This window comes from Nitrosomonas ureae (assembly GCF_900108305.1).
GTDB classification, from domain to species: Bacteria; Pseudomonadota; Gammaproteobacteria; order Burkholderiales; family Nitrosomonadaceae; genus Nitrosomonas; species Nitrosomonas ureae_B.
The window spans coordinates 57,672-98,739 of sequence record NZ_FNUX01000010.1 but is presented as its reverse complement, the minus strand read 5'-3'; the positions used below and the strand labels follow the sequence as shown (position 1 = coordinate 98,739).

The following is a 41,068-nucleotide window of genomic DNA, read 5'->3' as shown; positions in this document are numbered from 1 at the left end:
ATGCCTATCTTGTAATATTTCGAGTCGTACCACAGCGACATGTCATAATTGGCGCTCGCCGCGCCGCTAGTTGTGCCATAGGTTGTTGCCATGTTTCTACCTCCTAACTGTTAATCAAAACTACTTCTCGTTCTTCTCTAATCTACTACCCTTATACTTCTCTTACTTCCTTAATACTAATTAATTAGTACTCCTAAATTCGGTAGCCAAAACCTTCATATAAAACTTATATTATTCTACCCAGCTTTTAGCTACACCTCTCAGGCTAGTCGACCTTGGGGTTCAAAGTCAAGTCATTTGTCATAAAATTACCTTCTTCTCTGAAAGGATTTTCACCGACACTCCCTTTAATTTCATTTTTATACAAATACTAATGACCATAATTCAATATGGACAATAATATTCTTAACTCTTACTACTAAACCTAGCGACGATGTATCATGCGATATAATTTCGGATTATGCGAAATAAACCGTCAGCGGTAAACGGTTTTGTCAAGTAACTATCAGACCCTGCTATTCTTCCCCGAGCTTTATCAAACAAACCATCTTTACTGGATAACATAATGACAGGAATTGACTGATAGATTGGATTCCTTTTAATCAGCATGCATGCTTGATAGCCATCCAATCGCGGCATCGTGATATCCACAAAAATAATATCCGGATGATTATCTACAATTTTTGACATTGCTTCAAAGCCATTCGCAGCCAGAATAACTTCGCATCCAAATGGCTTTAAGAAAATTTCGGCGCTCCTCCGTATCATGCTGCTGTCATCAATAATCATAACCTTAATACCTTTCAGGACACCGGCACTATTCATGAAAACTCCCCATGCCACTAGGCAAACCTCATTAATCCGGGTATGCATTGTTGGATCATTTTTTCTATTAGACTTATGCTATTCAGAAGTAAATTATCACCGTTCATAACTTTTTCAATCAGGAAAACTTTATTTCCTCCAGAAAGCAGGCACAAAGATAGCTAGTACTGTGAAAAACTCTAATCTGCCCAGCAGCATAGCAAAACTACATATCCATATTTGAAGATCCGTCAGCAGCGCATAAGTCGTTGCTGGGCCAATACCCCCAAGACCTGGACCGAGATTGTTAATACAGGCTACTGCTGCTGAAAAAGATGTAACAACATCCAACCCACTTAATGTTAGCGCCAGCGTCATTAATAAAATGCTTGCAGAGTACACGAATAAAAACACAAGCACCGAAAAAATGACCCGGTTAGCCAATACACTTCGTCCAACCTTAGCTGGAATAACTGCATTAGGATGCATGATCGTAATAATTTCGCGATACACCTGCTGATACAAAATGCGTACCCGGATCATTTTCATGCCACCGCCGGTAGAACCTGAGGAACTGCAAAAGGCAGATAAAAATAACATCCATAATGGAGCAAACATCGGCCACAAACTGTAATCGGTATTACTATAACCAGTAGTCGTTGCAACGGAAACTATATTAAAAGTAGCATAACGTAAAGCAATCAGCGGCTCGGTGTAGACGTTATTAAACCATAGATAAAATGCTAACCCAAGACAGCTGAACAAAATAATTACCACACACCAGCCCACCTCGAAATCATAGCGATAAGGAATTAAATTTTTTCCCCGCCACGCCAAAAAATGTGTCGCAAAATTTATCCCGGCAATCAACATGAAGATAATTGCGACTGACTCTATAAGAGGCGAATCCCAATAACCATAACTAGCATCATGTGAGGAAAAACCGCCTAATCCTAAAGTCGTAAAAGCATGCATAACAGCATCGAACCAATCCATACCAGCCCATCTGTAGGTGACCGCACATATCAAGGTCAAGCTTGCATAAATTGACCACAACCCTTTTGCCGTCTCTGCAATACGCGGAGTTAGTTTATTCTCTTTCATGGGTCCAGGTATTTCGGCATTCAGTAACTGCCGACCTCCCACCCCCAATAGTGGCAAAATTGCAACTGCTAAAACGATTAAGCCCATTCCTCCGAGCCAAACAATTTCACCGCGCCATATATTAATTGACGGTGGCAGCTTATCCAATCCCGATAACACTGTGCCGCCAGTAGCTGTTAATCCGGAAATCGCCTCAAAATAGGCCATACTGAGATTAAGCTCAGGCAAATAAAATAACAATGGCAGCATAGCAAAAGCCGGCAATACCGACCAAACCAACACAACCAGCAAGAAACCATCTTTTATTTGCAGCTCACGATGATAACGACGCGTCGCTAACCACATAGCCAAACCGCTACCAAAAGTAATCACTATGGATTCTTCAAAAACTGACTGCGCACCGTCGTCGCCCCACAATGCCACTCCAAGCGGAATAAACATGGTCAGCCCGAACACCAATGTCATCTTACCCAGCACATTTACAACAGTAAAAAGTCGATTCATGTGATTTTGGGCTACAAAAAGCCAACATTAACCTGAAACAGCCTTTCTATTTCCCGAATCATTTTTCTATTGATCACAAACAAAATTACATGATCCTCTGATTCTATAATCGTGTCATGATGCGCAATAATAACTTCGATCGCACTGCTTTCATGAGCTACCTTACCTTGCTTCAAACTCGAACTTTCACCGAACAGCTCTTCCGATTTGGATAACCCACGGACGATAGCACCTATTGTCGCGCCTTTGGGCAACTTAATTTCATCTATCCTGCGTCCAACTACGTTGGACGATTTAGCATCACCATGCACCACCAGTTCCAATGCTTCCGCTGCGCCGCGACGCAAGCTATGGACTGCAGCAACATCACCATGCCGAACATAAGCCAATAATGAGCCAATCGTAACTTGCGCAGGCGAAATAGCGATATCTATCCCGCTACTTTGCACCAAATCTACATAAGCGCCTCGATTAATCAGCGCAATAACTTTATGTGCCCCCATGCGTTTTGCCAATAATGCTGACATGATATTATTTTCATCATCATTCGTCAGTGCACAGAACATATCCATCTCAGCTATATTTTCATCTTCAAGCAAGGTTTCATCCGTCACATCACCGTGTAATATCAGCGCATCACTTAATTCACTCGCCAAACGCTCGCAAGCCTGATGATTACGCTCAATTATCTTGACCCGATAATCTTTTTCCAGCGTTGCACCGAGCCGTCTGCCAATTCTTCCGCCACCCGCAATCATCACATGCTTGACCGGATTATCCATTTTCCGCAATTCTCGCATTACAATCCGAATATCTTGAGTAGCGGCAATAAAAAATACTTCGTCTTCGGCTTCAATCACGGTATCCCCCTCGGGAATAATCGGCCGATCTCTACGAAAAATAGCCGCAACGCGTGAATCCACATTAGGAACATGCTTACGTAATTGCTGCAATTGTTGTCCAACCAGAGATCCACCCTTTAATGCGCGCACGGCAACCAGACTCACTTTTCCAGATGCAAAATCAAGCACTTGAAGCGCCTCAGGAAATTCAATCAGTTTTTCAATATACTCTGTCAGAATTTGTTCCGGACTAATGGCAAAATCAACGCAGAAGTTCTCAGCTGAGAAGATTTCCGGATACGCCGAATATTCAGTCGATCGAATCCGCGCAATTTTAGTGGGTGTATTAAATAAGGTAGCTGCCAGCTTACACGCAACCAGATTGGTCTCATCGTGTTCGGTTACCGCCAGCACCATATCTGCATCATGCGCACCAGCATTGACTAAAACGGAAGGATACGAGGCATTGCCAACCACAGTGCGTAAATCCAAACGATCCTGCAATAGTGTCAAACGCAGCGGATCGATGTCGACCATGGTTATGTCATTAGCTTCACTCACCAAACTCTCAGCAACCGTTGATCCAACCTGGCCGGCACCCAGAATAATAATTTTCAATAGTTTTCCCTATTCCTTCCGATTTGCGCGCACCCAATCGCGCCACTGTATAAATAACCCAGGATCCAATGCCGCTATTACAGATCGATGCCACAGCGAACCCGCCCAATAATCATCGTCCTCAAAACCGCACATACTGCCACCCGCCTCTTGGAGAATCAGTGATCCAGCCGCATAATCCCAAGGTTTCTGTCCGCCATGCAAATACAAATCAAAATAACCCGCAGCGGTATAACACCACTCCAGCGCACAAGCTCCATAGTTTCTCTGCGATGCGAACGGCGGGTAGGCTGCCACTTTGGCCGCAAATCTTCGGTCGAGTCGTTTCAAATCAATGTTTGCCATAGCGCTTGACAATGTAGGAACATATCGCTTGAGCGGTAACGCGATCCCATTCAAAAAAGCACCACCGCCTTGAGTTGCATAAAACATCTCATCGGTTGCCGGATTATAAATCACGCCCAAAACACCTTTTCCCTGCTCCATGAAAGCCACAGAAATCGCAAAATAAGGCAATCCATTGAAGAAATTGGAAGTGCCATCAATCGGATCTACGCTCCACAATCCTGTATTTCCCTTAATCCACTGTGCCTCTTGCTCCTGCTTGGTCATTTCTTCACCCATGGCAGCAGCAGGACGAATTTTTTGCAATTTATCCAGCAAAGCATTTTGTGCCGCAATATCCGCTTCGGTAAAAAAACTGCCATCCGCCTTAAGCTGCCTATCTACCCTCAGATAACGCGGCATGATGACTTGCTGGGCAACCTCCTTGACAGCCGTAATAACATCCTCTAGCACTATGGCTCCGAACGCCACTTGATCGAGCAACCAATGCTGGGAATCTGCTCTTCCGGGCCATGACCGGTTGTTGCAACCTGCACCATGGCTTGAAACAAATCGCGGCGAACATCTGCAGGTGCCGCTTCTTTGCGCGATGCATCCAGACGTCCACGATATTGCAACTCCAGCTGATTATTGAAACCGAAAAAATCGGGGGTACATACTGCCCCATATTGCTTAGCTATTTCCTGGGTTTCATCCCAGACATAAGGAAAAGGATAATTCAGCTGCTTCGCAATTAGAGCCATATTCTCAAAAGAATCCTCCGGATAGTCCGCGGGATCATTCGACATGATCGCGATAGCATTCACACCATGACGTTTCAATTCATCGACATCGCGGATAATTCGATCCTGCACCGCCTTGACATACGGACAATGGTTGCAAATAAACATCACTAGCAACCCGTTTTCACCCTTTACAGAAGCCAGGTTATAACGCTTGCCATCAACGCCCGGCAAATCAAAATCAATGGCTTTCCAGCCAAAATCGCACACCGGTGTTTCCAAACTTGCCATATACGCCTCCTACATTTAAAAATGTTGCAGAAAATTATTTTTTCAGCTTGCTGCCTTTAAAATCTATTTACGGGGCAAACAATGCCAGACTCATAACGTGCTATATTAGCATGAGTCCATTTATTGAATTTGTCACTTGCCCTGTCACTTTCCTGACGCCAGTTCATCATGCATGCACGCTTTTATCATCCTGAAGAAATCACCCCAGGAAAAATCATCGAATTATCAGCTGAAAACAAACATCATGCGACAAGGGTGCTACGGCTGAAGAATGGCAATTCAATTACGATATTTAATGGGCTTGGCGGAGAATTTTCTGCACATATTGAAGCAGTCAGCAAATCCAGCGCCACGGTATTTATCGATGCCTATCACAATATCGATCGGGAATCACCGCTGTCTATCGAGCTCGCTCAAGCCATCTGCGTCAACGAGAAAATGGACTGGATCATACAAAAATCAGTAGAGCTAGGCATAACCCGCATTCAACCGGTTTTCACTGCTCGCAGTATCGTGCATTTATCCGATGAACGCTCTTCTAAACGTCTTCAGCACTGGAAGAAAATTATTATCTCTGCCTGCGAACAATCTGGCAGAAACTATTTACCGCGAGCACTCCCATTAATTCCGCTAGCGGAATGGTTAAGCCAGAAGAAAACTCCTCATCGCGCGAATGATGTGCATCTCATGCTGTCCACCAAAGCCACAAACGATTTAAAAAGCATACCTAAACCACCTGCTGATGCCAATATAACACTTGTAATCGGACCTGAGGGCGGGTTTACAGCGGAAGAAGAAACAGCCATTTCATATTCCGGTTTCATCCCACTGCGCTTAGGGAAACGCGTACTGCGTACCGAAAGTGCGGCTTTAGCGGCAATTGCAGCCATGCAGGCACTCTGGGGAGATTATTGACGATGGCTATCAACAATAAAATGAATTCCATGACTGAATTTGTTTCCTGGTTTCGTTCGGTCGCTCCCTATATTCATGCATTTCGTGACAAAGTTTTTATCCTCGGCTTTGGGGGTGAGATAATCACCGACGCAAAATTTGTGCACTTCATTCACGATATTAACTTGCTTGCCAGTCTTGGTGTCCGACTGGTTTTAGTGCATGGCGCACGCCCGCAAATTCAATTGCGTCTGAATGAATCACAATTGGAAACCCAAACCGTTATGGGTATGCGCGTAACTGATCCTGCATCATTACAATGCGTCAAAGAAGCCGCAGGACGTGCGCATCATGAAATTGCTGCATTGCTGTCAATGGGATTACCCAATTCACCGATGGCCAATGCCTCTATTCGTGTCACCAGCGGAAATTTTGTCACTGCATGTCCGCATGGCATCATACAGGGCGTTGATTTGATGTACACGGGAAAAGTACGTAAGATCAATGCAGAAGCGATTCATTCACATTTGGAACAAGGTGAGGTAGTGCTGATTTCACCTTTGGGCTACTCACCAACTGGCGAGATATTCAATTTGACAATGGAAAATGTAGCCACTGAAATCGCAATCGCGCTGCATGCCGAGAAGCTGATTTTTTTACTGGATACCGTGGATTACGATTCATCCGATACTGACAGACCGGAATCGCTGCCGCGCGAACTTACGGTTGCGGAAAGCAAGTTATTACTGGGGAATAAAACTCCGGAAGCAACGCCGTTATTACCGGATACGATCCGCCCCTGGCTGCAATCGGCTACCAAGGCCTGTGAAATGGGTGTAACACGCACGCATTTGATCAGTCGTCATAACGATGGCGCCATCCTGCAAGAGCTTTTCACACATCATGGCATCGGCACGATGATCTCGCAAGAAACGCTGCAAACACTCAGAAAAGCGAAAATTGAAGATGTTGGCGGTATCCTGCAACTGATTGAGCCACTGGAAGCCGAAGGTATTCTGGTCAGGCGCAGCCGTGAGTTGCTGGAAATTGAAATCGACCGCTTTACAGTGCTAGAGCATGACGGCATTATGTTGGGTTGCGCGGCTCTTTATCCCTTCTCGGAAGAACGCGCTTGCGAACTTGCCTGTCTGGCAATTCATCCGAATTATCGCGACCGGGGATATGGCAACCATCTGCTCAAACACATCGAAAAAGAAACCATCTCTCAAGATATTTATACCCTATTTGTACTCACCACACATGCAGCACACTGGTTTATTGAACACGGCTTTAGCGAAGCCACAACCGCTGAATTACCGTCAGCCAAACAGAATTTATATAACTATCAGCGTCGCTCAAAGGTGTTAATCAAACATCTGTAGCTTTATCGTACAAAATATGTGCAGACGGTTTACTCGACGAAATGAACCTCTCATAATGACAGCTTTTTCTTTTTGAACATCTTTTTTGATGAATGTGGAGCATAAATGACAAGAATGGTTAAATGCATCAAACTAGGCCGGGAAGCCGAAGGTTTGGATTTTCAAACCTACCCCGGAGAATTAGGCAAGCGTATCTTTGAGAATGTTTCCAAAGAAGCATGGCGTCAATGGATCGAACACCAAACCATGCTAGTCAACGAAAACCGTTTAAATCTTTCAGATGCAAAAGCACGTAAATATTTAGCCGAACAGCTGGAAGCGCACTTCTTTGGTTCGGGCGCAGAACAACCAGTCGGCTATATTCCTTCAAAAAATTAATCATGCATTCTGACAGAATATTCTAATTTAAGTTATTCATATTATAATAAAAACCTAACCATTATCCTGAGGATTAAAAATGAATAAATTAGCAAGAGCAATAACTTATTGTTCTGCTGTATTTTTCTTCGGAAACATTCAAACATTAAATGCTGATATTGCTTTTGAAGATCAAACTAAATCAGCTGGTCTCGAAACCTCACTTCATCCAGGTTATGGTTCATCATGGGGTGATTTTAATGGGGATGGTTGGCTTGATGTCTGGATCAGCAACCATACGACGCGACCTCAATTGTATATAAATAACGGCAACGGCACTTTTACTGACAGTCTGGATGAATTTTGGGAAGAAAATTCCCTCCTCGATGCCCACGGCGGCGCTTGGGCTGATTTTGACAATGATGGCGATCAGGATTTGATTGAACTTTATGGAAATCAGGGAGGCAAATCCGCCAGCGATAAGCGGTTTTATGTTAACCATGCGGGCGAACTGACTGATGAAGCCATAGCGCGCGGACTGAATGATAGTTTTGGACGCGGACGGACACCCTTATGGTTGGACTGGAATAATGATGGCCTGCTGGATCTTTACATGATCAATGAGAAACGTCCTTTTGACGATCTCGGCCCCACCCGATTGATGTTGCAGCAAAAGAACGGGACTTTTAAGGCCGCGCCTGGAATGACGAAAAAAACTATCGGAGAATTTGCTCAACTGGCTTACTTCGATTCCGCCGTACATTTGTTGACATCCGGTTGGATATTTTATCCTCAGGAACTGTACCGGCTGGGTGACACGACGCTTTTGCCCATTATCGATAAACCCCGGCGTGAATTCAGATACTTGCAAGATACAGCGGTTGCAGACTTTGATGGAAGCCTTGAAGATAATCTATTAGTTTTACAGACCCCAACGGTAAACTCGTGGAAACTGACACCAACCAACCGTCAAGTTTCTGTCGCTGCGCGGGGACTATCGTCAATAGAAAAAGGGAGCTTGAACTTCTGGCTCCAGGGGCCAACCAGGCTGACTATCAGAATTGACGGAGCCTTTGATCCCTGGACCGCTGACATGATACACGTCGGTAAATCCGGCAGTAATTTGGCGCAACCTTTTTTCACGGTTATCGAGGGTGAGTACCAGAAACGTTATTTCATCAAATTGGAATTGGATGCCGCCAATCCTGAAATGAGCGGCATGGTGCCTTTAACGCTGCGAACGCTACCGGGCATTTATGTTGGCTGGTTGCCGCATAAAGGACTGTGGCGGGTTGAGATTCGTGGAACCGATACTTTTCGAGCAAAATTTAGAGCAATCGATGCCGAATTTGAGAAAGTAATTACCGATGAGCGCGAGTTCTGGAATAAAGATCCTGGTAGCAAGCTGGTCATGCTATCACGACAAGAAGGTAAGTTTATCGTTGATGAAAATTTTGGATATGACTTGGCAGATTCATGCCACTCGGTCGCTGTCGGCGATTTCGACAATGACATGGATCTCGATGTTTATCTTACGTGCGCTAATGGTCTACGCAATCGGCACAATGTCTTACTCGAGAATATTGGAGGATCATTTGTGCCTGTGCCCGATGCCGGTGGAGCAAGCACCATAAATATTGGCTCTGGTGGAAAGGTCAGCGTGGCCGATTATGACAATGATGGCTATCTCGACCTGCTGGTTACCGACGGAGGGGGACTTGAATATCCATTTAATTATGGACGCCAATTTCTCTTGCGCAATAGGGGCGGAAGCAACCATTGGTTAAAGGTTGATCTTATTGGCTGTCAATCCAATCGCGACGGTATTGGTGCACGGGTTGTAGTTACGGCGGGTGGAAAAAAACAGGCTCGTCTGCAGGCAGGGGGGATACGCAATGGCGTTCAAGACGATCGCCGGCTTCATTTTGGCCTGGCAAATAATTTAATTGCTGAATCGGTGATTGTTGAGTGGCCTTCAGGGACTCGCACAAATCTTACAGGTCTCGCCGCTGACAAAATTCACGTAATTCGGGAAGACCCAGGATGTGCACGTTTGTAATATACTGATTACAAACCGTGACAAGAGTGCCAAGTAATTCCTGATTACACAGGCAACTTCATCAATCAATCAATCATTCTACTTACACCATTCCGATCAATAATGTCACAATATCATGTCCCTTCTGGTCGGAATGGTGAATAAAGTGCCTTGCAGTAAGTTACGGAATAAGTCATTTACGCTCTTCAAATCCACCGGTTTTCACCAATCTCCATCCCATGAAACATGGGAATTAAACATATTGAGGTTAAATCGCCGTAACAACTTATCTGCATTAACTCCACCTTCTGAAGCTACTACCCCGATAGCAATTGACAAATATTTTTCAGGATCTATTAAATAGATACAATACGGGTAATTCGCGAAATATTCTCGCCCTATAATCATTATTCAAGCATGTCAACTCACGCTCTAGATTCATCTCAATTACGTATTACTATCAACCCGGATTCACTGAAATTCTCCGATACATCGGAATTATTGCAACGTCCGTTATCCTGGATTGGCCAGGAAAGAGCGGAAGTAGCTGCGCGCTTTGGTTTAGATATGATACAGCCGGATTATCATTTGTTTGTTCTGGGAGAAGTGGGATCAGGACGCACTACCCTACTGCACCAAGCTATGACTATTGCGGCAGCCACGAGACATCCGTCACCGGATTTGTGCTATCTGTACAATTTTATTTCACCAGAGAGACCGTTGGCCCTACACTTACCAGCCGGGCAAGGTCGAATACTGCGTCAGTCGCTGTTGCAATTTGCGAAATCGCTACCGACTGAAATAAGCCAATGTTTGAATGGGCAAGATTTCAAGCTTAACAGTAATCACATCGAAAAGAACTTTAAAATCGCAATTGATCATGCTTACGCAGAATTGGATAAGTTTGCCGAATCTCTACATTTCACCATTCATCGTGAAAATGAGCAGATTGTTTTTACCTTGTTGAATGAAAAAAATGAAATTCTTACAGCAGAAAATTTATTGAAGTTGCCCAAGGTACGCAGGGTTGAAATAGAGCAGGCCGAGCAGGCGTTGCGTGAAGCGATCGAACAGTATTTTGGCGAATTCAAACTCATAGAGAAAGAAAGGGACCATGCATTGGCTTTACTGCAACGGCGTCTTGTCCAACCTGTATTGAATCTTGCATTGGAGAATATCTGGAAAGGATTGCAGCAAGAGCTAAAGTGCAACGACCGGTTGAATACTTTTTTTGCGCAGATAGAACTGGATATTCTCGATAATTTGATATTGTTTCAGACAAATAATGTCGAGGAAGAAAAGCAACAGGCAGAATTAAATCAGATTTTCTCTCGTTATCAGATCAATCTGGCGGTAGACAATACGGATATGCAAGGAGCACCAGTTCTTATTGAGGACAACCCTTCCATATCTTCATTGTTCGGTAGCATCGATTATCAATTCGAAAATAGCAAGCTAAAGGCCGATTTTATGCGTATTCGCGCCGGTAGCTTGCTAAAAGCGCATGGCGGGTTTCTTATGCTGCACCTGGATGATTTATTGATCGATGATTCTTTATGGATAAAACTGCGGCGATTTTTGCGCAGCAAGCGGTTGCAAATCGAAGAATCCGGTTCATTATTGACTTCCAGTGCATCTATGTCTCTGGAACCCGAAGCGATCGAAGTAAATGTCAAAATTATTTTGATCGGATCGCAAAGTGCATATTATGATTTGCAGGAAGTCGATCCAGAATTCATGCGGCACTTCCGGGTTAAAGTTGATTTTGCTGCAAGCTTCACCGCCAGTGCTCAAACTTATCAAGCATCAGCGGTACTTGTGGCAAATATCTGCGCTGCGGCACAACTGCCGCATTTCACAGCAGCTGCGGTTGCGTGCTTGCTGGAAGAATCGCACCGAGAGGTGGAGGATCAAAAACGGCAGAGCGCTATCTTCGCCCGCACTGAAATGCTGTTACTGGAAAGTGCCGCATTTTGCAATTCACGTGGCGGTCACAGAGTGGAAGTGGCCGATATTTCAGCAGCACTGCAGGCACGTTTAATACGCCATAATTATCCTGATTTGCGTTTGCAGGAAACCATTCTTGAGGGTGAAATCGCTATTGCAGTGCATGGAATGGAGATGGGTCAACTTAATGCACTGACGCAGATTGATTTGGGCGATCACAGTTTTGGCACCCCTGTGCGTATCACCGCACGCACATTTGCAGGAGAGGACGGGATAGTCAATATTGCCCGGGAAGTGGATATGTCTGGACCGATACATGATAAAGGCATGTTGATATTGCAAAACTATCTGACTGGATTGTTTGCCCATGTTGCGCCACTCGCACTCAGCGCCTCGATTGTATTTGAGCAGGAATATATCAATATCGAAGGAGATTCTGCATCTTGTGCGGAATTCTACGCACTGTTGTCATCACTGTCAGGGGTGCCGTTAAAACAAGGTATTGCGGTAACAGGCGCTTTGAATCAGTACGGTGAGATCTTGCCGGTAGGAGGCATTAATGACAAGATTGAGGGTTATTTCAGGCTGTGCGAGAAAATAGGTTTAACCGGTGAGCAAGGAGTATTGATTCCTTATCAGAACCGGTCGCATTTAATGTTGGATCACTCAATTACTGAAGCCGTAAGACAGGGTTTATTTGCAATTTATACGATGCAACATGTTATCGAGGGGTTAGCATTGTTAACCGGCCTTCCGACAGGGGTCAGCACAGATAGTCCAACAAATGATTATTCTTCCGATACAGTTTTAGGTTACGCACAAAAAACACTGCTGACCTTCCGTCGTGCTTGTCAACTGTTACAGCATCCTAGAAACGAACATCGACGATTACCGACACGATTGAATAAATGACAACAAGAGCATTCTGTGGAATAAGTACGCTTTATCAATACCTTCCCATTAACTTTCAAAGCAGAGAATCTGACTATCAGAAGGTGATTAAGGTCCATTATGAACTCATAGCAGATTGCCGAGGCAGGCTAATGAGCAGAAAAATAACTCCTAAACAACCTAACACATTGAATCTATTATTATATTACTATCCAGAAGCGATATAGACATTACAAATGTACTAATAAAACAGTACTAATGTCTCATTGTAGAAGCTTATAGCGATACAATAATATCATCATTGCATCAGAAACTTATTATTTCAGGTGACTGCTTGGTTGCTTAGTAATGACTACAAATCTACTCTTTTTAAAAAGTTAAAAACAAATATCTGCTAATTACACAACTAATTTGGAACAAACTACAGTATGCTTTTTGTGTTCATTTTATGATTTCCAGAAATAGAAAAGCGGCAACAATTCTTCAAACTATTTTGTTATTACTTAACTCTCAATTCTCCGTAGTCTTGCCATGGAGTTGTTTATTCTGGAACGATTCTTTTTATGCTGGTATCCTAGACTTAAGTTTCTTTATCTGAACTTTTAAGAAATACACTGCTGTTAAATTTCTTAAAAGAATTAATTTTTACATACTTGGAAGGCAACTTTATTATGAAAAAAAATTTTTTTATCCTAAAACTCTTGCTATCTTTATTTTGTTTTTTGGTATCTTTTTCAGCAATAGCTCGGCCAAATTTTATTATTGTATTAACTGATGATATGGCAGTGGATGAATTCCGCTTTATGCCCAGAACACAAGAATATTTTGCCATTAATGGTGTCCGTTTCACCAATGCATTTGTTTCACAAGCCATGTGCTGTCCAGCACGCTCATCCATCCTGACAGGGCAATATTCCGTTAATACAGGGGTAAAATCCAATAATTTTCCTACAGGTGGTTGGCATGTATTTCACGAGCTTGGATTGGAATCTGCAACGATGGCAGCAAAACTGCAAGCTAGCGGCTACAGTACGGCATACTTCGGTAAGTTCATGAATGAATATGGGTTAGGCAATCAAATCCCGCGTAATTACGTACCCCTCGGCTGGAGCGACTGGTACGCATTTGTGGCATCGCCATCGTATTATAACTATTCTCTGAACGAAAACGGGGTAATCAAAAACTATGGTAACACTCCTGCAGACTATGCTACGGATGTACTTGCAAAACATGCTCTTAATCATCTTAATTCCGCGCTAAATAAAAATTCGCCTTTCTTCATGCTGATATCTGCCTATGCGCCACATTCTTCAACCGATGAAGCCATTAGACCCACTGTGCCGGTTTCAGCTCCTCGCCATAAAAATTTATTTAATGGCATTCAGGCCCCTAGATCAGCATCATTTAACCAGGCGGATGTCTCCAAAAAACCCTTTAATGTACAGTCACGACCTTTATTGTCACCAGAGGATATTGATTGGATTGATCTCAGTTTCCGTCTTAGAATTCAATCTTTGCGATCAGTAGACGAAATGGTAGGAAAATTGATCGATAAGTTAAAAGCTAGCCCCAAATTTAACGAAACTTACATTATATTTGTATCTGATAATGGCTTTTGGTTTGGTGACCATCGTTTCAAATTTGGAAAGGGTGGTTTATATGATCAATCACACCGTGTACCACTTGCAATTACCGGGCCCAATGTTCAACCTGGTTTAGTTCGTGACGACCTCGTTATTAACACCGATCTCTTTCCGACAGTATTGAATCTGGCAGGAGTTACGGTTGCACCTAAAAATTATGATGGCAGATCGATACAACCATTACTAGAATCAAATAAGAGACAAACTACATTTAATAGACGTTCTTTTTTGATAGAAACCGGCCAGGAAGGACGTCTGGGTATACGATTTGATAGCTATGCGTATTACGAAACACTCCAAGCAGCACGCACAATTAAAGAACTTTATGATACAAAACTTGATCCGGATCAGGTTTACAATATAGCAGATCGATTAACGGGTACTTCTGCTACAGCTATCTCTGATGCACTGGGTCAGCTTCGAAATTGTAAAGCCGGTACATGCCGGAAATTAGAGAACACGTTCACAGATGATCTTGTGCAATTAACCAACTGATGACAGGAAATTTTATTAACACTATAGAAGCTACTATCTACCGATAAGTCGACAGATAGCAGTCTATGTTTTTAAAACATAAACTGCTATCTGAATTAACGGAAAGTGTTATTAGTCAACACAAGATGAATAGGCTGTTGGGCAGACAGAACTCAATCCCCCTGCGGGATCGCTTGTTTGCCCAGCCAAGTTTAGCACCTCCAATACCTGATTATAGTACCCTGGAATCCGTGACCAGAAAATGTAGTTTGCATGCAAGGTATCACGTGCAAAAGCTAGAATTTCTGAAACAGTAGGCACAGTACCTGTTCCGTCATTTCTCGTGTTCTCATAATTTTTCCGCATAACCGTTGGTGCCATAGCCATCATGCCAGAAAAATCCGAATAGTAATTATAAATTCCCTGATTAGGATTGTATTGCGTAGCTTTAATATTCAAATCTTTTTCGTCCGGAAAAGTATCCGGACTACTTAGTGTTGCTCCCATATCCTTGAGTTGAGTTACGAGTGAATTCAGGATTGGGCGCGGATAATTGACTTCCTGAATTGTCATTGTATTGGGGAAGAATAAACGCATTTTCTGATTCACCTGAATCATATTTGCATAAAACTCATCCGCCTGAGTACTTGATATTGGCTCAATAGGCTGTCCCATAGCGCTTTCTATCATACCGATACCTTCAAAATTAGGATGCGAATTGTAGCGCGCTCCCATTGCTTCAAATAAAGCAATCAGACGATCCCGTACTTGAGAATTCCACAGCTTAATGTTATATCCTTTGATAGTGGTTTCACCATAACTAGAGAAAGCAAATTGCCCATTTTCATATGCAACTGTCTTCAAGTAATTAGGCACGAGATTCCAAGTGGGCTCAAATGATTTCGTTTGCACCTGAATAACGAGGCGTTTATTCCTCGCAGACAATTCAGCAAGACGCTTATCGATGGATGAAAAATCATATACTCCTTTTGATTTCTCAAGTTCTGACCAAAAATAACGCATCTGTATTCCACGTATTGCTGGCGTTGCTGCAATTTCACTATACACTTGGGATAAGTATGAAGAATCGTTATTACCCCATTTTATTGTCGTGTAATAATGACCTGGATGCCATTTGATTGCTGTAGGATCCGTTGTTGTAGCTAATACATTCAATGGAATTAAAACCATACTGATAATTAGCAGTAATGAAGCCATTAAAATATGCGCTGGCTTAACTTTTGTATTGGTGTTTGGTGTTATCGAATTGATAGCCAATAATTGATTATTGGTTTTCATAAGTAATTCCTCCTTAGAGTTTCAAGAAAGGAACTGCATGGATACGCTCTGAAGTTTTATTACTCGAGACTCGTTTGTTCTCATGCATGAGCAAAACGAGTTGCGGTATCTGGCAGTCCTGCCATCCTGGGGTATTTGCCCTTTAGATCAGTGACTTTGCGTCCCCCGCTTTCGCAGAGTTTGCCTTTTTCATATTGCGACTTTGGGTGCGGTTATCGCTACCGTAGGATTATGTTCATTTGATTCCTCCTTTTAGGTTAATTAAAAGGCAGGAACTGCGTGGATACGCTTCGAAGTTGTATGGCTCGATTCGTTTTATTCACATGCGTGATTAAAACGAGCTGCGGTATCTGGCGGTCCTGCCATCCTGGAGCATTTGCTCTTTAGATCAGTGACTTTGCGTCCCCTGCTTTCGCAGGGTTTGCCTTTTTCATCTCTTAATTCTCAATTGCTACTATTACTGCTACTGCTGTAGATAGATCTCCATATTTGATAAGCACTTGTTTGAAACACAAAATACATTAGTTATATTCCAGCTCTTACTTTCTATTTACCATGTAACGCTTTAACATAATAAAAACGCAAGCCTTCATCCCGTGAATCTATCTGGAGTGCCATCGCTATTTCACACAAGATGAATAAGCAGCTGGACAAGTAGGATCCAGTCCGCCTGCATTAGTCTTTTGCGCACTCTGATTTAATACTTCCAATACCTGAAGGTAATGTTCTTCCCGCGCCCAGAATATGTAGTTTGCATGTAACTTATCACGCGCAAAAGTCAGCATTTCTGTAATAGTCGGCTTATAACCTCCAACTTTTCTTGTACTATGATAATTAGTGGGCATAACGGTTGGAGCCATGGCCATCAGTCCAGAAAATTCAGAGTAGTAGTTATAAATTCCCTTGTCAGAGTTCCATTGTGTTCCAGGAAAGAATAAATCCGGCTCATCAATAAGAAGATCAGGGCTACTCAGCGCTACTCCAGCATCTTTGAGCCTTGTTACGAAAGACTTAATAATAGAACGTGGATAATTTACTTCCTGCATTGTCACCGTATTGGGGAAAAATAAGCGCATTTGTTTATGTACATGAATCCAATTATCATAGTATTTAGTCGCTTGTGCGCTCGTTAGTGGCGTACTAGGCTGCCCCATAGGGGTTTCTATTATGCTGACAGCTTCAAAGTAAGGATGAGAATTGTAACGCGTCCCCAATGCTCTCATTAAGGCTACCAAACGGCTTCGCACTTGCACATTCCATAACTTAATATTATATCCGCCCAGTGTGTGAGAAATGGCGCTATAAAAGGGAAACTGACCACCTTCATACTCCGCTGTCTTCATGTAATTTGGCACAACGTGTCTATTATTAAATGATTTGGTTTGTACCTGAATAACAAGACGTTTTCCTCTGGCGGATAGCTCAGCAAGGCGCTTATCAATGGATGAAAAATCATACACACCTTTTCCTTTTTCCAGATCATTCCAAAAGTAACGAATCATCATTCCATTCAATGCGGGAGTTGCATCAAGCTCACTGTAGACCTGTGATAAGTAATCAGCATTGTTTTTCTTCGAACCCTTGATTATGTAGTAATGACCTGGATGCCATTTGACGGCGGTGGGATCCGCTATCGCCGCTACTACGTTCAACGGCACTAAAATCATACTGACAATGAACAATAGTGCGGTTACTAAAATATGCGCCTGTCTAATACTCGTGCTGATAGTTAGTGTTTTAGAATTAATAATCAGTAATCGATTATTGGTTTTCATAAGTAATTCCTCCTTAGAGTTTCAAGAAAGGAACTGCATGGATACGCTCTGAAGTTTTATTACCCGCGACCTATCTAGTAAATGCGTGAGTGAAACAAGTAGCGTTACCTGGCAGTCCTGCTATCATTGGGAATGATCCCTTTAGATCAGTGACTTTGCGTCCCCCGCTTTCGCAGAGTTTGCCTTTTCAAGTTACAGAGTTAAATAAGCATAAACTGTGCCACAATTTATTATTTACGATGCGCATTACACGCTTAGAAGCTACAAATGCTGTACGAATATTGCTATAAAAGGAAATTGAAAGGGTAAAGCTTTATGCAGAACAGGATATTATTTACATGGATATACTATTCTTGATCAAAAAATATGACATTTTTTGTCACATCCCGACAAAATAGTTGAGGTATTTTTTTTAATTTACAAGCTGAGAGTATTAGTTGAAGTTTAATTATGCAGCCACAGATCACGTCAATTTTTAATCATAAAATCAACGTCTTCCGTCGTACCAAATCGGAAGTTTCTTTTTGTTCTGCAGTGCCTTGCGAGGACTGAATAACACACTAAAGAATTGCATGGCAATTTCTCGCCCGGTGTACAGTTGCACTTTGCGCGGTGATGTGATCAGCGGATAACGAGTCAGAATGGTGAATTTCAGGCCGTGTTTGCGTCCCCATTTTTTCAGCAATTGACTTAAATCGATTTCATCGGCAGCAAATAATTCCTGGTTAAATCCACCGACATCGCGGAATGCGTCAGTTCGACATACGACCAGTGCACCGGATGCCCAACGGAAGGTGATTGATAGCACGGTCCAAAGCTGCATAGCAGCATTGCCCCACCACGGTAAATTAGGCATGTGCATGACACTACCGCAACCGACATATTTTCTGCTTTCGATCAATTGCAAAATATCGGCAACCATATTGATATTTAGTAAGCTATCGGCATCGACAAACAACAGCCAATCTCCTGTGGCGACTGCCGCGCCGGAATTGCGCGCGCGCCCGATTTGATTGATCGGCTCAAATACCACTATCGCTCCGGCTTGTGTAGCAAGCTGTGCGGTTTTGTCGGTTGAATTGTTATCGACAACGATAATCTCGTGAGTAAAACCGGGTTTTGAGTTTGCACTGACGGATTCCTGTATGGAATTCAAACAATCCAGAATCAGTTGTTCTTCGTTAAAAGCGGGAACGATGATAGATAGGCGCATGTGCCAACAAAATTATTTTTGAGCAATAAACGAGATTAGTACTGATGGGGAGAGCGAGGACAGCGCTCTCCCTTACAGACTTAGAACTCGCCTGACTTAATATAAGGTTGTGACCACAGAATCACTTGCATCAGTACCGATTTGCGCCATGCATCTTGCATGCGATCCACATCGTCACGGGAATGGCCGCCTTTTTCCAAAAATGGACGCAGTGTAGTGGTAATCGGGATCAACAACGCAAAGATATAATGGATATGAATGATGGGTACGGATTTTACGTTATCGGTAGTATTTTTCTTTGAGCTGTGATGACGCAATCCGATCTCATATTGATAATTGAGCCAGTCTTGGTTGTACTCGGCGTTGGCGGTATCAAGAATCCATTGCCCAAAACGTTTACGCACGCCACCCAGGTAATCCGTATTAGGTTGACCATCAGCTGCATTGGTGAAATAGTGCAATAGAAAAGGGGTTGAGCCGACAAAGCCGTACCATACATCCAGGATTTGTTCGACTTGATCTTTCAGCACATCATGCGACATTTTCAGGTAACGCACATCATCGTCGCCAAACAGGCTGGCTTGTTTAAGTTTGGCAAAATCATCTATGGATACGGGAGATTTTTGCAGCGAAGTGCTGCCATAGGTATAACCAGGTATATCGGTTGTCATAAGGCTTCCTTTGGAAAGGGTAAACAATAGCAGACAACAATCACTTTAATGCTGTGCGATTGATATCATGCTTCTATAAATGGAGACAATAAATTATAAATAATCTGATCATGCACAAGAGTGCCGATCGCGATGCGGATTTTACAGGATTGATTATTCATTCGGGTAGACTTTTTAAAACTAACCATGAAAGGTGCTTAACTTAATAAAGCATCCAGCCATTCTTTCCAACGTCGATACTTCTTCATGAGTACGATGCTTCTCGTTTGCTTATTTTCTATTTCCTGCATCTCCCGATGATAGGTTGCTTTAACTCCGCAGACCAATACGGCAGTACCCTGCAGACTGGCTTCCTTCTGTTGCAAGTGATAAACCGGAAAGATAACACATTGTGCGATGCCGTATTGCAGGCAGGGTAGCTCGGATAAACCGCCGGACAAATAAACCCGGGTTAATGGCGCATGCTGGTGAAACTCTTCCAGGATACGCGCGACACGGAAAATAATCGCTTCGAGCAGCAGTAAAGCAACTTGTCGTGAAGTAAATCCGGTGACCGGTTGAGAAAAATGAATGCCCCAATCGTTGCGAAAATAAGGTGCACCCAAGCCACTAGGTTCTGCCAGGCAGAAAATATCGTTGCACGCCAGATCTTCGACGCAACATTCATTTACCGGGTAAGGCGCAAGCGCTGAGGCGATGGAATTAAGCGTGCCTTCGATAGCAAATTGTACTTGCCGGTTTCTGTTTTGATAAACCAATGTTTGTAAATATCCATTAAACGCCACTTCTCTCTTGGCAAATGAACGAATCACAAAGCCACCCGTACCCAGATTGACCAAAGCTTCGCTCTGATTATTTGCCAAACTGGCAATCAACGCCGCCGATTGATCGCCGACGCTAGCTTGTAAGATTAATCCATTGTCTAAAGTAAGACCCAATTCGGTTGAAGGTCTGATTTGCGACAAAATGGAACGTGGAACATCAAATAAGCCACACAAAACATCTGACCACTGCTGCTGATGAATATCCATTAACAGTGTGCGCGCAGCCATTGATGCATCGGTGATAAAATGCTGCTTGCCTGTCCAGCGCCAAATCAAAAATGTATCCAGTGTACCCGTCAGCCATTCACCTTGAATAAGCTTCTGCCGCCATGCCGGATTTTCCTGCAACAGCACACTCAACTTAGGTCCCAGGTAATAAGGCGTTAGACGTAAACCGGTAAGTCTATGAATGGTATTTGAGGATACCTGCAGGCGGTCGCAACAACTTGCGCCACGGTCATCTTGCCAGGAAATTAATGGCGTTACCGGTTCACCGGTGGTTTTATCCCAGAGTAAAAAAGACGAACGTTGACTGCACAATCCCAACGGTGGATTATTCTGAGTTTGGGTTTGAGCAAGGCATTCCTTGAGAACCCGTTCAGCAATGGCAGCATACTGCAATGCATTGCTTTCGTATCGCCCATCGCAGCTGTCGATAGCAGGTGCCGGGTAAGTGACAATGTGCCGGAGTATTCCCTGATGATCCATCAAAGCTGCTTTGATGGATGTCGTACCCAAATCGAGCGCGATCGCCACTATCACCGCATACTCCGGTAATTTTTGCAACGTGTAATTTCCTGCGCAATCTGCGCACTGTTCCAATTCAAACTACCGGCTATGCGCTGCGCGATTTGCAGCAATTGATCTTCAGTCAGTCTTGTCACAATGAGTATTGGCAAACGGCGACGCAGCAGATCATCCAGGTGGATCACCATTTCGGTTTCGACACAATGCATCAGGTCGGCACGAAGAAATGGCAACGCGGGAATAATACGTTGCGTCAGATCAGGCTCCGTTTCGATCCGCTGGAAAATTTCTACGACACGCACACCGTGGCGGCGCAATAACCATTGCGCACTTTCCACATCAATACCCAGTTGCGTCGCTTGTTCAGATATACGGGCAGACCAAGCCGCAAAATTTTCCTGCGGCGCCCAAGGGAATAAACGATCTTGAGTCGCACAGAGCCGCGAAATGCCCAATTGCGCACATACCGCATCGACAATATGTGCAGCATCCTGGCGTGACGAAGTGATTTTTCCGCCAATAGCGTAATGTACGCCATTGGACGCAGTTTTTAATTCCCAATCACGGCTGATGATTGAAGGTGAACTGGAGGCAGTTGCCGATGCATCTTGCTTAAAAACCCGCACACCCGAAAAGCTGCCGATGATATCGCTTCGTGTCCATGGTGTTTTCAGGTAGCGATTGGCAGCGGCGAGCAGATAATCGATGTCGCTGCCTTCAACGGTAACTTGTTCCACGTTGCCCTTGAAGTCGGTATCGGTGGTTCCCAATAGCGTTAAGCCGTACCAGGGAATCATAAAAAATACACGGCCATCCGATTCGGTTGTCAGTAACAAGGCTTCCGTACTCAACAAAGCAGGCATGATCAGATGAACACCCTTGGCGAGACGGCACCATGCGTTGCTTGGCGCTTCCTTAGTCAACCACTGGCCCGTGGTAAAAACAATTTGCCTGGCATCAATCTTTTGCTTATTCCGAGTGAGTTGATCTTGAATGATTGCGCCATCGGCTTTGCCATCCACTTCCAACACCTGAACCAACCGGCAATAGTTTACGCAACAAGCACCGGCAATCTGCGCGCCTGCAATCAATTCCAGAGTCAGCCGCGCGTCGTCAGTTTGTGCGTCAGCGTAAGTGAACCCTCCTTTCAGGCTATCTTCTTTAATCATGGGAAAATGCACGCTGAATTGGTGCGCATCATAATAACGGTGATGCATGGATGTATTGGCATCGCCAGCCAGGTAATCATACAGCGACAAACCCAGTTTTAATTGCAAGCGGTTGAGGCGCTGTTGTGCGTAAACCGGAATACCAAAGTGCAATGGCCATACACGATGGGGTGCTACGCGCAGCAGCATGGTACGTTCCTTGAGGGATTTACTAACCAGCTTGAAATCATAGGTTTCCAGGTAACGTAAACCCCCATGAATTAATTTGGTCGATGCGGAAGACGTTGCGCTGGCCCAATCGTTTTGCTCAACGATAGCCACTTTCAGGCCGCGCAGTGCTGCATCATATGCCGTCCAGGCGCCGTAGATGCCGCCACCGCAAATCAACAGATCGAAAGACTGAGCGGATAATGCTGCAAAATCCCGTTTCATTGATCGCGCAGCAGCAACGCTTTATCGGGCAAATCGCTGATCAGGATATCAACGCCCAGCTGCAAGGCTTTAGTAATCTCGGTATCACTGTTGCAGGTATATACGCCGACACACTTGCGATAATCATGCAATAAATTGACGATTGCCTGATCGGTGCTTGAAATCGGCAGGCAAAAACCATGCAGAAAAGCATGGGTAATGAGTAACCGGCGTACATCGGCGATAGTTTGATCGGGTTCAAAGTTATAAATCAATGGAACCTCCACCCGGTAGCAATGGGCATACTCCAGACTCGCAAGATTAAAGGAAGAAACCAGTATAGTCTGATCAGGGTCGTTGCCAATCAAATCCAGCGTCTGGCGCATTTTTGTTTGATGACGGGTGAATGGCTCCCAGTCGCGATTTTTAACTTCAATCAATAAATGGCAGCATTGGCGGTAAGTCATCAGAAAATCCCGCAGCGTCATAATGCCTTCATTCTCGGAATCCGGATTAATCAGCGTTTGTAGTTGCGGATAATCGAAATCATCAATCTTTTTGTCGTTCAATCCGGCTTTATTGAGAAAACGATCATGCCACAACACCGCGACTTCATCCCGGCTCAGCTGCACGTCGGTTTCAATGCCGTCAATGGCATATCGTAGTGCCTTGTCGAAAGCATTACGGGTATTTTCCATAGCTTCCCGATTTGCGCCACGATGCGCGAATACCCTGCATTTTCCGGGTGGAGCGTAGTTATGTCCGGACATCGTGGTTTAGTGGCATCACGTGATTATTGAGCAGCCTGCAGCAACTCGATAATGGCAGGGTCTTTAGCAATTTCAGCCGCGGTTTTTCCGGTTTTGCTTTTGATTTTTATGTCAGCGCCTCTATTCAGCAACACTTTTACCGCATCAATATGATCATGCAGACCTGCCCACATCAATGCCGTTATGCCGTCGTCATTTTGCTGATTAATAGCGGCGCCGCTATCCAATAAGACTTCTATCACCGGCACATGTCCATTTTGTGCCGCCAGAATCAACGGGGTAAATCCGTTATTGGCCCGATGGCTAACCGCAGCACCATGCTTGATGAGCGTTTTTACTACCTCAGCATGGCCCATTAATGACGCCAGAATCAGAGGCGTTGCGTCATTCTCGTCCTTTACGTCAACTTTAGCGCCCTTTGCCAGCAGAGCATTGACAATATCAAGATGGCCATTCTGTGCGGAAACATACAATGGTGTGGTATTGTTGATGGCTAGCAGATCAACGGGGGCGTTTTTTGCTAATAAGGTTTCGACGATCGCTGTGTGTCCATTTCTTGCAGCCATGTATAGCGCGGTGGTATTGTCGGATGCCTGCGTATCAATTTTCGCACCCTTGGCCAGAAGCTTATCGACAATGGCGCTCTTGCCTTCCATGGCGGCAATAATCAAGGCAGTAAGTTTTTCCTGGGTTTGCAGCTGAACATCCGCACCTTTCCCAAGCAGGGTATCGACGATCGCTTCATGACCTTTTTGTATTGCCAGCATCAGCGGCGTGATACCGTCGGTGGTTTGAGCATTAATATCCGCACCTTTGGCTAGCAGCCTATTAACGATGTCAGCATAGCCATTTTTTGCAGCAACGGTTAACGCAGTGACATCACCCGCGTTTTTAATAGTGACATCAGCATTCTTTTCCAGCAACTGATCGACGATATCGGTATGTCCAAATTGGGAAGCGACAATCAGTGCGGTAAATCCCATTTCGTTTTTGGAATTAACATTGACGCCTTTCTCCAGTAACCGCTGAATGGTTTCTATGCTTCCGGAAAATGCGGCTTTAAGAAGCTCGCTTTCGTCTTCGGTTGCCGCATGCGCAAAAGATGTCACTAAAAAAATAAGTACGATTGTGCGTGCGAAAAATTTGTACATGGTATTAATTGATTTTTTTATAGCATTCATTGTTACACCTATATCAGACTTGTTATTATTAACTATCGGGGTTATTAACGGGATTGAATGATCAATGCAACATGCATTGAAACAGATTGGATTTCATTGGCAATATTTTAACCCAGAAACACCTGTTCTTAGGTTTAATTCGTACGCGCGCAAGCATTCCAATGATAACAATTGAAATGGCTGTAAAATCCATAAATAGTATCTCTCGATGCTTGTCCGAATAACCAGCAATGTTCGATAACCATGCATGATTGGATCATTCCTGATTGGCCTGCGCCCAGCAATGTAAAAGCGCTGTTTACAACGCGTACAGGCGGTGTGAGTCATGGCGCAAAGGGTGTTTATTCTTCGCTGAATCTAGGTACGCACGTTAATGATAATCTGGCTGATGTGACACAAAACCGGACTTTACTGCGCCATTACTTACCTGCTGAGCCCAGGTGGTTGAAACAGGTGCATGGAACAATGCCGATCGCGATAGATCATGCGACAACGCAAATTCCGGAGGGAGATGCGGCTTTCAGCCGTAAACGAAAAACAGTTTGCGCGGTGATGGTAGCCGACTGTCTGCCGGTATTACTCTGTAATACCGCGGGTACTACCGTGGGTATCATACATGCGGGCTGGCGCGGGCTGGCCGGAGGAATTATTGAAAAATCCGTTAAAGCCATGCAAATGGATCATGGTCAGCTGATAGCATGGCTAGGGCCGGCAATCGGCCCGGATCACTTTGAAGTCGGCTCCGATGTGTACGAAACCTTTACTCACCATGACGCACAGGCGGAACAAGCATTTGTAGTCAAGAACGATCGGCATGAAAGAAAATGGCTGGCGGATATTTTTTTATTGGCACGCCAACGCCTGGAAAACAGCGGCATTACTCATATTTATGGCGGAGGGATCTGTACCTTCAGTGATCCCGGACGTTTTTTTTCGTATCGGCGGGATAGCGAAACCGGGCGCATGGCTGCCCTGATCTGGTTTGAGTAAATTCTTCCTTAAGTTTATTGCATTGCAACAGCGTATAATTCCGCCTTTCCTTTTTAATTCGTGTTATGTCAACGCTTACCTGGATTATTGCTGTCAGCTTGCTGGGCGGTATATTAAGTTTGATAATTGCTGCCATATTGGCGCTCAACGCCCGAATATCCTGGCTTTCAGTACTCATATCCTATGCCATTGGCGCATTATTAGGCGTCGCTTTTTTAAATACTTTACCGGAAGCCCTTGAACATTCAGATAATCCAACACAAGTCACCATCTTTGTATTATTCGGAATTTTAGTTTTTTTTATTCTGGAAAAGCTGGTGTTATGGCGTCATTGCCATTTGGAAGATTGTGAAGCCCATGATCCGCTGCATGGCATGGCGGCAACCCCGGACAGTCATCATGAGCATGATCATGGACGCAGCGGAATCATGGTGATCGTGGGGGATACCTTCCATAATTTTGTCGACGGCATTCTGATTGCAGCTTCATTCATGGTGGATGTGCAGCTCGGTATTGTGACGTCGATTGCGATCATTGCTCACGAAATACCGCAAGAAGCCGGAGATTTTATTATTCTGCTGAATTCCGGTTATACGCGCCGCATGGCATTTCTACTGAATGTAGTGTCCAGCTTTGCTACTCTGGTGGGAGGCGTGCTCGCTTATTTCATGCTGAATGAAATGGATTTCTTAATCCTGCCCTTGTTAGGAATTGCTTCCGCGAGCATGATTTATGTCGCAATGTCGGATCTGATCCCCAGCTTGCACAAGCGCCCTGAAATTCAAGCCACTGTTCAACAAGTTATCCTTATTTTGCTGGGAATTTCTTCCATCTGGCTGATAGGAAATATTTTTCCCCATACTTAACCGGGTTTGACTCAATGAAATGATGACAACGCACAAAAAATTTAAAGACTTTTTCATGACAAAACGATTATTCGCGATATTACTGCTATTTCTATTTACTCATGTTGCTGTTGCCGATGAGGGCGATATCCTGAAAGAGGTTGAGCGTAGTGCGCGTTCATGGCTGGAATTCGTTGATCGCGGACAATACCAGGAAAGCTGGGAAAGCTCATCGCAATTATTGAGGGCTAAAACACCCGAAGCTGCATGGATCAAATCAATGACTACGATCAGATCCTCGCGTGGCGCCATAGACACCCGATTTATCGCAACAGCGGGAGCAACAAAATCCTTATCCGGATTTCCTAATGGAGATTATGTGGTTTTACAGTTCTACACCACTCTTGCCGGAAAAGGCTTGATTCTGGAGACAGTCACGCTGGCCAAAGCACAAGATGAAACGTGGCGAGTTTGCGAGTATGCGATCAAATAAACAACTCTGTGTAAAACCACGGGGAATCGCACGTTTAAAATGTAATCCATAAACAGCCAAGTACGATTTTCCTCTTCGAATTCCTCTCATTTATTATCCAGGTCAAATTCCTGTAAAAAGCAAGCCAATGGCAAGATCACGGCACAAGTTTGCACACTAACTGAAAAACCAGTCTGATGGACAACGACAGAAACACGGAACAGCAATTGACAATACTCGGAATGACCGCAGAAAAAGGCCGGTGGTTACTCGTTTTAGTCGGATTATTGATCAATATTTGCTTAGGTTCCATTTATGCGTTCAGCGTTTTTAGAAAACCATTGGAGAGCTTCTGGAACATCACATCCAGCCAAAGCGGCTATCCGTTTATGATTTTTCTGGCGGTATTCGCAGTAGTGATGCCGCTGGCGGGCAATTGGATCGCGCGATGGGGGCCGAAAAAGACCACCATGCTGGGCGGCATGCTGGTGGCGATAGGATGGATTGCTGCTAGTTTTTCACCGGATATCTTTACCCTGACTCTTTTGTATGGCGTCATCGGCGGCGCGGGTGTCGGCATCGTTTACGGCTGCCCGATTGCGGTGATCGCGAAATGGTTCCCGCAGAAAAGTGGTTTAGCGATTGGCTTAACGGTCATGGGGTTTGGGATTTCGGCGCTAATCACCGCACCATTGATAAAAACGATGATCGGCAACCCGGATATAGGCATCATGAACACATTCCTTTATTCAGGGATAGCATTTGGCATCATCATTACACTTCTGGCGCGGTTATTGAGTTTTCCCCCAGCCGAATGGGCACCTGCGGGACCGGAAGCAACCGCTACTGCTGCATTGCCAGCCCTGAATCTCAGTCGACAAGAAATGCTGAAAACTTCCAGTTTCTACGCGTTATGGGCTACCTACACCATCGGTTGTTTGGCCGGATTAATGGCGATTGGCATCGCATCCCCGGTGGGTACGGAAGTAGCCAGGCTGGATGCAACCACGGCAGCGCTGGCTGTTTCGCTCTTTGCCATATTCAATGGCTTGGGGCGACCCATATTTGGCGTCATAACCGATAAGCTGGGCCCAAAACATACCGCGATGCTTTCATTCACCCTGATTCTTGCAGCATCCCTATTGATGTCCCTGTTTGGACAAGACAACGCAATACTGTATTTAATCACATTCTGCCTATTATGGATGTGCCTGGGCGGATGGCTTGCTCTGGCGCCCACTTCAACTGGAATCTACTTTGGAAAGCAGTACTATGCGCAGAATTACGGAATGGTCTATACGGCTTATGGCGCCGGTGCTATTCTGGGGACGCTGATATCCGGCAATATCAAAGATATTACCGGTAGCTATTTGGATGCATTTCCCATCGTGGCAGGGTTGGCGCTGCTTGGAATAATCATTGCCGCGATCGGATTGAATCCCGTCAAGCGCCAATAACCTGGCTAAAATGCGATTTGTAAAATGCTATCGTATTAAGCAACAATTAGAGCCGATCCGTACATGCCCATCCCCTTCGAATACTGGTTGCACCACGCAATTTTCTACGCATTACTATTTCTTATTCATTATGCGTGCGGATTATTAGTCATTCATCGAAATTTTAAAGTCAACTATACGCGCAAAATAAATCATTTCGCATTTTTCTTTCTGCCGACTTTACTGTCACTAGTCATTGAATATACATACAGCCCGGCAACATTTTTCATCGATTTAATCTGTGCATTCATTTTCCTGACATTTTTTATAGCGCCCTTGCGCAATAAAGTCAGGGTGCTTTCCATAATGTTCAGCTCGTTTGATCGGCCGGAAGATAGGCCATTTACATTGACTTGGCTGTATACGCAGTTTATCGCCAGTTACCTGGTACTCATCCCGTTGCTGGTTTATTTCGAAAGCCGTGAGATGCTGCCGCTCGTGATGATAATCATCATTGCCAATGGTGTCGGTGACGGCTTGGCGGAACCCATCGGGATACGATTCGGCACAAGAAAATATACCACTTATGCGCTGTTTACCCAGCAAAAGTACGTTCGCAGTTATATGGGCAGCGCATGCGTATGGATAACGACGGTTATTGCAATATTGGTATTTCACCAATATTTTAATCCCACTCAGCTAGTTGCCGCGCTATTGCTGACGCCATCCCTGATTACCTTAGCCGAGGCTTTTTCTCCACATACCTGGGACAGTCCACTCATCTATGCAACAGGAGGCGCCTCATTAATCGGTATTTTCCATTATTTGTGATTCGATCATCTTCGAGACACGCGGAATGATGGCGTATCAAACGGCAGTGTAATGCTATTGATGCCAACCCGGAGCCACCGAAGACAATTTTCTGCATGCCGCCCGAGCTGGAGTCTCATCGAGCGATGTTGGGATTCCTAACGTCATCCCAACCTACCGTGCTTATGCAGCTTAGTTATTTGTGTCAATTACATGGTCGGCCACTTGTTTGCAATGGAACTTCGAATAGATAGTCGCTCGCTTACGCATTACTCGCAGTGCGAGTAATGCGGCTGCTTCTTGTACAGTTCTATGCTGAAGGAGAATCGCGAAGGACTGCTCATCGGCCGCCCAAAGAGTAATTTGATGCTGCCCTGCGTCGCGATACTGGCGCCTGATTATTTCTACCGACGGGAAAAAATCAATGAGCGATTTGTCGGTCTTGAAGGTGTCAGATAGAACATCAGAAGCAACAGTCACGAATCCCCACAGCGCAGACGGATCATCCTTGTGAAAACCAAGAACCAATAATTCCATTACTCCTGCACTTACGCAAAGTAGCCTCGGCCACGTGCTGCGATTTGTCGCAGGCAGGCAACTGACTACCCAGAATGAATACTCGGTGCGTTTTGGAGCTGGTATGCAGTGATGTATGTATATCGTGAGTAGATCTGAAGCTGGAATGTAAAGGGGATGTTTTTTGAACTTATGAAATTGCTTTGAAAAGCGCTCGAGTTGAGTACTCGGAAGGGCAATGGGAACAGCCGCGTCACCCGTGTTAAAGCGAACAGGCGACGATAGCCACTCAGCCTGTTCCTCTTGAGAGAGTACCATATCGAGGTCGGTTTCGCCGATAACGTTGGAGGCGTGAACGGTATTGAGGATTACCAAGTTGAGCAGTTCGGCTTTCTGGATTAGATCTCGCTCCACTTGGTCGAGGGACCCACGTTGAATTGGGATGAACGAGAACCCGGCAATGTCTTCGTAGTTCTTTCTATGCTGTCCAAATCTGCGAGCCACATCAATAGCCTGACCGATGTAGAACCTCTCTCCTGGAAATTCGAGCAGGTATATCCCGCAGCGGTTCTTGCTTGAGCCGAATAGATGCGCCACCGATCGCAGCGTCGAGATAGACTCTGCCGGCGGAAAACCCAGCGGGGCATAGCGCCTAGGGGAGGAAAGCGGCGACATAACAATGGCTAGCTACAATTAGACATCTGAAATGACGTAAAAGATTACATCAAGAGTCATATTTAATCTTGCAGAATTGATTCTATCCCCTTATTTTTTATAGGACTATTACTATCTTAAGCTTCATTGCATAATATCATCTGAAAGTATGAGGGAAACTTTAAATAACTCATGGTGCCATTCCGAACGCAGTGAGGAATCCTTAACGATCAGCTCAATAGATTTCTCGCTTTGCTCAAAATGACACTGGTTCTGAGTTTCCTTAGATCCCTACCCTAAAACTCTATATTTGCAAAGCATACCCCCCAGCCCCCGTTTCGTGCAATTGATCGTCGAATTTGTGGATCAACATTCCTCATAACACAGCAGACCCGATGAAAAACGTTTAGAATATGCGCCCCTTTCTTGCAACCATCATCCGCAGGTATCCACTTTGATTACAACCGCTAATATCACCATGCAATTCGGCGCTAAGCCACTATTTGAAAATGTTTCCGTAAAATTCGGCGGGGGTAACCGTTATGGATTGATCGGCGCGAACGGTTGCGGCAAGTCGACGTTTATGAAGATTCTCGGGCGGGATCTGGAGCCGACGTCCGGTAATGTCGCGGTTGATAGCGGCGAGCGGGTGGGCAAGCTGCGGCAGGATCAATTCGCGTTTGAAGATTGTCTGGTGATCGATACGGTGATGATGGGACACGCGGAATTATGGCGCATCAAGCAGGAACGCGATACCATTTACGCCAATCCGGATGCCAGCGAAGATGACTATATGCACGCCGCCGGACTGGAATCCGAGTTTGCCGAGCTGGATGGGTATTCTGCCGAAGCGCGCGCCGGGGAGCTGTTGCTTGGCGTCGGCATTCCCTCTGACCAGCATCAGGGATTGATGAGCGCGATTGCGCCGGGATTCAAGTTACGCGTGTTATTGGCGCAGGCGTTGTTTTCCAATCCGGATATCTTATTGCTGGATGAGCCGACCAATAACCTCGATATCAATACCATCCGCTGGCTTGAAGATATCATCAACGCCAGCAAGAACACCATTATCATCATCTCCCACGATCGGCATTTTCTGAACAGCGTGTGCACGCATATGGCTGACCTGGATTACGGTGAACTGCGGATTTATCCCGGCAACTACGACGACTATATGACCGCCTCGACCCAGGTGCGCGAGCGCATGTTGGCCAATAATGCCAAGAAGAAAACACAGATTGCCGATTTGCAGTCTTTTGTCAGCCGTTTCTCCGCCAACGCATCGAAAGCCCGGCAAGCAACCAGTCGTGCGCGGCAGATCGAGAAAATCAAACTGGAGGACGTCAAGCCATCCAGCCGCCAGTATCCTTTTATCCGCTTTGAAGTGGATGACAGGGATAAGCTGCATCGTCTGGCTGTTTCCATCAAAGCAATCGGTAAGGGTTTTCCTGGGTTGGATAAACCTTTGTTTGATCATCTAAGCATCGACATCGAAGCCGGCGAGAAAGTCGCCATCATTGGCCCTAACGGCATCGGAAAAACCACGCTGCTGCGATGCCTTGCCGGTGATCTGATGCCGGATTCCGGTGAGATCAAATGGCCCGATAAGGCGCGCCGTGGTTATTATGCACAAGATCATGCGGCTGATTTTGAGGAAGAGCTGTCATTGACCGAATGGATGGATCAGTGGCGGCAAGGCAGTGATGACGATCAAACGATACGCGGCACCTTGGGCCGGTTACTGTTCTCCGGCGATGACATCAAAAAATCCACCCGCGTGATTTCCGGTGGAGAAAAGGGTCGCATGCTCTTTGGCAAGCTGATCCTCCGGAAACCGAATATTCTGCTGATGGATGAACCGACCAATCATCTGGATATGGAATCCATCGAATCACTGAATAGCGCACTGGAGAAATTTACCGGCACGTTGATTTTCATTTCGCATGACCGGGAGTTTGTTTCTTCACTGGCCACGCGGATTCTTGAAATGAAACCGGATGGGATTAATGACTTCAAAGGTAATTATGAAGACTATCTTAGATCGCAGGGGATTGATTGATTTATAGTGCTCTGCAATTTCCCGTTGGTTTTATATATTTGTCTTGCAGGCCGCTTCTCAACCTTTCGCTTGTGCGCGAAGATCTCAGACAAAAGCTTTGCAATTGACCGCTTTTGTTGCTTTTGGGTATATTGAGTCGTCTTTTCCTTTTCAATTTTTTCCACTATTCCGGCTACGGAAACCTGATCTCTTAATAGAAAGACCGAAAATAGATTCGCTCACCAGTCATTTTGAATGCTAAGGCGCTAATTACGAAAAAAATTTAATCAAATGACTATGAAGTGAAAATTTAAGTACTGAAGTGACACCTAGCGCAAGAAACATAAAAAGAAGAATTAAAATAAACAACATATCACCAGCCCCATGAAATCCAGGAGTGACATTTCTATGAACTTCCCTCCATTGCGGCGGAAAATCATCATCAATTAGGTATTTCCTGAGAATGTTGATGCGGGATGAATACAGCAGTAAGTAATATAGAAAAAAAATAAAAACAAAAAATGCAAAAATCAACAACGGGAAAATGTATAGGGATGCGCTCTGTGGCTCATCTTTCGTTGCCATGACCCCGGCAATAAAGAAACCCATAATAGTGATATACCAAGATACACACTTGTGGTGAAATTCTTTGTAATACTTTTCCATATCCTCCACAGATTTACGATCGGCATTTTTTTTATGGTTTTCGAACATAGGCTATTAATTATTTAATTATGATTAATAATATTTCTCATAATCAGTCGAAAGGAATTCTAATTTCTGATAAAACCGTAAGCGCCTTGATCGGCATGCAGATCTCTCAAACACAGTGGCAAATAGCGGCTGCGCGCTCTAATGATCAATTGCCTAATCACTTCGGCGCTATGCCTTCAAGAACAAACCCGATTCCTCATTATTACTTCGAATCGAGATCTTCAGAAAACAGGAGAAATTCCATTGATGAAATACATTACCCGGCGTATGGATGCCAAATTTTTTGAAGCCGCTTATTCTTACTGAAAAAAGGCGGTCAGTGTCTTCTGGGAGTTTTACTGACCTGATAAAATTTCTGAGGTTGCAAGAGCCTGCTCTCAGTGTAGTGTAACCACCACGCTGTTACTACCTGCGCTGTTTCTTGTCGCTCTCAATCAACGCATACGCGGAATGGTTATGAATAGATTCAAAATTCTCCGACTCCACGACATACGCATCAATCCGTCCATCATGATTCAGAACTTCCGCAATATCTCTTACGATATCCTCAACAAACTTCGGATTATCATATGCCTTCTCGGTTACATATTTTTCATCCGGTCTTTTCAGCAAACCGTAAAGCTCGCACGATGCATTATTCTCAGCAATCTGGATAATATCTTCAATCCACACAAAACTGTTTGTGCGTACAGAGATGGTGACATGCGAACGTTGATTATGCGCGCCATAATTGGATATCTTCTTGGAGCAAGGGCATAGACTGGTGACAGGAACGACAACTTTCATGGTGAATAGATATTCACCATTTTTAATCTCTCCAATGAATGTCACTTCATAGTCCAGTAAGCTTTTTACTTGTGAGACAGGCGCCGACTTATTGACAAAATAAGGAAAAGTCATTTCGATATGACCCGAATCCGTCTCCAGTTTCGCAATCATTTCCTGCAGAATGATTTGAAATGACTCTACCGAGATTTCCCGCTCGTGACTATTCAGGATCTCAACAAAGCGGGACATGTGTGTCCCTTTGAAATTATGCGGCAGATTAACATACATGTTAAAAACCGCCACAGTATGCTGTACACCGTCATCTTTATCGGCCACGACTACAGGATGGCGGATCGCTTTAATCCCAACCCGGTCTATCGCAATACGTCGGGTATCCAATGAGTTTTGCACATCGGCAATTGGCATATCTATATGTTTATTCATATTTTCTCCTGCACGACCAAGTGGTCCTGCTAACAGTACATCAAGCAATTGATCAATTGTTAATGATTATTCAGGCAATACTGCCCGTACTGATTTGATGATACCACTGCTGTCCAGTCCGCAATCTGCAAGCATCTGTGCATGATCGCCCTGTTCAATAAAAATGTCTGGCAATCCAAGCTGCAGTACGCCAACTTGAATTCTCTGACTGTTAAGCGACTCTATGACAGCACTGCCGGCACCACCCATCACGGTATTTTCTTCCACGATCACCAGCAAATTATGATCGGCAGTCAGCGATGCCAAAAGATCATCATCCAGCGGTTTGATAAAGCGCATATTAACCACTGTGGCATCCAGTTCATCCCCCGCCGTCAGGCAAGGCGCCAACATGCTGCCAAAAGCCAGCAGAGCAATTTTTTTCCCTTGACGCCGGATTTCTCCCCGTCCAATAGGCAATGCTTGCATCTCCTTTTGAACCTGTATACCCGGTCCAGTTCCCCTGGGATAACGAACCGCTGTTGGCGTATCCAGCTTAAAGGCGGTATACAGCATTTGCCTGCATTCATTTTCATCAGCAGGCGCCATCACGGTCATATTTGGAATGCAACGCAAATAGGTTAAATCAAAACTACCCGCATGCGTGGGTCCATCCGCTCCGACCAAGCCGGCCCGGTCGATGGCAAACACCACAGGTAAATTCTGAATCGCCACATCATGAATCAATTGATCGTAGGCACGTTGCAAAAAAGTTGAATAAATCGCCACAACCGGTTTTAAGCCATCGCATGCGGCGCCCGCCGCGAATGTGACCGCATGCTGCTCGGCTATACCCACGTCAAAATAGCGCTCGGGATATTCTTCGGAAAAACGAACCAGTCCCGAGCCTTCACGCATCGCCGGCGTCACACCGATCAGACGGGAATCCTGCGCTGCCATGTCACATAGCCAATCGCCAAAAATTTGTGTATAGGTAGGTTTGCCATTTGATTTGGCCACGATCCCTTTTTTCGGATCGAACTTTCCCACGCCGTGATACAAAATGGGATCTTCTTCCGCCACCCTGTAGCCCGCACCTTTACGAGTCACTACATGCAGGAACTGCGGCCCCTCCAGCTGCTTGATATTTCCCAGGGTAGTAACCAATACATCCAAATCATGACCATCGATCGGTCCAATATAATTAAACCCGAATTCCTCAAATAAAGTACTCGGGGTTACCATACCTTTGACATGCTCCTCCGCACGCTTGGCCAATTCCAGTACAGTCGGAACAACCCCTAATACCTTCTCACCCGCACGCCGCGCCGTCGCATAAAATCGTCCTGACATCAGCTTGGCGAGGTAATTGTTAAGCGCTCCCACCGGACGGGATATTGACATATCATTGTCATTCAGGATAACCAGTAAATTCGCGTCCATCACGCCAGCATTATTCAATGCCTCAAATGCCATCCCCGCACTCATGGCACCATCGCCAATAATCGCGATAGCCCGCCGATCAGTCCGGTTTAGTTGTGCAGCAACCGCCATGCCCAACGCGGCACTGATCGAAGTACTTGAATGCGCGGTACCAAATGCGTCATATTCACTTTCATCCCGGCGCGGGAAGCCGGCCAGACCGTCCTGCATGCGTAATTTATTCATTCCATTGCGACGGCCTGTCAGAATTTTATGCGCATACGTCTGATGTCCCACATCCCAAACCAATTGATCATGAGGTGTATTAAACACGTAATGTAACGCAATGGTTAATTCAACTGTGCCTAGATTGGAAGATAGGTGCCCACCGGTTTTTGCGACTGAATCTATCAGAAAACTTCGTAATTCTTTAGCAAACTGCGGTAACTTCTTCTGATCCAATTCTCGTAATTGGAAGGGTAAATTTATGGTATCTAACAATGGATACATTCAATGCCTGAAAATAAAAGGGTGTAGAAAAAATTCCTGGAATCAGAATTTACGTTTAATTATAAAATCAGTTACCTGACGCAGCCTTAGCGCAGCTTCCTTGAAACCATCCAACGCTTGATAAGCATCATGCTGAAGTTTCTCAGCCAGCTCGCGTGCCTGACTGATACCCAGAATACTGACATAAGTCGGTTTATTATGCTCCGCATCTTTCCCAGCGGTTTTGCCTAATGTTGCCGTTGTTGCCTCAGTATCCAGCAAATCATCGACCACTTGGAATGCCAAACCGACACACTTGGCAAAATGATCCAGCTGAGCCAGCTGCTCATCACTCAAACAGCTACCGCACCGCGCTCCCAGCATCACCGCAGCACGAATCAACGCGCCGGTTTTATGGATATGCATGAACTCCAGTTCTGGCAAACTGAGCATCTTACCGACACTATCCAGATCAAATGCCTGTCCTCCCGCCATACCCCGGGAGCCTGATGCCGATGCCAGCTGCGCAATCATCTGCAGTTGCGTTCCGGGCATATCCGCCAGCGGCTTTTCCGCCAGCAATTCAAATGCAAGCGTTTGCAGGCTATCACCCGTCAGCAAAGCGGTAGCTTCGTCATATTCGATATGACAGGTAGGTTTTCCCCGCCGCAAAATATCGTCATCCATGCAAGGCAAATCATCATGTACCAAAGAGTACGCATGAATCAGCTCCACTGCAGCACCCACCACTGTTATACGTTCAGAATCGGCAGCGACCAGCTCACCCGCCGCAAATGATAATAATGGACGCACTCGTTTCCCGCCACCCAGCACCGAATAGCGCATGGCTTTATGCAATCGCTCAGGAACACAATCGGCAGCCGGCAATCTCGCTTCCAGGAATGTTTCGATACGTGCCTGACAACTACCCGCCCAACTCTGAAAATCAGGATTCATTGCTATCAGATCGGTTAAAGTTTTTTAACATTCCGGCTTCAAGCACACGCACTTGCTGCTGCGCGCCTTGTAATTTATCTTGACAATATTGCAATAATTCCGCGCCACGCTGATAGGCTGAAAGCGAGGCCTCCAATGTCATTTGTCCTGCCTCCATGGCCGCCACTATTTTCTCAAGTTCGGCGGATGCCGCTTCAAAACTCTCGGGTTCGATTGAAACGACATGTTTAGATGATTTGGTCATAAAAAAACTTTAGCCAGCAAATAAGATACTGATAAAAATCATAGGTGATTCTATTACAAAAAACAGATAAAAATAACGCAAGAAGCACTATTAGGTCAATGCAAATTTTGGGCTTGCAATAGATATCACTGCTGTAGGTTAACAATAATCAGCTAAAAAACTAAATAAACTTCTGGCATGGAGAATAGTCATTGCTTTGTCAGAAACTAAAATTCACTTCTAAAAGTCTGGCAGACTCCTAGTTGCGCGCTCAATCAAATATTGCACTGATTAATAAAGAATAATTTCTTAAGAGCCTACACTCCAGTCATTCAACGAATGATTCTATAAATTGAATTGAGTGTGATTAATATCACAGCGGATTAAATGATTCAGTAATATAATTATTCTTGAGGAGTGGAGCAAGCATATTGAGATGTGGATTTGTTGCCAATTCAGATTAAAACCGGATTTTCATTAAGTTTATAAGATTACAGCATATTCGCTCAACCCACCTTCTATTGAGTGTCCGAAACAAGATTTTATTGTTATTACTGAATGAGAATATAGATTAACCAGTTCATTTCTTAATAAAGTCATAAGGTAACAAAGCACATGATTTTTCTTCAAAATAAAGGTAATTTACTTTAGAATGAAATCACATGCATGGCAATCAACCACCATGCAATGAAAAAATAATTGCTTGAACAACACTTCAATAACAACTTGCTGAATACTAGTAAAAAATAATTCGGCTGATCAAGAAAAAACAAGTATAGCGATAACTGACTGCAAGCAATTATCTAACATTAGAAGAGCCTTTTGGTATCTTTGTAGATTTATTTCAATCAGTTCATTGCTTAATACTATGGATACTTTCTTTAATGATATATCTGTACCAATCACCGTCTGGGTTTGGGGCGCCGGAGAATACTCGGAAAAAACTATCCATAAATTCGTCGATCTCTTGACTCAGCATAGTATTGCAGTACAAGAGTACTGCGTACCTTGCAGTCACTCCGGCATCGTCTTTAGCAACAAAGTAACCCCAGAACTCTGCGAACAGTTATGCGAACTTAGCCACAACGGTCAAATACAAGTCCTCGCCTGTTGTCAAGAAGCCATTTCTGGAGAGGCCATCTGGCAGTTAATGGAAGCAGGAGCATCTGACGTGCTGGTTTGTACAAAAGATAACCTGATCATTCATGAAATCGCCGCCCGCCTCCGCCGTTGGGAATCCATCAATCATTTGTTCAATTCTCCACTCGTTCAGAACGCATTGATCGGTAAAAGCCAAACTTTACAAACCATTCTACGCCAAGTGGTGGAAGTAGCCCATTTCACCAATGCATCCGTTTTAATTCTCGGAGAAAGCGGCACAGGCAAAGAATTACTCGCCAATCTCATACATACGCTCGACAATCGTCCCGATAAAGGCGAACTTGTCATTCTGGATTGCACCACCATTGTGCCGGAATTATCAGGTAGCGAATTTTTCGGCCATGAACGGGGTGCGTTCACAGGAGCCGCATCTTCACGGGATGGGGTATTCGCGCTTGCAAATGGCGGCACACTTTTCCTGGATGAAATTGGAGAATTATCACTTACAATGCAAACTCAGCTTTTACGGGTAATCCAAGAGCAAACTTACAAGCGAGTCGGCGGCAATGCCTGGCAACGCACGTCATTCCGACTAATTTGCGCTACCAATCGCGATCTGATGGCACAAGTCCAACGCGGTGAATTCCGCGCCGATCTCTATTACCGGATTGTCAGCTATATCTGTCGGTTACCGCCTCTGCGCGAACGATCTGAAGACATTCTTCCGCTGGCGAATCATTTCCTAAAAAAAAACTGCACGCACCAAGATGCTCCCATCATCGATAAGTCCGTTCAGGAATATTTGTTACGCAGGGAGTATCCTGGTAATGTGCGTGATCTCAAGCAGGTAATTGCGCGGATGCTGTGCCGCTATGCTGGCGAAGGCCCTATTACAGTCGGCTGTATTCCGCCAGATGAACGACCGGTCTTATCTGAAGATTGGAAAGAATGGCGCGATATGAGTTTTGAGCGGGCAATCCGCATCGCGCTTAGCCGCGGCGTGGGACTAAAAACTATCAGCAGAAACACGGAAGATACCGCAATTCGTATCGCGGTCGACGAAGCAAACGGCAATTTGCAGCGGGCTGCGCAACGTCTTGGCGTAACCGATCGCGCCTTACAGTTGCGCCGGGCAGCAAAGCGCCAGGAAAACAGCGAGTATTGATTACGCCATCTTAGTCTGCGGGCTTTATTAGGAAAAAGCGAATTGCACCGCGTTTTGCCTTTCGGATAAAGCGGATGGCCGATGCTGCCGCACGGTATGGATTAATTTTTGCAAGTTAGTTCCCAAAATCAGTTTTTCTTGCTGTGGCGAAAGACGTAATGCCTTAATTTTTGCCAATTCAATGCCTGGATGAAGCCATGGTCCATCCGAGCCAAACAAAATCTTGCCCGCTCCGGCACGTCTCACCGCTTGTTCCAGCAAATCAAAACGCCGCACACCAGCAGTATCCGTATAGATATTCGGATGACGAACCAGATAATCAATGAGGCCCAATTGTGCACACCAATCGTCGGCAAAGCTGCCAAGATGGGGAATAATGAAGTTGACATCAGGGTATTCCTGCGCCAGCAGCTCACAAACCGATATTTCTCCCACCACATCGTAAAGCACCGGCAAAGCGAAAGCCCTTGCCACATCACAGATTTCTCGGGAAATGGGCGCATCATGGCGATGCACTTTGATCCCGGCAAATCCATATTGTCTGACAGCGGTTTCGATCAATTTATGCACCCGCCCCCGGTCTCTTGCCGCATGTACAAATGCAAATCCATAAAACCTGTCCGGCTGGCTGGCTACAATCTTCGCTACTTCTTTATTGGCAGCAGCGTAGTCCGAATGAAATGCGGCAAATAAAACGCTGCGCTGAATTCCTGCCGCGGTGGCACGGCGCAGATAATCCTCTAATGGCGCACGGGTATCCCAGGGTCCGGTAAACCCATCGCCGCTTCCGGCATGACAGTGGCAATCTATGATCATCATGACCTCCTAAACGTTACAGTGTTTCGAATATGCTGACTGTCATCCCGTCTGACAAGACTGGCATGTTGTCCCTGTCCTATTGCTGTCAAAAACCGGATGCTGGTCTCAATTCCATTAAAAAAATTGGGCAAATGAAATTTTTCATTCGGTCCGTGAATACCGTCGTCTGGCAAACCAAAGCCCATCAACACAATAGGCAGATGCAGAATTTCCTGAATCAGACCCGCAACCGGAATCGTTCCACCATTCCGTAAAAATACCGGCGCTGTCCCGAATCCATGACGATAGGCGTGTGCCGCAGCAATAACAG

The 41,068-nt window shown here is 44.9% G+C and carries 35 protein-coding genes and 3 riboswitches (1 of these 38 running past the window's edge); of the genes, 13 read left to right on the top strand and 22 right to left on the bottom strand.

The genetic code is table 11. The annotated features are described in order from the left end of the window. Positions 1-438: 438 nt before the first annotated feature. The 5 genes from C4S39_RS07635 to C4S39_RS07615 all read right to left on the bottom strand — a co-directional run bounded on the left by C4S39_RS07635 (position 439) and on the right by C4S39_RS07615 (position 5,230). Entirely contained in the window at positions 439-825 is a 387-nt protein-coding gene (locus C4S39_RS07635; protein ID WP_103966430.1) for a response regulator, read from the bottom strand. 129 nt (positions 826-954) lie between these two features. Further along, positions 955-2,412, bottom strand: coding sequence for a TrkH family potassium uptake protein (locus C4S39_RS07630; RefSeq protein WP_103966429.1), 1,458 nt, complete (start codon positions 2,410-2,412; stop codon positions 955-957). 11 nt (positions 2,413-2,423) lie between these two features. Then, a complete protein-coding gene (gene trkA, locus C4S39_RS07625) occupies positions 2,424-3,872 on the bottom strand; it encodes a Trk system potassium transporter TrkA (RefSeq protein WP_103966428.1) in 1,449 nt (482 codons plus the stop codon). Positions 3,873-3,881: 9 nt separating this feature from the next. Next, positions 3,882-4,670 carry an inositol monophosphatase family protein gene (locus C4S39_RS07620; protein WP_103966427.1) on the bottom strand — a complete coding sequence of 263 codons (789 nt, stop codon included), beginning with the start codon at positions 4,668-4,670 and terminating at the stop codon, positions 3,882-3,884. Further along, entirely contained in the window at positions 4,670-5,230 is a 561-nt protein-coding gene (locus C4S39_RS07615; protein WP_103966426.1) for a thioredoxin family protein, read from the bottom strand. The genes C4S39_RS07620 and C4S39_RS07615 overlap by 1 nt, the downstream gene beginning before the upstream one ends. Positions 5,231-5,398: 168 nt before the next feature. On the opposite strand from C4S39_RS07615, the gene C4S39_RS07610 reads away from it, so the two are divergent. The 6 genes from C4S39_RS07610 (at position 5,399) to C4S39_RS07585 (ending at position 14,877) form a co-directional block, all read left to right on the top strand. Continuing rightward, a complete protein-coding gene (locus C4S39_RS07610) occupies positions 5,399-6,145 on the top strand; it encodes a 16S rRNA (uracil(1498)-N(3))-methyltransferase (protein WP_103966425.1) in 747 nt (248 codons plus the stop codon). A 2-nt stretch (positions 6,146-6,147) separates the two neighbouring features. Continuing rightward, positions 6,148-7,506 carry an amino-acid N-acetyltransferase gene (argA, locus tag C4S39_RS07605; RefSeq protein ID WP_103966424.1) on the top strand — a complete coding sequence of 453 codons (1,359 nt, stop codon included), beginning with the start codon at positions 6,148-6,150 and terminating at the stop codon, positions 7,504-7,506. 105 nt (positions 7,507-7,611) lie between these two features. Further along, positions 7,612-7,884 carry an oxidative damage protection protein gene (locus C4S39_RS07600; RefSeq protein ID WP_103966423.1) on the top strand — a complete coding sequence of 91 codons (273 nt, stop codon included), beginning with the start codon at positions 7,612-7,614 and terminating at the stop codon, positions 7,882-7,884. A 79-nt stretch (positions 7,885-7,963) separates the two neighbouring features. Next, positions 7,964-9,922 carry a CRTAC1 family protein gene (locus C4S39_RS07595; RefSeq protein ID WP_103966422.1) on the top strand — a complete coding sequence of 653 codons (1,959 nt, stop codon included), beginning with the start codon at positions 7,964-7,966 and terminating at the stop codon, positions 9,920-9,922. Positions 9,923-10,318: 396 nt separating this feature from the next. Next, positions 10,319-12,760 carry a Lon protease family protein gene (locus C4S39_RS07590; RefSeq protein ID WP_103966421.1) on the top strand — a complete coding sequence of 814 codons (2,442 nt, stop codon included), beginning with the start codon at positions 10,319-10,321 and terminating at the stop codon, positions 12,758-12,760. 650 nt (positions 12,761-13,410) lie between these two features. Further along, on the top strand, positions 13,411-14,877 hold the full coding sequence (locus tag C4S39_RS07585; RefSeq protein WP_103966420.1) for a sulfatase family protein: 1,467 nt from the start codon (positions 13,411-13,413) through the stop codon (positions 14,875-14,877). 111 nt (positions 14,878-14,988) lie between these two features. Here the strand turns inward: C4S39_RS07585 and C4S39_RS07580 are convergent, their stop codons facing one another. The 8 genes from C4S39_RS07580 to C4S39_RS07545 form a co-directional block, all read right to left on the bottom strand. After that, complete coding sequence (locus tag C4S39_RS07580) at positions 14,989-16,155, bottom strand: glycoside hydrolase (RefSeq protein ID WP_103966419.1); 1,167 nt, start codon at positions 16,153-16,155, stop codon at positions 14,989-14,991. A 108-nt stretch (positions 16,156-16,263) separates the two neighbouring features. Beyond that, a riboswitch (cyclic di-GMP riboswitch) is annotated at positions 16,264-16,350 on the bottom strand. Between the two features lie 154 nt (positions 16,351-16,504). Continuing rightward, positions 16,505-16,591, bottom strand: a riboswitch (cyclic di-GMP riboswitch). A gap of 184 nt (positions 16,592-16,775) precedes the next feature. After that, positions 16,776-17,930 (bottom strand): glycoside hydrolase, encoded by a 1,155-nt coding sequence (locus C4S39_RS07575; RefSeq protein ID WP_103966418.1) that lies wholly within the window; start codon positions 17,928-17,930, stop codon positions 16,776-16,778. A gap of 107 nt (positions 17,931-18,037) precedes the next feature. Beyond that, positions 18,038-18,124: riboswitch (cyclic di-GMP riboswitch) on the bottom strand. Between the two features lie 293 nt (positions 18,125-18,417). Further along, positions 18,418-19,143, bottom strand: a complete 726-nt coding sequence (locus tag C4S39_RS07570; protein ID WP_103966417.1) for a glycosyltransferase — start codon at positions 19,141-19,143, stop codon at positions 18,418-18,420. 80 nt (positions 19,144-19,223) lie between these two features. Then, positions 19,224-19,814, bottom strand: coding sequence for a protoglobin domain-containing protein (locus C4S39_RS07565; protein WP_103966416.1), 591 nt, complete (start codon positions 19,812-19,814; stop codon positions 19,224-19,226). Positions 19,815-20,011: 197 nt separating this feature from the next. After that, positions 20,012-21,424 (bottom strand): FGGY family carbohydrate kinase, encoded by a 1,413-nt coding sequence (locus C4S39_RS07560; protein ID WP_258039345.1) that lies wholly within the window; start codon positions 21,422-21,424, stop codon positions 20,012-20,014. Then, positions 21,397-22,986, bottom strand: coding sequence for a glycerol-3-phosphate dehydrogenase/oxidase (locus C4S39_RS07555; RefSeq protein WP_103966415.1), 1,590 nt, complete (start codon positions 22,984-22,986; stop codon positions 21,397-21,399). Before C4S39_RS07555 ends, C4S39_RS07560 begins: the two co-directional genes overlap by 28 nt. After that, positions 22,983-23,735: a glycerophosphodiester phosphodiesterase gene (locus C4S39_RS07550; protein ID WP_103966414.1), complete on the bottom strand. Its 753-nt coding sequence runs from the start codon at positions 23,733-23,735 to the stop codon at positions 22,983-22,985. Before C4S39_RS07550 ends, C4S39_RS07555 begins: the two co-directional genes overlap by 4 nt. Before the next feature lie 23 nt (positions 23,736-23,758). Then, positions 23,759-24,916: an ankyrin repeat domain-containing protein gene (locus tag C4S39_RS07545; protein ID WP_103966413.1), complete on the bottom strand. Its 1,158-nt coding sequence runs from the start codon at positions 24,914-24,916 to the stop codon at positions 23,759-23,761. Positions 24,917-25,159: 243 nt separating this feature from the next. Between C4S39_RS07545 and pgeF the strand changes: the two genes are divergently transcribed. The 4 genes from pgeF (at position 25,160) to C4S39_RS07525 (ending at position 28,680) form a co-directional block, all read left to right on the top strand. Then, entirely contained in the window at positions 25,160-25,906 is a 747-nt protein-coding gene (gene pgeF / locus C4S39_RS07540; RefSeq protein WP_103966412.1) for a peptidoglycan editing factor PgeF, read from the top strand. Between the two features lie 65 nt (positions 25,907-25,971). After that, positions 25,972-26,772 (top strand): ZIP family metal transporter, encoded by an 801-nt coding sequence (locus tag C4S39_RS07535; RefSeq protein ID WP_103966411.1) that lies wholly within the window; start codon positions 25,972-25,974, stop codon positions 26,770-26,772. Positions 26,773-26,827: 55 nt separating this feature from the next. Then, positions 26,828-27,244 carry a DUF4019 domain-containing protein gene (locus tag C4S39_RS07530; protein WP_103966435.1) on the top strand — a complete coding sequence of 139 codons (417 nt, stop codon included), beginning with the start codon at positions 26,828-26,830 and terminating at the stop codon, positions 27,242-27,244. A 176-nt stretch (positions 27,245-27,420) separates the two neighbouring features. Beyond that, positions 27,421-28,680, top strand: coding sequence for an L-lactate MFS transporter (locus tag C4S39_RS07525; RefSeq protein WP_103966410.1), 1,260 nt, complete (start codon positions 27,421-27,423; stop codon positions 28,678-28,680). Positions 28,681-28,871: 191 nt separating this feature from the next. Here the strand turns inward: C4S39_RS07525 and C4S39_RS15765 are convergent, their stop codons facing one another. Beyond that, positions 28,872-29,024 carry a hypothetical protein gene (locus tag C4S39_RS15765; RefSeq protein ID WP_258039344.1) on the bottom strand — a complete coding sequence of 51 codons (153 nt, stop codon included), beginning with the start codon at positions 29,022-29,024 and terminating at the stop codon, positions 28,872-28,874. Position 29,025: 1 nt separating this feature from the next. Here C4S39_RS15765 and C4S39_RS15760 point away from each other — a divergent pair, with 1 nt between their 5' ends. After that, positions 29,026-29,490, top strand: a complete 465-nt coding sequence (locus C4S39_RS15760; protein WP_258039343.1) for a hypothetical protein — start codon at positions 29,026-29,028, stop codon at positions 29,488-29,490. Between the two features lie 171 nt (positions 29,491-29,661). Here the strand turns inward: C4S39_RS15760 and C4S39_RS07515 are convergent, their stop codons facing one another. Beyond that, on the bottom strand, positions 29,662-30,660 hold the full coding sequence (locus tag C4S39_RS07515) for a GIY-YIG nuclease family protein (protein ID WP_146059753.1): 999 nt from the start codon (positions 30,658-30,660) through the stop codon (positions 29,662-29,664). Positions 30,661-31,093: 433 nt separating this feature from the next. Here C4S39_RS07515 and C4S39_RS07510 point away from each other — a divergent pair, with 433 nt between their 5' ends. Further along, complete coding sequence (locus C4S39_RS07510) at positions 31,094-32,698, top strand: ABC-F family ATPase (RefSeq protein ID WP_103966407.1); 1,605 nt, start codon at positions 31,094-31,096, stop codon at positions 32,696-32,698. Positions 32,699-32,947: 249 nt separating this feature from the next. Here the strand turns inward: C4S39_RS07510 and C4S39_RS07505 are convergent, their stop codons facing one another. From C4S39_RS07505 to C4S39_RS07480, 5 genes are all read right to left on the bottom strand, one after another. Next, positions 32,948-33,343: a hypothetical protein gene (locus C4S39_RS07505; RefSeq protein WP_219817931.1), complete on the bottom strand. Its 396-nt coding sequence runs from the start codon at positions 33,341-33,343 to the stop codon at positions 32,948-32,950. Positions 33,344-33,796: 453 nt separating this feature from the next. Continuing rightward, entirely contained in the window at positions 33,797-34,603 is an 807-nt protein-coding gene (folE2, locus tag C4S39_RS07495) for a GTP cyclohydrolase FolE2 (protein WP_103966405.1), read from the bottom strand. A gap of 66 nt (positions 34,604-34,669) precedes the next feature. Then, positions 34,670-36,514, bottom strand: a complete 1,845-nt coding sequence (gene dxs, locus C4S39_RS07490; protein ID WP_103966404.1) for a 1-deoxy-D-xylulose-5-phosphate synthase — start codon at positions 36,512-36,514, stop codon at positions 34,670-34,672. A gap of 42 nt (positions 36,515-36,556) precedes the next feature. Beyond that, on the bottom strand, positions 36,557-37,450 hold the full coding sequence (locus tag C4S39_RS07485; protein WP_103966403.1) for a polyprenyl synthetase family protein: 894 nt from the start codon (positions 37,448-37,450) through the stop codon (positions 36,557-36,559). Then, positions 37,440-37,694 carry an exodeoxyribonuclease VII small subunit gene (locus C4S39_RS07480; RefSeq protein WP_103966402.1) on the bottom strand — a complete coding sequence of 85 codons (255 nt, stop codon included), beginning with the start codon at positions 37,692-37,694 and terminating at the stop codon, positions 37,440-37,442. Before C4S39_RS07480 ends, C4S39_RS07485 begins: the two co-directional genes overlap by 11 nt. A gap of 847 nt (positions 37,695-38,541) precedes the next feature. Here C4S39_RS07480 and C4S39_RS07475 point away from each other — a divergent pair. Next, positions 38,542-39,939 carry a sigma 54-interacting transcriptional regulator gene (locus C4S39_RS07475; protein ID WP_103966401.1) on the top strand — a complete coding sequence of 466 codons (1,398 nt, stop codon included), beginning with the start codon at positions 38,542-38,544 and terminating at the stop codon, positions 39,937-39,939. 27 nt (positions 39,940-39,966) lie between these two features. On the opposite strand, the gene C4S39_RS07470 is transcribed toward C4S39_RS07475, so the two are convergent. After that, complete coding sequence (locus C4S39_RS07470; protein WP_219817930.1) at positions 39,967-40,758, bottom strand: amidohydrolase family protein; 792 nt, start codon at positions 40,756-40,758, stop codon at positions 39,967-39,969. After that, positions 40,755-41,068: the final stretch of a dipeptidase gene (locus C4S39_RS07465; protein WP_181023781.1), read on the bottom strand. Its footprint extends 1,135 nt past the window's final position; 314 of the gene's 1,449 nt are visible here — the last part of the coding sequence; its start codon lies beyond the right edge, outside the window — the gene reads right to left on this strand; the stop codon is at positions 40,755-40,757. Before C4S39_RS07465 ends, C4S39_RS07470 begins: the two co-directional genes overlap by 4 nt.

Excerpts from the sequence above, each read along its gene's own strand:
- C4S39_RS07575 (WP_103966418.1), bottom strand. The coding sequence starts at position 17,930 with ATGAAAACCAATAATCGATTACTGATTATTAATTCTAAAACACTAACT.
- C4S39_RS07630 (WP_103966429.1), bottom strand. The coding sequence starts at position 2,412 with ATGAATCGACTTTTTACTGTTGTAAATGTGCTGGGTAAGATGACATTG.
- pgeF (WP_103966412.1), top strand. The coding sequence starts at position 25,160 with ATGCATGATTGGATCATTCCTGATTGGCCTGCGCCCAGCAATGTAAAA.
- C4S39_RS07485 (WP_103966403.1), bottom strand. The coding sequence starts at position 37,450 with ATGAATCCTGATTTTCAGAGTTGGGCGGGTAGTTGTCAGGCACGTATC.
- C4S39_RS07545 (WP_103966413.1), bottom strand. The coding sequence starts at position 24,916 with ATGAATGCTATAAAAAAATCAATTAATACCATGTACAAATTTTTCGCA.
- C4S39_RS07530 (WP_103966435.1), top strand. The coding sequence starts at position 26,828 with ATGACAAAACGATTATTCGCGATATTACTGCTATTTCTATTTACTCAT.
- C4S39_RS15760 (WP_258039343.1), top strand. The coding sequence starts at position 29,026 with ATGTTCAGCTCGTTTGATCGGCCGGAAGATAGGCCATTTACATTGACT.
- C4S39_RS07505 (WP_219817931.1), bottom strand. The coding sequence starts at position 33,343 with ATGGAAAAGTATTACAAAGAATTTCACCACAAGTGTGTATCTTGGTAT.
- C4S39_RS07600 (WP_103966423.1), top strand. The coding sequence starts at position 7,612 with ATGACAAGAATGGTTAAATGCATCAAACTAGGCCGGGAAGCCGAAGGT.
- C4S39_RS07565 (WP_103966416.1), bottom strand. The coding sequence starts at position 19,814 with ATGACAACCGATATACCTGGTTATACCTATGGCAGCACTTCGCTGCAA.
- C4S39_RS07550 (WP_103966414.1), bottom strand. The coding sequence starts at position 23,735 with ATGTCCGGACATAACTACGCTCCACCCGGAAAATGCAGGGTATTCGCG.
- C4S39_RS07615 (WP_103966426.1), bottom strand. The coding sequence starts at position 5,230 with ATGGCAAGTTTGGAAACACCGGTGTGCGATTTTGGCTGGAAAGCCATT.
- C4S39_RS15765 (WP_258039344.1), bottom strand. The coding sequence starts at position 29,024 with ATGGAAAGCACCCTGACTTTATTGCGCAAGGGCGCTATAAAAAATGTC.
- C4S39_RS07570 (WP_103966417.1), bottom strand. The coding sequence starts at position 19,143 with ATGCGCCTATCTATCATCGTTCCCGCTTTTAACGAAGAACAACTGATT.
- C4S39_RS07580 (WP_103966419.1), bottom strand. The coding sequence starts at position 16,155 with ATGAAAACCAATAATCAATTATTGGCTATCAATTCGATAACACCAAAC.
- C4S39_RS07470 (WP_219817930.1), bottom strand. The coding sequence starts at position 40,758 with ATGATGATCATAGATTGCCACTGTCATGCCGGAAGCGGCGATGGGTTT.
- C4S39_RS07635 (WP_103966430.1), bottom strand. The coding sequence starts at position 825 with ATGAATAGTGCCGGTGTCCTGAAAGGTATTAAGGTTATGATTATTGAT.
- dxs (WP_103966404.1), bottom strand. The coding sequence starts at position 36,514 with ATGTATCCATTGTTAGATACCATAAATTTACCCTTCCAATTACGAGAA.
- argA (WP_103966424.1), top strand. The coding sequence starts at position 6,148 with ATGGCTATCAACAATAAAATGAATTCCATGACTGAATTTGTTTCCTGG.
- C4S39_RS07525 (WP_103966410.1), top strand. The coding sequence starts at position 27,421 with ATGGACAACGACAGAAACACGGAACAGCAATTGACAATACTCGGAATG.
- C4S39_RS07595 (WP_103966422.1), top strand. The coding sequence starts at position 7,964 with ATGAATAAATTAGCAAGAGCAATAACTTATTGTTCTGCTGTATTTTTC.
- C4S39_RS07480 (WP_103966402.1), bottom strand. The coding sequence starts at position 37,694 with ATGACCAAATCATCTAAACATGTCGTTTCAATCGAACCCGAGAGTTTT.
- C4S39_RS07555 (WP_103966415.1), bottom strand. The coding sequence starts at position 22,986 with ATGAAACGGGATTTTGCAGCATTATCCGCTCAGTCTTTCGATCTGTTG.
- C4S39_RS07590 (WP_103966421.1), top strand. The coding sequence starts at position 10,319 with ATGTCAACTCACGCTCTAGATTCATCTCAATTACGTATTACTATCAAC.
- C4S39_RS07535 (WP_103966411.1), top strand. The coding sequence starts at position 25,972 with ATGTCAACGCTTACCTGGATTATTGCTGTCAGCTTGCTGGGCGGTATA.
- C4S39_RS07585 (WP_103966420.1), top strand. The coding sequence starts at position 13,411 with ATGAAAAAAAATTTTTTTATCCTAAAACTCTTGCTATCTTTATTTTGT.
- C4S39_RS07475 (WP_103966401.1), top strand. The coding sequence starts at position 38,542 with ATGGATACTTTCTTTAATGATATATCTGTACCAATCACCGTCTGGGTT.
- C4S39_RS07515 (WP_146059753.1), bottom strand. The coding sequence starts at position 30,660 with ATGTCGCCGCTTTCCTCCCCTAGGCGCTATGCCCCGCTGGGTTTTCCG.
- C4S39_RS07610 (WP_103966425.1), top strand. The coding sequence starts at position 5,399 with ATGCATGCACGCTTTTATCATCCTGAAGAAATCACCCCAGGAAAAATC.
- folE2 (WP_103966405.1), bottom strand. The coding sequence starts at position 34,603 with ATGAATAAACATATAGATATGCCAATTGCCGATGTGCAAAACTCATTG.